General features: G+C 68.8%; 46 protein-coding genes (2 of these 46 only partly in view). 32 read left to right on the forward strand and 14 right to left on the reverse strand.

Annotated elements, in window-relative coordinates; translation table 11 throughout:
* Positions 1-1,152: the 5' portion of a DUF2264 domain-containing protein gene (locus tag BLR21_RS01365; protein WP_338061027.1), read on the reverse strand. It extends 813 nt beyond the left edge of the window; only the first 1,152 of its 1,965 coding nucleotides appear in the window; its start codon is at positions 1,150-1,152; its stop codon lies beyond the left edge, outside the window.
* A 139-nt stretch (positions 1,153-1,291) separates the two neighbouring features.
* On the opposite strand from BLR21_RS01365, the gene BLR21_RS01370 reads away from it, so the two are divergent.
* The 5 genes from BLR21_RS01370 (at position 1,292) to BLR21_RS01390 (ending at position 12,292) form a co-directional block, all read left to right on the forward strand.
* Positions 1,292-4,015 carry an exo-rhamnogalacturonan lyase family protein gene (locus BLR21_RS01370; RefSeq protein WP_090004432.1) on the forward strand — a complete coding sequence of 908 codons (2,724 nt, stop codon included), beginning with the start codon at positions 1,292-1,294 and terminating at the stop codon, positions 4,013-4,015.
* A gap of 38 nt (positions 4,016-4,053) precedes the next feature.
* Positions 4,054-5,904, forward strand: coding sequence for a rhamnogalacturonan lyase family protein (locus BLR21_RS01375; RefSeq protein WP_176929400.1), 1,851 nt, complete (start codon positions 4,054-4,056; stop codon positions 5,902-5,904).
* Between the two features lie 4 nt (positions 5,905-5,908).
* Entirely contained in the window at positions 5,909-7,243 is a 1,335-nt protein-coding gene (locus BLR21_RS01380; protein ID WP_090003789.1) for a right-handed parallel beta-helix repeat-containing protein, read from the forward strand.
* A 4-nt stretch (positions 7,244-7,247) separates the two neighbouring features.
* Positions 7,248-8,972: a family 43 glycosylhydrolase gene (locus tag BLR21_RS01385; protein ID WP_218130708.1), complete on the forward strand. Its 1,725-nt coding sequence runs from the start codon at positions 7,248-7,250 to the stop codon at positions 8,970-8,972.
* A 248-nt stretch (positions 8,973-9,220) separates the two neighbouring features.
* On the forward strand, positions 9,221-12,292 hold the full coding sequence (locus tag BLR21_RS01390) for a glycoside hydrolase family 2 TIM barrel-domain containing protein (protein WP_218130709.1): 3,072 nt from the start codon (positions 9,221-9,223) through the stop codon (positions 12,290-12,292).
* A gap of 108 nt (positions 12,293-12,400) precedes the next feature.
* Here the strand turns inward: BLR21_RS01390 and BLR21_RS01395 are convergent, their stop codons facing one another.
* On the reverse strand, positions 12,401-13,432 hold the full coding sequence (locus tag BLR21_RS01395) for a LacI family DNA-binding transcriptional regulator (RefSeq protein ID WP_090003791.1): 1,032 nt from the start codon (positions 13,430-13,432) through the stop codon (positions 12,401-12,403).
* A 373-nt stretch (positions 13,433-13,805) separates the two neighbouring features.
* Here BLR21_RS01395 and BLR21_RS01400 point away from each other — a divergent pair, with 373 nt between their 5' ends.
* Genes BLR21_RS01400 through arfA form a run of 4 tightly spaced genes read left to right on the forward strand, consistent with a single transcriptional unit; the run spans position 13,806 to position 18,518 of the window.
* The gene (locus tag BLR21_RS01400; protein ID WP_090003792.1) at positions 13,806-15,119 is read left to right on the forward strand and encodes an ABC transporter substrate-binding protein; all 1,314 of its coding nucleotides are present in this window, start codon (positions 13,806-13,808) and stop codon (positions 15,117-15,119) included.
* Positions 15,120-15,179: 60 nt separating this feature from the next.
* Complete coding sequence (locus tag BLR21_RS01405; RefSeq protein WP_256334371.1) at positions 15,180-16,145, forward strand: carbohydrate ABC transporter permease; 966 nt, start codon at positions 15,180-15,182, stop codon at positions 16,143-16,145.
* A complete protein-coding gene (locus BLR21_RS01410; protein ID WP_090003793.1) occupies positions 16,142-17,005 on the forward strand; it encodes a carbohydrate ABC transporter permease in 864 nt (287 codons plus the stop codon). Before BLR21_RS01405 ends, BLR21_RS01410 begins: the two co-directional genes overlap by 4 nt.
* 7 nt (positions 17,006-17,012) lie before the next feature.
* Positions 17,013-18,518, forward strand: coding sequence for an arabinosylfuranosidase ArfA (arfA, locus tag BLR21_RS01415; protein WP_090003794.1), 1,506 nt, complete (start codon positions 17,013-17,015; stop codon positions 18,516-18,518).
* On the opposite strand, the gene BLR21_RS01420 is transcribed toward arfA, so the two are convergent.
* The 6 genes from BLR21_RS01420 to BLR21_RS01445 form a co-directional block, all read right to left on the reverse strand.
* Entirely contained in the window at positions 18,512-19,894 is a 1,383-nt protein-coding gene (locus BLR21_RS01420) for a glycoside hydrolase family 43 protein (protein WP_256334372.1), read from the reverse strand. The genes arfA and BLR21_RS01420 overlap by 7 nt on opposite strands.
* A gap of 73 nt (positions 19,895-19,967) precedes the next feature.
* Entirely contained in the window at positions 19,968-21,464 is a 1,497-nt protein-coding gene (locus tag BLR21_RS01425) for a family 43 glycosylhydrolase (RefSeq protein ID WP_256334373.1), read from the reverse strand.
* Between the two features lie 37 nt (positions 21,465-21,501).
* A complete protein-coding gene (locus BLR21_RS01430; RefSeq protein ID WP_090003796.1) occupies positions 21,502-22,452 on the reverse strand; it encodes an arabinan endo-1,5-alpha-L-arabinosidase in 951 nt (316 codons plus the stop codon).
* 419 nt (positions 22,453-22,871) lie between these two features.
* Positions 22,872-24,356, reverse strand: a complete 1,485-nt coding sequence (locus BLR21_RS01435) for a SulP family inorganic anion transporter (RefSeq protein ID WP_256334374.1) — start codon at positions 24,354-24,356, stop codon at positions 22,872-22,874.
* 448 nt (positions 24,357-24,804) lie between these two features.
* Entirely contained in the window at positions 24,805-26,481 is a 1,677-nt protein-coding gene (locus tag BLR21_RS01440; RefSeq protein WP_090003798.1) for a ribonuclease J, read from the reverse strand.
* Between the two features lie 71 nt (positions 26,482-26,552).
* Positions 26,553-26,924: a MerR family transcriptional regulator gene (locus BLR21_RS01445; protein WP_090003799.1), complete on the reverse strand. Its 372-nt coding sequence runs from the start codon at positions 26,922-26,924 to the stop codon at positions 26,553-26,555.
* Positions 26,925-27,086: 162 nt separating this feature from the next.
* Here BLR21_RS01445 and BLR21_RS01450 point away from each other — a divergent pair, with 162 nt between their 5' ends.
* Positions 27,087-28,700, forward strand: a complete 1,614-nt coding sequence (locus tag BLR21_RS01450; RefSeq protein ID WP_090003800.1) for a peptide chain release factor 3 — start codon at positions 27,087-27,089, stop codon at positions 28,698-28,700.
* Between the two features lie 105 nt (positions 28,701-28,805).
* Positions 28,806-29,036, forward strand: a complete 231-nt coding sequence (locus BLR21_RS43435) for a phosphoketolase family protein (RefSeq protein WP_090003801.1) — start codon at positions 28,806-28,808, stop codon at positions 29,034-29,036.
* Here BLR21_RS43435 and BLR21_RS01460 read toward each other — a convergent pair.
* Both BLR21_RS01460 and BLR21_RS01465 read right to left on the reverse strand, forming a co-directional pair.
* Positions 28,971-29,849 carry a universal stress protein gene (locus BLR21_RS01460; protein ID WP_090003802.1) on the reverse strand — a complete coding sequence of 293 codons (879 nt, stop codon included), beginning with the start codon at positions 29,847-29,849 and terminating at the stop codon, positions 28,971-28,973. The two genes, BLR21_RS43435 and BLR21_RS01460, sit on opposite strands and share 66 nt — an antisense overlap.
* Positions 29,850-29,916: 67 nt before the next feature.
* Positions 29,917-30,957, reverse strand: a complete 1,041-nt coding sequence (locus tag BLR21_RS01465; protein ID WP_090003803.1) for a TerC/Alx family metal homeostasis membrane protein — start codon at positions 30,955-30,957, stop codon at positions 29,917-29,919.
* A gap of 360 nt (positions 30,958-31,317) precedes the next feature.
* Here BLR21_RS01465 and BLR21_RS41520 point away from each other — a divergent pair, with 360 nt between their 5' ends.
* Together BLR21_RS41520 and BLR21_RS01470 are read left to right on the forward strand one after the other, a co-directional pair.
* Positions 31,318-31,506 carry a hypothetical protein gene (locus tag BLR21_RS41520; protein WP_143027570.1) on the forward strand — a complete coding sequence of 63 codons (189 nt, stop codon included), beginning with the start codon at positions 31,318-31,320 and terminating at the stop codon, positions 31,504-31,506.
* Between the two features lie 286 nt (positions 31,507-31,792).
* The gene (locus BLR21_RS01470) at positions 31,793-32,299 is read left to right on the forward strand and encodes a DoxX family membrane protein (RefSeq protein ID WP_090004436.1); all 507 of its coding nucleotides are present in this window, start codon (positions 31,793-31,795) and stop codon (positions 32,297-32,299) included.
* Between the two features lie 172 nt (positions 32,300-32,471).
* Here BLR21_RS01470 and BLR21_RS01475 read toward each other — a convergent pair whose 3' ends face one another.
* The gene (locus BLR21_RS01475) at positions 32,472-33,206 is read right to left on the reverse strand and encodes an alpha/beta fold hydrolase (RefSeq protein ID WP_090003804.1); all 735 of its coding nucleotides are present in this window, start codon (positions 33,204-33,206) and stop codon (positions 32,472-32,474) included.
* A 101-nt stretch (positions 33,207-33,307) separates the two neighbouring features.
* Between BLR21_RS01475 and BLR21_RS01480 the strand changes: the two genes are divergently transcribed.
* Positions 33,308-34,261, forward strand: coding sequence for a helix-turn-helix transcriptional regulator (locus BLR21_RS01480; protein WP_256334376.1), 954 nt, complete (start codon positions 33,308-33,310; stop codon positions 34,259-34,261).
* 277 nt (positions 34,262-34,538) lie between these two features.
* On the opposite strand, the gene BLR21_RS01490 is transcribed toward BLR21_RS01480, so the two are convergent.
* A complete protein-coding gene (locus BLR21_RS01490) occupies positions 34,539-38,714 on the reverse strand; it encodes an nSTAND1 domain-containing NTPase (protein ID WP_090003807.1) in 4,176 nt (1,391 codons plus the stop codon).
* 116 nt (positions 38,715-38,830) lie between these two features.
* Here BLR21_RS01490 and BLR21_RS01495 point away from each other — a divergent pair, with 116 nt between their 5' ends.
* The 12 genes from BLR21_RS01495 (at position 38,831) to BLR21_RS42200 (ending at position 49,429) form a co-directional block, all read left to right on the forward strand.
* Positions 38,831-39,355 carry a helix-turn-helix transcriptional regulator gene (locus tag BLR21_RS01495; protein ID WP_218130710.1) on the forward strand — a complete coding sequence of 175 codons (525 nt, stop codon included), beginning with the start codon at positions 38,831-38,833 and terminating at the stop codon, positions 39,353-39,355.
* Positions 39,356-39,394: 39 nt separating this feature from the next.
* Positions 39,395-39,841 carry a hypothetical protein gene (locus tag BLR21_RS01500; protein WP_090003808.1) on the forward strand — a complete coding sequence of 149 codons (447 nt, stop codon included), beginning with the start codon at positions 39,395-39,397 and terminating at the stop codon, positions 39,839-39,841.
* A 12-nt stretch (positions 39,842-39,853) separates the two neighbouring features.
* A complete protein-coding gene (locus BLR21_RS01505) occupies positions 39,854-40,747 on the forward strand; it encodes a hypothetical protein (RefSeq protein WP_090003809.1) in 894 nt (297 codons plus the stop codon).
* The gene (locus BLR21_RS01510) at positions 40,744-41,814 is read left to right on the forward strand and encodes an efflux RND transporter periplasmic adaptor subunit (protein WP_143027571.1); all 1,071 of its coding nucleotides are present in this window, start codon (positions 40,744-40,746) and stop codon (positions 41,812-41,814) included. The genes BLR21_RS01505 and BLR21_RS01510 overlap by 4 nt, the downstream gene beginning before the upstream one ends.
* Positions 41,814-42,476, forward strand: a complete 663-nt coding sequence (locus tag BLR21_RS01515) for an ABC transporter ATP-binding protein (RefSeq protein ID WP_090003811.1) — start codon at positions 41,814-41,816, stop codon at positions 42,474-42,476. The genes BLR21_RS01510 and BLR21_RS01515 overlap by 1 nt, the downstream gene beginning before the upstream one ends.
* Complete coding sequence (locus BLR21_RS01520; RefSeq protein WP_143027572.1) at positions 42,476-43,633, forward strand: ABC transporter permease; 1,158 nt, start codon at positions 42,476-42,478, stop codon at positions 43,631-43,633. Before BLR21_RS01515 ends, BLR21_RS01520 begins: the two co-directional genes overlap by 1 nt.
* A gap of 14 nt (positions 43,634-43,647) precedes the next feature.
* Positions 43,648-44,868, forward strand: a complete 1,221-nt coding sequence (locus tag BLR21_RS01525) for a glycoside hydrolase domain-containing protein (protein WP_090003813.1) — start codon at positions 43,648-43,650, stop codon at positions 44,866-44,868.
* 10 nt (positions 44,869-44,878) lie between these two features.
* Complete coding sequence (locus BLR21_RS01530) at positions 44,879-45,799, forward strand: peptidoglycan-binding protein (protein WP_090003814.1); 921 nt, start codon at positions 44,879-44,881, stop codon at positions 45,797-45,799.
* A gap of 200 nt (positions 45,800-45,999) precedes the next feature.
* Entirely contained in the window at positions 46,000-47,469 is a 1,470-nt protein-coding gene (locus BLR21_RS01535; protein ID WP_090003815.1) for an NAD(P)/FAD-dependent oxidoreductase, read from the forward strand.
* Positions 47,466-48,512: a hypothetical protein gene (locus BLR21_RS01540; protein WP_090003816.1), complete on the forward strand. Its 1,047-nt coding sequence runs from the start codon at positions 47,466-47,468 to the stop codon at positions 48,510-48,512. The genes BLR21_RS01535 and BLR21_RS01540 overlap by 4 nt, the downstream gene beginning before the upstream one ends.
* A 28-nt stretch (positions 48,513-48,540) precedes the next feature.
* Positions 48,541-49,137, forward strand: coding sequence for a TetR/AcrR family transcriptional regulator (locus BLR21_RS01545; RefSeq protein WP_090003817.1), 597 nt, complete (start codon positions 48,541-48,543; stop codon positions 49,135-49,137).
* Between the two features lie 115 nt (positions 49,138-49,252).
* Positions 49,253-49,429, forward strand: coding sequence for an NAD(P)-dependent oxidoreductase (locus tag BLR21_RS42200; protein ID WP_176929401.1), 177 nt, complete (start codon positions 49,253-49,255; stop codon positions 49,427-49,429).
* Here BLR21_RS42200 and BLR21_RS01550 read toward each other — a convergent pair.
* Both BLR21_RS01550 and BLR21_RS01555 read right to left on the reverse strand, forming a co-directional pair.
* Positions 49,426-50,595 (reverse strand): NAD(P)/FAD-dependent oxidoreductase, encoded by a 1,170-nt coding sequence (locus BLR21_RS01550; protein WP_090003818.1) that lies wholly within the window; start codon positions 50,593-50,595, stop codon positions 49,426-49,428. The two genes, BLR21_RS42200 and BLR21_RS01550, sit on opposite strands and share 4 nt — an antisense overlap.
* On the reverse strand, positions 50,592-50,909 hold the full coding sequence (locus tag BLR21_RS01555; protein ID WP_090003819.1) for a bifunctional 3-phenylpropionate/cinnamic acid dioxygenase ferredoxin subunit: 318 nt from the start codon (positions 50,907-50,909) through the stop codon (positions 50,592-50,594). The genes BLR21_RS01550 and BLR21_RS01555 overlap by 4 nt, the downstream gene beginning before the upstream one ends.
* A gap of 570 nt (positions 50,910-51,479) precedes the next feature.
* On the opposite strand from BLR21_RS01555, the gene glyA reads away from it, so the two are divergent.
* The 6 genes in view from glyA to BLR21_RS01585 are tightly spaced (at most 50 nt apart) and all read left to right on the forward strand, a layout consistent with a single transcriptional unit that may run on beyond the window.
* The gene (gene glyA / locus BLR21_RS01560) at positions 51,480-52,766 is read left to right on the forward strand and encodes a serine hydroxymethyltransferase (RefSeq protein ID WP_276526487.1); all 1,287 of its coding nucleotides are present in this window, start codon (positions 51,480-51,482) and stop codon (positions 52,764-52,766) included.
* A gap of 18 nt (positions 52,767-52,784) precedes the next feature.
* Positions 52,785-53,870, forward strand: coding sequence for an S-(hydroxymethyl)mycothiol dehydrogenase (locus BLR21_RS01565; protein ID WP_090003821.1), 1,086 nt, complete (start codon positions 52,785-52,787; stop codon positions 53,868-53,870).
* Positions 53,867-54,496 (forward strand): MBL fold metallo-hydrolase, encoded by a 630-nt coding sequence (locus BLR21_RS01570; protein ID WP_090003822.1) that lies wholly within the window; start codon positions 53,867-53,869, stop codon positions 54,494-54,496. The genes BLR21_RS01565 and BLR21_RS01570 overlap by 4 nt, the downstream gene beginning before the upstream one ends.
* Before the next feature lie 50 nt (positions 54,497-54,546).
* Entirely contained in the window at positions 54,547-56,997 is a 2,451-nt protein-coding gene (locus BLR21_RS01575; RefSeq protein WP_090003823.1) for a GcvT family protein, read from the forward strand.
* A complete protein-coding gene (locus BLR21_RS44350) occupies positions 56,994-57,422 on the forward strand; it encodes a hypothetical protein (RefSeq protein ID WP_090003824.1) in 429 nt (142 codons plus the stop codon). The genes BLR21_RS01575 and BLR21_RS44350 overlap by 4 nt, the downstream gene beginning before the upstream one ends.
* Positions 57,423-57,448: 26 nt before the next feature.
* Positions 57,449-57,671 carry the 5' end (the start) of an aromatic ring-hydroxylating oxygenase subunit alpha gene (locus tag BLR21_RS01585; protein ID WP_090004438.1) on the forward strand. 947 nt of this gene lie beyond the right edge of the window, so 223 of the gene's 1,170 nt are visible here — the first part of the coding sequence; it begins with the start codon at positions 57,449-57,451; its stop codon lies off the right edge, out of view.

Genomic DNA, 57,671 nt, shown 5'->3' on the forward strand with positions numbered 1-57,671 from the left:
ACCGGGCATCGCGACGACCTGGTCGCCGTCGTCGATCGGCGCGGCGCTCTCCGGCACTGTCCACGCCGGATGGTCCGCGGGCAGCAGCAGTCCGAGAAACGCCTTGCTCGCCCAGTACGGCGACGCCGGACCGGAGTAGTGCTGCGTGCTCGGCAGGAAACGGCCGTGCCAGCCGAGGCTGAGCAGGCCGCGCTCGTCCGGTACACCGCGCTCGACGAAGTGCCGCAGCACGCCGCTGGCGATCCGCCGGGAGCGGCCGGCGGGCAGTGGGGTCGCGTCCGTCAGCTCGCCCAGCCACAGCGGTGCGACGCAGGCGAACCGGTAACACAGCGACCGCCCCTGATACACCGGCGCGCCGTCACCGGCGAACATGTGCTGGTACTGCTCCAGGAAGAGGCGCAGCCGCTCCCGGTACACCTCGCCGCGCCGCCGGTCGCCCGACATCCGGGCCCACAGCAGCGGGTACAGGTGCAGAGCCCACCCGGCGTAGTAGTCGAAGCTCCGCCCGGCCCCGTCGGTGTACCAGCCGTCGCCGGCGTACCACTGTTCGATCCGGTCGAGCCCGTCGGAGATTCCGGCAGGGTCGTGCGGTCCGCCGACGCCTGCGAGGAACTGCTGGACCATCACGGGGAACAGCACCCAGTTGCTCTGCCACGTCCGTTTGCCCGCCGCGGCGGCGAGCCAGGCCACGATTCGGTCCTGCACCGAGGAGTCGAACCGGTCGAACAGCCATCGACGGGTCTCGTGCAGTGCCAGCGCGATCGAGGCCGCTTCCACGAGCTGTTGCGAGCAGTCGGCAGGTGCCGGCCAGGCGTACTGGTGGCCGGGGTCGGTGCCATGGGCGAGGCCTTCGGCATACCGCTCGATGAGCTCTGCGGGCACGTCACCATCGGCACCGGCGATGCGGAAGGCCGCGAGCAGGAAAGTCCTTGCGTAGCCCTCCAAACCGTCACTGTGCAGGCCCGCGCGTCCCGGTCGGCCCGGCAGCCGGTACTGGGCGCCGCCCGGCGTGGCGTAGGGCGCTACGCCGTCCAGAAGATGATCGGCCACTGCCTCCCAGTGCGCCCTGGTCCACCCCGTGTAGGGCGACAGCAGTCCATCTGTCGAAGGAAGTCGAATATGAGTTAAACCGTTTGTATCGATGGATCGAATCTAGGGTCGAGTCGCTACGCGGTCAATACCGTTGCTGCCAACGAAAAACCGGGCAATGGTCTTGACACGATCAAGAAATCCTTGGTTCGCTGCCCAGCAATAGTAAACGTTTCAACTCTGGCTCAGGTGGAGGGCAATGATGCCCGAACTGTCTCGCCGCACTCTTCTGGTGGGCGTCGCGATGACCGGCGCGGCAAGCGGGCTGCACGCACCGGCGCAAGCCGGCGCCGCACTGGGCGGTCAGCCGCCGCCGACCCCCGCCGCGGCCGCGGAAGTGCCACTGCGCTGGCTGGAAAGCGAGGCGCCTCAGGCACTTGTCGGCACCACCTGGGGAGTGCCGTGGGCGCGGGGGGCCCTGCCCAAAGGCAGCGAGTTGTCCCTCAGTACCGCCGCCGGCCAGGCCGTCCCCGTGCAGTCGTGGCCGACTGGTTTCTGGCCGGACGGGACGGTCAAGTGGACCGCACACGCGATCGGCACGGAGGTCGCGCCTGCGCGGGAGTACCTGCTGCGCACCGGAAAGCCGGCCGCGCCCGCCGCCCCGTTGCGGATCAGCGAGAACCGCAGGGAGATCGACGTCGACACCGGCGTCATCCGCTGCCGGATCGCTCGCCGCGGTCGCGTCCTGGTGCCGTCGATCTCCAGGGGAGACCGGACCATCGCCACCGGCGGCACCCTGGTCTGCCTGCGCAAGAACACCGCGGACGACGCGCCTGAAGTGGTGCGCACCGAGCGGTTCACCGCCGACATCCGTGCGGTGACCGTCGAGCAACGTGGCCCGGTGCGCGCCGTGGTGCGGGTCGAGGGTGTGCACCGAGCCGACCGAGGCCCCAGGGCGTGGCTGCCCTTCACCATCCGGCTGTACCTGTACGCGGGCAGCGACGGCATCCGCATGGTCCACACCTTCGTCTTCGACGGCGACGCGAACAAGGACTTCATCTCCGGCCTCGGCGTCCGCTTCCAGGTGCCGATGACCGACCAGCCGCACGACCGTCACGTGCGGTTCGCCGGTGACGGTGACGGTGTGCTCGGCGAGGCCGTCCGCGGCATCACCGGTCTGCGCCGTGACCCCGGTGCGGCGGTGCGGCAGGCGCAGATCGCCGGACGAGCGACACCTCCGGTGTCCACTTGGGACACCCGAGTGAGCAGCAGGCTGCAGTACATCCCGGCCTGGGGCGACTACAGCCTGCGGCAGTTGTCCGAGGGCTGCTTCGACATTCGCAAGCGCACCAAAGCGGGCCACGGCTGGATCCCGGTGGACTCCGGCCGCCGGGCGTCCGGCCTCGGCTACGTCGGCGGGATCAGCGGCGGGTTCGCGTTCGGCCTGCGCGACTTCTGGCAGCTGCACCCCACGCAGCTCGACGTCCGCGGCGCGGCGGGAGAGACCGCCGAGGTGACGATGTGGCTCTGGTCGCCCGACGCCACCCCGATGGACCTGCGCTTCTACCACGACGGGATGGGCCAGGACACCTACCCGAAACAGCTCGAAGGGCTGGAGATCACCTACGAGGACTACGAACCCGGCTTCGGCACGCCATACGGGATCGCCCGCACCACCGAGCTGTCGTTCTGGGCCTTGCGAGCCACGCCGTCCGCGGAGCGGTTCGCCCAGCTGGCCGCGGCCGTCCGCACCCCACCGTTGATCGTCGCTGCACCGGCCCACCTGCACGGCGCCGGTGTCTTCGGCGACTGGAGCCCGGTCGACCGCAGCACCCCGGCGCGGCGGGAGATCGAGGACCGGCTGGACTTCCTCTTCGACCACCACCGCGGCCAGGTCGAGCAGCGCAGCTGGTACGGGTTCTGGGACTACGGCGACATCATGCACACCTACGACTCCGACCGGCACGTGTGGCGGTACGACATCGGCGGGTACGCCTGGGACAACTCCGAGCTCTCGCCGGACCTGTGGCTGTGGTACCAGTACCTGAGGTCCGGGCGCGCCGACGTGTTCCGGTTCGCCGAGGCCATGACCAGGCACACCGGCGAGGTGGACGTCTACCACCTGGGCAAGTGGCGCGACCTCGGCACGAGGCACGGCGTGCAGCACTGGGCGGACAGCGCCAAACAGCTGCGGATCAGCACCGCAGCCTACCGGCGGTTCTACTACTTCCTCACCGCCGACGAACGGGTCGGCGACCTGATGCGCGATCTGGTCGACGGCGATCGGACGTTCCTCGTGCTCGACCCGATCCGCAAGATCCGGACCGGGCCCTACGAACCGGATCCGCACGCGTTGTCCGTCTCGCTCGGCACCGACTGGAGCGGTCTCGCCGCCGCCTTCCTCACCGAGTGGGAGCGCGGCGGAGACCCGATCGCGCTGCGCAAGCTGATAGCCGGCGCCCGCAGCATCGGGGCACTGCCCAACGGTTTCGTCCAGGGCAGCGGACTGTACGACCTGGACACCGGAGCCTTCGCACCGGCGCAACCGGCCGTCTCCGTGGGCTCGCTCGGCGCGGTGTTCGGCCTCGTCGAGATGTGCAGTGAGCTCGTCGACCTGCTCGACCTCCCGGAGTTCACCAACGCCTGGCTGCAGTACTGCCGGCTGTACAACGCCACGGCCGAGGAGCAGAAGGCCGAGACCGGTCAGTCGTTCGGCAACCAGAACCTGCGGCAGGCCCACTCCCGGCTCACCGCCTTCGCCGCGGCGAAGACCGGCAACTCCAGGCTGGCCTCCAGAGCGTGGCAGGAGTTCTACACGGGCCACGCCGGCTATCCGCGCAACGCACCCTGGAGAACGGTGCGGGTCGACGGCCCGGCCGTGCTCAAACCGGTGGACGAGGCGAGCTTCGTGTCCACCAACGCCAGCGCACAGTACGGCCTGGCCGCGATCCAGTGCCTGGCGCTGGTCGGTGATCAACTGCCCTGACCCTGCACCCTGCCCTGACCCTGCACAGGGAGGATTCGATGAAACTGTCCAAAAAGGTCTCGACAGCCGGGGCCGTAGTCGCCCTGCTGTCCGCCACGGTGACGGCTTCGGCCGTCGCACCGGCCGCCGCGACGTCCCCGGTCGGCGTCGCGGCGGCCGCCAGACCGATGGAGAACCTCGGCCGCGGTGTCGTGGCCGTGCGGTCGGGCAACAACGCCGTGCTGGTCTCCTGGCGGCTGCTGGGGCTCGACCCGGACGGCATCGGGTTCAACGTGTACCGGTCCGCTGCCGGAGGCCAGGAGGTGAAGCTCAACTCCGCGGTCCTGACCGGAGGCACCAACTTCACCGACTCGACGGCGGATCTGACCCGGTCGAACAGCTATCGGGTGCGGCCCGTGGTCAACGGCGCGGAGCAGCCACCGAGCGGCGCCTTCACGCTGACCGCCAACCACGCCGTCGAGCCGGTCGTCCGCGTACCGCTGCGCGCCGGCGGCCCGGTGAAGTTCGTCTGGGTCGGCGACCTCGACGGCGACGGTGAGTACGACTACGTCCTGGACCGCCAGACGTCGCCGCAGACCATCGAGGCCTACCGGCGTGACGGCCAGCTCCTCTGGTCGGTCAACATGGGACCCAACAGCACCAACCAGAACAACATCGAGGGCGGATCGTCCACGATCGACGTCGGTCACAACGACGGCGTCACCGTCTACGACTTCGACAGCGACGGCCGCGCCGAGGTCGCCGTGCGGATCGCCAACGGCGTCCGCTTCGGCAACGGCACCACCTTCACCAACAGCGACAACAACCGCCAGTTCATCGCGATCCTCGACGGCATGACCGGGGCACCCCGCGCCACGGCCCCCGTGCCGGCGGACTACCTGCGGGACGGCCCGATGTACGCCCGGTTCGGCGTGGGCCACCTCGACGGTACGCGGCCCAGTCTGGTCGCCTTCATGAAGAACCGGGTCGGCAACGGCGGGTTCAACCTCATGATGGGCGCCTGGCAGTTCAACGGCCAGACGCTGACCCAGCAGTGGAAGTGGCTGCGCGGCAACCAGAACACACCCGACGGGCACAACACCCGCGTCATCGACGTCAACGGCGACGGCACCGACGAGGTCGCCGAGATCGGGTTCGTGCTCAACGGAAACGGCACCCTGCGGTACTCCCTTGGCCCCTCGGGCATCGTCCACGGCGACCGCTTCCACATCGCCAAGATGGATCCCAGCCGCCCGGGCCTGCAAGGCTACGGCGTCCAGCAGAACAACCCCAGTGGTCTGCGCGAGTACTACTACGACGCCGCCAACGGCTCCATCATCTGGCGGCACTCCGCGTCCGGCACCGCCGACGTGGGACGCGGCATGGCGGGCGACATCGACCCGCGGTTCCCCGGCATGGAGGTCTGGTCCTTCTCCGGCCTCTACAACGCACCCGCCGACCGCCTCACCGAACCCGACACCTCGCTGCGGCCGTGGCCGCAACTGGGCCTGTGGTGGGACGGCGACATGACGATGGAACTGCTCAACGACGGCAAGTTCGAGAAGTGGGACCCGAACAACCCCAAGCCCACCAACAGCCTGCGACGGCTGCTCACCACCTCGACCTACGGCGCGGTCGACGCGAGCCAGAGCGTCCAGCCAACCTTCTACGGCGACATCCTCGGCGACTGGCGAGAAGAAGCCGTGTACACCAACGCGAGCTACAACCAGCTGATCATCTTCACCACCAACCACCCCACGAGCACCAGGCTTTACACGCTGGCGCACAACCCCGCCTACCGCAACGCCATGACGCTCAAGGGGTACATGCAGTCCCACCACGTCGACTACTTCCTGGGCGCCGGCATGAGCCGGCCGCCGAGGCCGAACATCACTTACCCAGGCAGGTGACGCCGTGAAGAACACGATCTACCTGACCCGCGCGCTCCTGGTCGCGGCGATCACGGCGACCCCTCTCGTGATCGCCGCCGGACCGGCATCGGCCGCGAGCGTCTACTACGTCGCTCCCAACGGAAATGACAGTGCGGCCGGCGCCCAGGCCGCACCGTGGGCGTCGATCGCCCGCGCGCAGACAGCCGCCAAGCCGGGGGACACCGTCTACTTCCGAGGTGGCCGGTACGCGTACACCCGTGCGAACCGCGCCTGCTCCAGCCAGACGGCCAGGGTCGACGCGATCACCCTGAACAAGAGCGGCAGCGCGGGCAACCCGATCCGGTACTGGGCCCATCCGGGGGAGAAGCCGGTCTTCGACTTCTCGCGCATGAGGGACGACTGCCGCATCAAGGGCTTCAGCGTCACCGGCAGCTGGATCCACCTCAAAGGACTGGAAGTCACCGGCGTACCGCAGAACAACAACCGCAACGCCGAGTCGTGGGGGCTGTGGATCTCCGGCAGCAACAACGTCTTCGAGCAGATCGACACCCACCACCACATGGGCACCGGCCTGTTCATCAACGGCGGGGGCGGCAACCTCGTCCTCAACTCGGACGCGCACGACAACTACGACCTGCGCAGCAACGACAGCCCCGGCGAGAACGCCGACGGGTTCGGTTCGCACTACACGCCCGCCGGTCGGCCCGCGAACGTGTTCCGGGGCTGCCGTGCGTGGTGGAACGCCGATGACGGGTTCGACCTCATCTCCACGTACTCGCCCGTGCTCATCGAGAACTCGTGGGCGTGGCGCAACGGTTATGTACCGGGCACGACGACGTCCGCGGGCAACGGTGCCGGTTTCAAGATGGGTGGCTTCGGCCGCGAGTACGACACCAGGGCGGTGAAGCACACCGTCCGCTTCTCGGTGGCGTTTCTCAACAAGGCCGCGGGATTCTACTCCAACCACCACCCGGTGGCCAACGACTACTTCAACAACACCAGCTACGGCAACCGCCCCGACTTCGACATGCGGGGGATCAACTCGAGCGGCGCCTCCGTCGGCCGGGGCAACCTGCGCAACAACATCGCCTACACCGGAACGCTGCTCGCGAACATGAACGGCACGACGGCTTCGCACAACTCCTGGAACCTCAACGTCCCGTTGTCGGACGCGCAGTTCCGGAGCGTGTCGACGTCCGGCTGGGACGCAGCCCGCCAAGCCGACGGCAGTCTGCCCGTGCTGCCCCATCTCCGCCTCGCCGCGAACAGCGTTCTGATCGACAAGGGCACCAACGTGGGACTGCCCTTCAGCGGGAGTGCGCCGGATCTCGGCGCCTTCGAGAACGATGGAAGGTGACATCTTGAGGTACTGGAAGCTATCCGCCGCCGCGATGCTGTTGGTGGCGACAGTGGTGCCACTCTCGGCGAACCCAGCGGTGGCAAATCCCGCAGTGGCGGAACCGGCAGTGGCGGAGCGAGGTCTGGACTATCTGGTCCGCGACTACCAGACCCGCATTCCGTCGAAGTACACGACCGACTCCTGGGCTCCGTTCGCCAAGGCGTTGACCACCGCTGCCGGTGTCGCCGGCAACCGGTCCGCCGCCACGTCTGAAGTAGCCACCGCGAAGACGGCACTGATGAACGCCGCCGCCGACCTGAAGGCTGCTGACGAGGGCACGTTCCAGACCATCACGAACAACAAGTTCTGGAACGACACCAGCGGCAACCCGATCTATTCGCAGGGTGGCGGCGTCTTCAAGTTCGGTGACACCTACTACTGGTACGGCGTGCACTACACCGGTGCCGAGCTCTACCGGGCCAACCCGACGCGCAAGTACGACGGGAACGTCAGCTTTGTGTCGATCCCGGTGTACTCGTCGAAGGACCTGGTGAACTGGAAGTTCGAGAACCGGGTCGCGACGCGTTCCACCGGCGTGGGCAGCGGCGCCAACATGGGTGGTGCCGGCTGGGTCGGCCGGCTCGGTGTCTCCTACAACGAGAACACCGGCAAGTACGTGCTCGCCGTGCAGATGTGGCACACCGGTCGCGGCGGACACGGTGTTCTGCTGCTGCAGGGCGACTCGCCGACCGACACCTTCGACTACGGCTACTTCCAGACCCAGATCACCAACTCGCCCACGACCGGCACCGGTGACCAGACGGTCTTCACCGACGACAACGGCAAGGACTACCTGATCTTCTCCAACCGCGAAGGACGGTCGCGCGGCTTCGTGGCCAAGTTCCGGGAGTCCGACTCGCTGCGGATCGAGCCAGGCGTGCAGATCCGCCGCGGCGACGGTCGCGAGGGCAACGCCATGTTCAAGCTCGACGGCAAGTACTACCACGCGGCGTCGGCCCTGCACGGCTGGAACACCTCGGTCAACTACGTCAACGAGTCGACCAGCAGCAACGTCCAGGGCTCCTACAGCGGCGAGTACGTCCTTGCCGGCACCGAGATGGACTACAGCCACGTGACCCAGACCGGGTTCTTCGTGACGGTCAAGGGCACCAAGCAGAACACGGTCATCTACGCCGGCGACCGCTGGGCCGACTTCGCCTGGAACGGGATCGGGTACAACCAGTGGGTGCCGATCACCAAGACCGGTGCGCGGCCGCGGTTCCACTCGGTGAGCCAGTGGCAGTTCAACGTCACGACCGGCGAATGGCGCGTCGGACCGGCGAACAACTACATCCTCAACCCGGACATCCAGGCCGACCGCATCATCGTCTCCAGTGTGCGGGGATGGCGGAACCTCGGCGGTTCGGTGACCAACGTCAACGGTGGTGCGAACGGGTCTCGCTTCGCCCTCCAGGTGAGCAACAGGGGCGGCGTGGAGCAGCGGATCGAGTCGGTGCCCGCGGGCACCTACACCCTGGCCCTGCACGCTCGGGGCAGTGCCGGACAGCTCGTGATCACCGGCGCCAACGGCAGCCAGCGCACCCTGAGCATCCCGTCGTCGGGCGGCTGGGCCAAGCGCCAGCTCACCGGCATCGTGCTACCCAGCGGGGGCGCCACCGTCACCGTGCGGGCGTCGGGTTCGGGCGGTGTCGTCGTCGACCAGCTCTCACTGGTCAAGACACCGTAACCAGGGCAGCGTCAGCAGGCAGAGACCGCGTCAGCGGTGTGATCAACGACTTCCACCCCGGCCATCGGCGCCGGGGTGGACGTCGTGCCGCGTGACGGCACAAATCTGGCCATCCACCACTCGCCGGACCGTCAGGGAAATCCATGCTCATGCCCGGCGCCCCTCTCTTGCGCACAGTGGTGGTAAGCGCTTTCCTGGGGTGCGTAAACGCGTCGATCGACGCGGGAACCGCTACAGGGTGGTGAAATTTGGCTGTTCGACGATCGAATCGACTGTGGGCCAAGTTCTGGGCGCTGGTTCTCAGCTGTGTTGTGGTGGTGGGGCTGGGCGCCGTCCAGACACCGGCGCGGGCCTCGCACGTCCAGCCGGCCGGACGGACCGTCGACTTCACCGGAGCGTGGCAGTTCGCCCTGGTGAACACCACCGGTGAGGACGCACCACAGCCCGGTGAGCACGATCGGTCATGGCGGGACACGCGCTTGCCGCACGACTGGAGCATCGGGCTCGACCCGGTGCAAGGTCCGCACACCGGAGCCGGAACCGGCTTTCTGCCCGGCGGTCTGGGCTGGTACCGCAAGACCTTCACGCTGCCGTCGTCGCTGGCGGGGAAGAAGGTGTCGATCGAGTTCGACGGCGTCTACATGGACTCCGAGGTGTATCTGAACGGCAAGCTGCTCGGTCGTCATCCGTACGGTTACACGGGATTCGCGTACGACCTCGATGCACGCACCGACGGCACTCCGAACACGCTCGCGGTCAAGGTGCGCAACCAGGTGCCCAGCAGCCGGTGGTACTCGGGCAGCGGCATCTACCGTGACGTCCGGCTGGTGGTGACCGAGCCCGCACACGTCACGCGTCACGGCATGAAGGTGACGACGCCTGACCTGGAGACCACGATCAAGGCCGGCTACGCCACGATGCGTGTCGCGACCACCGCCGTCAGCGAGAGCGGCGGCACCGGAGCGGAGATCGTCTCGACGGTCAAGGACCCGCGCGGCCGGATCGTCGGCCGGGGTACGGCGCGTGCCGCGCTGACCGTCGAACCGAGTACGGCGACCGCGGACATCAGGATCGCGAAACCTGCCCTGTGGTCCGTGGACCGACCGGATCTGTACACAGTGGACACTGAGATCCGAGTGCGCGGCAAGGTCGTGGACACCGTCAGCACCCGCACGGGCATCCGGTACTTCGCGTTCGACCCGGACAACGGCTTCTCCCTCAACGGCGTGGAGATGAAGCTCAAGGGCGTCAACCTCCACCACGACCTGGGTGCGCTCGGCTCAGCGGTCTCCTCCGACGCGATCGTGCGGCAGTTGCGGATCATGAAGAGCATGGGCGTGAACGCCGTGCGCACCTCGCACAACCCGCCCTCGCCGGAGTTCGTCAGGGCGTGCGACGAGCTGGGCATCCTCCTGCAGGTCGAGGCGTTCGACACCTGGCGCACGCCGAAGACGAAGTTCGACTACGGCCGGTTCTTCGACGACCACAGCAGCGCCGACCTCCGTGAGATGGTGCACGCGGCCAAGAACTCGCCGTCGGTGGTGATGTGGTCGATCGGGAACGAGATCCCCGACTCCAGCGCGGCCGCGGGCCCGCCGATCGCCCGGCGGCTCATCGACGACGTGCGGGCCATCGACACCACCCGCCCGATCGTGATGGGCAGCGACCGGTACCGCCGGGTGCCCGCGATCGGCTCACCGCAGGACCAGATCCTGCGGATGCTCGACGGGATGGGCCTGAACTACAACGACGCCTCCTCGATCGACGCGCTGCACGCCCGTTACCCCGGCAAGTTCTTCTTCGAGGCGGAGTCGTCGTCCTCCACCTCGACCCGCGGCCACTACCAGGACCCGGACCAGCTCAACACAGGGGAGAACCACACGCCGGGCAGGCGCAACCTGTCGTCCTACGACAACAACCTGGAAACGTGGACCTACAGCGGTGAGTACGGCTTGAAGAAGGACCGCGACCGCAAGTGGTTCGCCGGTCAGTTCCTGTGGACCGGATTCGACTACATCGGCGAACCCACGCCGTACGACGTGTACCCGGTGAAGTCGTCGTTCTTCGGTGCCGTCGACACCGCCGGGTTCCCCAAGGACTTCTATCACCTGTTCCGCAGCCAGTGGAGCAGTGAGCCGATGGTGCACCTGCTGCCGATGAACTGGACCGGGCACAAGGTGGGTGAGCCGGTGTCGGTGTGGGCTTACAGCAACGCGGACACCGTTGAGCTCTACCTCAACGGAAAGTCGTTGGGAGAAAGGAAGTTCGACACCAAGACCACTGTTCACGGCAGCCGGTACCTGGAAACCACCGAGGCGACCGGCGACGACAAGACCGTGATCACCGGCCCCTATCCCGGCAGCTACACCAGCCCCAACGGGAGCGCGGGCAAGCTGCACCTGACGTGGTCGGTGCCGTTCCAGCCGGGACGGCTTGTCGCGGTCGCGCGGCGCGGCGGCGTGGAGGTCGCCAGGGACGAGGTCCGCACCGCGGGCGAGCCGCACGCGATCAGGCTGACGCCCGACCGCAGGGTGACCAGGGCCGGTGGTGAGGGGCTTGCCTTCGTCACGGCCGAGGTCGTCGACCGCGCGGGCGTGGTGGTGCCGGACGCGGACGACCTGATCTCCTTCCAGGTCCGCGGCGGCAGCCTCGCCGGTCTCGACAACGGCCGCCAGGAGAGCGCGGAGAACTACCAGGCGAGCTCGCGCACCGCGTTCAACGGCAAGGCGCTGGCGATGGTCCGTTCCGGACGGACGGCCTCCGTGATCACGGTGACGGCCAGAGCACCCGGCCTGCGCACGGCGTCCACTCTGGTCACGGCGGTCGGTGGACGGTCCGGTGCCGCCCAGGCCACCACCGCCGATCACGACCCGCTGCCGGCGCCCGCACCGGGAGCGGACGCGAGCTACTCGGGTGCCCGCGACACGGTCCCGGCAGCGATGCTCGACGGAAGTACTTCGACCTACTGGTCGAACTACTACCTCAAGCGCGCCACGGCGTTGCTTCCGGCGGTGAGCCGGGCGCACGCGACGGACTGGGTGTCGCTGCCTGTCTCCGCAGACGGTCAGGCCGGCTCGGTGCGGGCCGCGTTCCTCAGTGACGCCTCACACGCCCTGCCCGCCTCGATCGCGGTGTCGTACTGGAACGGCCGTGCGTTCGTGCCGGCGCGGGACGTGAAGGTCGACTGGTCCGGCGGTACGACCGCGAACATCACGTTCGCCGCGGTGCGCGGCGATCGCATCCGCTTGGACCTCACCAGCTCCGCACCGGGAACCACCCACGGGTTCCTCGGCATCTCGCAAGCCTCGGCCGGACGTTAGGAGGGGCGAGTCGTCGCGGCCGGTCAGGCAGACACCGTCGAGCTGGGACGTCTGCACCTGACCGGCCGTGAACGCCGGCCCCTGCGCTGGAGCGCCGCCTTGGAGCATTCACTCAGCGCGTGATGCGCGCCCCACGGTGCTTTGGCGGGCGATCAGCCGGTGCGAGGCACGCACCTCTATGCCGGGCAGTGGTTCCTTGCTGCCGATGCGCATGAGCAGCCGTTCCACCGCGGTCGTGGCGATGGCGTCCTTGTCCGGAGAGATGGTGCTGATCGCCGGGTTGGCATAGCGGCCTTCGTCGATGTCGTCGTAGCCGATCAGCGCGATGTCCTCGGGCACCCGCAGCCCGCGTTCCAGCATCTCGTGCAACGCGCCGAGCGCCACCGTGTCGTTGTAGCCGAAAACGGCGTCCGGTGGGTCGTCCCGATCGAGCAACGCCCGCATGGCGGCCGCGCCGTCGGCCCGGTTGAACCGGCGCGTCTGGACGATCAGCGACTCGTCCACCGGCAGACCTGCGTCCGCGTGCGCCTGCCGGTAGCCGAGGGTGCGCAACTGCGCCGCCTCGCCGGTCGGGTACGGCTGATCGCCTATCGCGGCGATCCGGCGCCTGCCCAGGCCGATCAGATGTGCTGTGGCCTCACGGGACGCCTCGACGTCGTTGATGCCCACGTGATCGAAGAAGGCGTTGGACGACCGCTCGCCGAGCAGGACGAGCGGAAACGTCGGGTCGCTCTCGGCCAGGTCCTCCTGCGCCAGGCCGAGCGGGCTGTAGATCATTCCGTCGAACAGGGCAGCCCGTGCGCCGCGCCGGATCAGTTCTCGCTCGTGGGCGGGATCGCCGTCGGTCTGGTCGATCAGCACGTGATAGCCGCGCTCGCGGGCTCTCGGGATGATCGCCTGGAGCAGTTCGGAGAAGTAGGGCACGTCCAGGAAGGGAACGACCACCGCGATCTGCCCTGACCTGCCGTTCGCCAGGTTGCGGGCCAGCACGTTGGGCCGGTAGCCCAGCTCCTTGATCGCCTTCTCGACCTTCTCGCGGGTGGGCTCGGTGACCGGGGCGTAGCCGTTGACCACGTTCGACACCGTGCGCGCGGACACCCCCGCCAGCTCGGCAACGTCACGCAGCGTGGCATCGCGCATCGGCTCACTCCGTCAGACCGGCGCGGCGGCCCACCGCTGCAGCGCTGCAACGCAGTGTGCCTGCTGGTCCTCGCCACGACAAGTCCCGGTCCTCCGAGGCGCGTGGGATCGGGCCCGCGGCTCGTTCGACTGACATGAGATTGGGTCTTGCAGCGCAGCAAAAGGCAGTCCATAGTGCTTTGCAGCGCAGCAAGACCCATTGCCACGGCGGCAGCCACGGTCGGTTCACTCACCCCCGTCAGCCGTGGTGCAGCACCGCACAGACTTCTGCGGTCCTCGGTTCGTGCCACACGGGGTTACCGCATTCCCGATCACGCACCGTGATGGTGATGGCGCATGCCCTGATGCATGCCGCGACGGAAAGGCGCTCCTCATGCTCGGCACCAAATGGATGGCGAAACTCCGTGCAGGGCTCGTCGTCGCCGGCCTGCTCGCTGTGGCCGCGTGCGGCGGAGCCGCGGACAACCCCGACGGGCCCGTGCGCGTGTCGGTCTGGGCCTGGTACCCGGAGTTCAAGGGCGTGGTCGACGCGTTCAACGCCTCCCACAAGGACATCCAGGTCGACTGGACCAACGTCGGCACCGGCCCGGACCAGTACGCCAAGCTCAAAACGGCGTTCACCGCCGGCAAGGGCGCGCCGGACGTGGCGATGGTCGAGTTCCAGCAGATCCCGACGTTCGTCATCCTCGACGGACTGGTGGACATGGGGCAGTACGGCGCCAACGACGACAAGAACCTCTACGCCGAATGGGCGTGGAGCCAGGCCACCGACGGCGACAAGGTCTACGCCATCCCGGTGGACGGCGGACCGATGGCGCTGATGTACCGGAAGGACCTCTTCGACCAGCACGGCATCCCGGTGCCGACGACGTGGCTCGAGTACGCCGACGCGGCGGCGAAGATCAAGGCCGTCGACCCGAACGCCTACATCGCGAGCTTCGGCAGTGACGGCGGCTGGCTCAACGGGCTGATGTGGCAGGCGGGTTGCCGGCCGTACGGCTACTCGCAGGCCAGGGCCAAGGACGAAGTGAAGATCAATCTGACCGCGCCCGAGTGCGAGAAGGTCGTCAACCTGTACGGCGACCTGGTGAACAAGGGCCTGATGGCCCAGGACAAGTTCTTCACCGCCGACGCCACCGCGGCGCTGGACTCCGGCAAGTACTGGACCTGGGCCGCGGCCGGCTGGACGCCCGGTTACGTGGCCGGCTCGCTCAAGAACACCGCAGGAAAGTGGGCGGTCGCGCCGATGCCGCAGTGGACCGCGGGCGCCGACGAGCAGGGCGACTGGGGCGGTTCGACGTTCACCGTGACCAAGCAGGCCAAGAACCAGCAGGCGGCGACCACGGTGGCCCGCGAGCTGTTCGGCCGCTCGAAGACCGCGTGGGACATCGGGCTGAACAAGGCGTTCCTGTACCCGCTGGTGAAGGACGTCGCGGCTGACCCGGCGTTCACCGGCAAGGCGTACGACTTCTTCAACGGGCAGAAGGTGAACGAGATCTTCGTGCCGGTGTCGGAGAAGCTGGGCGAGTTCCAGTACACGCCGTTCCAGGACTTCGTCTTCAAGGACCTGAACGACCGCACCGCCGAGGCGATGTCGGGTAGCAGGCAGTGGAGCACGGTGCTGGAGGAGACGCAGAAGAACGTCGTCGCGTACGCCGAGAAGCAGGGCTTCAAGGTCAGCCGGTAGTGCACCCGAGGCCTGCCGCGTGCCGCGGCAAGCCGACCACCCCAGTCCAGGAGGTCCTCCGTGACGCGGTCCGTACCGATCACGGCACCCGCGGCCGACGACCTGCCGCCGTCTCCCCGTCCGGTCGAGAGCCCGTCACGACGGAGACGGCGCCGGGTCACCGCGCACCCGGTGGCCGGAGCGCTGTTCGTCCTGCCGTTCTTCCTCGTCGTCGTCGCGTTCCTGGTCGTGCCACTCGGCTACGCGTTCTGGCTCAGCCAGTCCAGCAAGAGCCTCGCGCTCGGCACCCGGTTCACCGGTATCGACAACTACGTGCGCGCGTTCACCGACCCGGTTCTGCTGGACGGCCTGCTGCGGGTCGTCCTCTTCGGACTGGTGCAGATCCCCGTCATGCTGGGCATCGCGCTGGCCGGGGCGTTGACGCTCGACGCCGTCACGACGAAGTTCGCCGTGGCGTTCCGGCTCATCGCGTTCATGCCCTACGCCGTGCCGGCCGTCGTCGGCGCGCTCATGTGGGGTTTCCTGTACAGCCGCACGTTCGGCCCGTTCGCGGACCTGCCGGCGCTCGTCGGTGGCGACCCGATCGACTTCTTCAGCGCCTCGTTGCTGCTGGTGTCGCTCGGCAACATCGTGACCTGGGCGTGGACCGGCTACAACATGATCATCCTGTACTCGGCGTTGCAGGGCGTGCCGCGCGAGATGTACGAGGCCGCGGTCATCGACGGGGCGACACCGGTGCAGATCGCGTTGCGGGTCAAGGTGCCCGCGATCAGGCAGGCCATCTCGCTGGCCGCGATCTTCACCGTCATCGGCACCATGCAGTTCTTCACCGAACCGCAGATCATGGCCCGGTTCGCGCCGCAGATCTCGGCGGGCTACACGCCGAACCTCTATGCCTACAACCAGGCGTTCGCCTACTCGGACTTCAACTACTCGGCCGCACTCTCGTTCACGCTCGGTTTCCTGGTGTTCGTGGTGGCCTACGCGTTCGTGTTCGTCAACCGCAGGCGGGGAGCACGCTCATGACCAGCGGCGCAGCCGGCAACACGACGGCGAGGACCTGGCTTCCACATGTGCTGATGGGCGCGGGCATTTTGTACTTCCTGGTGCCGCTGCTCTGGGTGGTCATCGCGGCCACCAAGAGCCAGCCGGACCTGCTCGACAGCCCGGCGCTGTGGTTCGCCGACTTCAACCTGCTGGAGAACATCGAGCAGCTGTTCAGCGAGGACGGCGGTGTCTACGGCGCGTGGCTGGTCAACACGGCGTTGTACGCGGGGCTCAGCGCTCTGGGCGCGACCGCGCTCGCCGCCGCCGCGGGCTACGGACTGGCGCGGTTCTCGTTCATGGGCAAGCGGTTCTTCGAAACCGCGTTGCTCGGCATGATCATGGTGCCGGCCACCGCACTGGTGCTGCCGACGTACCTGATCCTGTCCGAACTCGACATCGTCAACACCATGTGGGCGGTCGTCCTGCCGTCGCTGCTCAGCCCGTTCGGCGCGTATCTGGTCCGCGTCTACGTGGACGAGAGCGTGCCGGTGGAGCTGATCGACGCCGCACGCATCGACCGGGCGGGCGAGCTGCGCATCTTCTGGCAGATCGCGATGCCGATGATGCGTCCCGCGCTCGTCACCGTCTTCCTGTTCACCCTGGTGGCGACGTGGAACAACTACTTCCTGCCGCTGGTGATGCTCAGCGACGCCGACCTCTACCCGCTGACCGTCGGACTGACCACCTGGTTCAACACCGCACAGCAGGACGCCGGCAACCGCATGCTGTTCAACCTCGTCGTCACCGGCTCACTGCTGGCCATCGTCCCGCTCGTCGTCGCCTTCGTCCTGTTGCAGCGCTTCTGGCGCAGCGGCGCGGCGGCAGGCGCTCTGAAGTAGGAGAACCGTGCTCAACGCTTCCCTGGTCCTCAACCCCCACTACGTCGTCGCGCCGGTGCGACGCCGGCTCTTCGGGTCGTTCGTCGAACACATGGGCCGCTGCGTCTACACCGGAATCTACGAGCCCGGCCACCCGGCCGCCGACGAGGACGGTTTTCGCGGCGACGTGCTGGAACTGACCCGTGAGCTCGGGGTCGAGCTGGTCCGGTACCCCGGCGGCAACTTCGTCTCCGGCTACCGCTGGGAGGACGGTGTCGGCCCGGTCGCCGAGCGCCCGGTGCGCCGAGAACTCGCGTGGCACAGCCTCGAGACGAACGAGGTCGGCATCGACGAGTTCATCTCCTGGGCACGCAAGGCCGACGTCGAGGTGATGTACGCGGTGAACCTCGGCACCCGCGGTGTCGCCGAAGCGCTCGACGTACACGAGTACATGAACCACGAAGGCGGCACACACCTGTCGGAGCTGCGCAAGGCGAACGGAACCAAGGCGCCGCACGGGGTGAAGTTGTGGTGTCTTGGCAACGAGATGGACGGCCCGTGGCAGCTGGGCCACAAGACCGCGCACGAGTACGGACGGCTGGCCGCCGAAACGGCCCGCGCGTTGCGACAGGCCGAGCCGGGCCTGGAACTGGTGGCGTGCGGCAGTTCGAACTCGGCCATGCGCACCTTCGGCGAGTGGGAGTCCACCGTCCTCGAGTTGACGTATGAGGAGGTGGACCACATCTCCCTGCACGCCTACTACGAGGTGCTGGACGGTGACGTGGACAGCTTCCTCGCCTCCGCGGTGGACATGGACCACTTCATCGACAGCGTCGTCGCCACGGCGGACGCGGTCGGCGCGCGGTTGAAGAGCGACAAGCGGATCACGTTGTCGTTCGACGAGTGGAACGTCTGGTACATGAAGCGGTTCCACGACACACCGCGCACCGAGTGGGAGATCGCGCCGCGGGTCATCGAGGACCAGTACGACGTGAACGACGCGGTCGTCGTCGGCAACCTGCTGATGTCGTTGCTGCGGCACAGTGACCGGGTGGCCGTGGCGTGCCAGGCGCAGCTGGTCAACGTGATCGCGCCGATCCGCAGCGAGCCGGGCGGGCCGGCGTGGCGCCAGACGATCTTCCACCCGTTCGCGCTGACCTCGCGGTTGGCGCGTGGACAGGTGCTGCGGGTGGAGACGTCCTCGCCGGCGTACTGGACCAAGCGCTTCGGTGACGTCCCCGTCGTGGACGCGGTCGCGACCCATGACCCGGAGACGGGCGACACGGTGGTGTTCGTGGTCAACCGGCATCAGTCCGAGCTGGTGGAGCTCCGGGCAGACCTGGCCTCGTTCGGGGAGGTGACGGTGGCCGAGGCGTGGTCCGTGCACGACGAGGACGGTGCGGCGACCAACACGGAAACCGACCCGGACCGCGTTGTCCCGCGACCGCAGAAGGCCGACATCATCGATCGCGAACTGCAGGTCATCCTGCCGCCCCGGTCCTGGACCGCCGTCCGCCTCACCAGCGGTCAGTAGCCGATGCGGAAGGTGGCGTCCTGGCGGTCGGCCGCCGCTGAGCCGGTCGAGATCGGGTCGATCCGCAGCGCGTATCCGGAGTGCCGGATGTGGCGGTCGGGGAAGTTGTGGGAGCGGAACGAGGACCACGTCGAGTCGGCGAGCCCCGCGACACGGTGGAAAGTGGCGTCGGCGGCGAAGGTCGGGCTGCCGTCGTTCGCGGCGAGGGTGACCGTGTAGTCGATGTGGCGCAGGTAGCGGCCGGGGTAGTTGACCGAGCGGAACGAGATGCCGGCCGAGGACGCCAGGCCCGGGACGAGCTGCCACATCGCGTCCTGGTACGGGTCGAACGGGTAGGGGTCGATGCGCGCCGCGTTGCCTGCGTGCCGGATGAGGTGGTCGGGGAAGTTGTAGGACTTGATCCGGTTCCAGGTGGGCGCGCCCCAGCGGCTGACCAGGTCGTTGTACTCGGTCGTGGTGATGCCGCAGATGGTGGGGTGCTTGGCGTTGAGCGGCTGGGTGTACTGGGCCTTGGTCAGCGGCGACCACGAGTCGGTGGCGATGTTGCCCGAGCGCCAGGCGTACAGCTCGCCGTTGACGGGGGAGAACGAGTCCCCCCACAGCCACCACTCGTTGCGGTCGTGGGCCTTGACCACGACCGGGGCCTCGATGCCGCCGCTCACCACGCCGGCGGTGTAGGTGCCCCGGTCGAAGCTGCGCGGGTTGAGGGTGGCGGATCGGGCGCCGTAGAGGCGGCCGTCGCGGAAGCTCTTGTAGTACAGGTAGTTGGTGCCGTTGCCGACGTGCATGGTGGCGTCGAGGACGTTGAAGCCGGGGTCGAAGAACAGCTGTGGCGCGCCGACGTTGACGAAGTCGGTGGTGTAGTTGACGTAGAAGGCGTCACGGCCGCCGCTGTTGGCGGAGTAGAGGATGCCGTACTGGTTGCGCGAGGCGTCCCAGAACGCCTCCGGTGCCCACGTGTGGGTCGGCATGGAGTGCATCTTCAGCCGCCGGTACCCGGTGAACGACCGCAGGTCGGCCGAGTCCCAGGCGTGGATGTACTGGTTCTGGCGGGTGAAGTCGGTGCCGGTCAGGTCGGTCGCCAGCACGACGAAACCGCCGTTCTGCTTGCGCATGATGAACGGGTCCCGCAGGCCCTTGGTGCCCGCGGTGGGGGTCGCCACCGGGTTGCCCTGGTTGAGCGGCATCCAGTTCAGGCCGTCGGTGCTCACCGCCAGGTGCAGGGCGTACCGGTCGGCGACCTTGCCGGGCGACTCGGTGAAGTAGCCCATCACGTAGGCGGCGTCACCGGGCGCGGCGAGCGCGGTGAGCCGGCTCGCGCCCGCCAGGGCCACCGCGGCCACTCCACCGGCGAGAAAAGTGCGACGTTGCGGCACGGGACGTCTCCTGTCCGGAGCGACGGGGGATGGCCGGCGGCGAGGGCCGCCGGCCATCGAAGGGCGAGATCGGTCAGGCCGCGGGTTCGCCGGACGGGGCGGCGAGCTGCGTGCCGAGGCGGACCGGGGTGCCGAAGTTCGGCGTGCCGTCGGCGTTCCAGGTGAACTTCTGCGCGCGGGTGGAGCGGTTCATGTCGCAGCCTCCCGACGCGCTGTCGTTGGCGTGGTAGACGATCCAGTCTTCGGTGCCGTCGGGCGACTTGAAGAAACCGTTGTGGCCGGGAGCGAACACGCCGTTGCCGTCGTTGCGCTGGAACACCGGGTTGGGCGACTTCGTCCAGTGCGACCGGTTGAGCGGGTCGGACCCGGTGAGCGTGAGCAGTCCCAGCTTGTAGTCCGGACCCCAGCACGCACTGGCCGAGTACACGATCATCGTCTTCCCGTTGCGGTACAACGGCTCAGCGCCCTCGTTGACCGCCGCGGTCTGCCGCTCCCAGGACAGCGTCGGCTGGCTGATCGTGCGCCGCGCGCCGCTGAGCGTGTAGGGGTTCGACATCGGGGTGATGGTCAACGACTGGGTGCCGTCCATCGCGCTGCCCATCATGTAGAGCTTGCCGCCGTGCTGGAGGATGCTCGCGTCCAGCTCCCAGGTGTTGCCCAGGTCGGCCTTGAAGCTGTAGGGCCCCATGGGATCGGTGCCGGAGGACTCCAGCACGTGCAGCCGTTGGGTGGGGTTGTAGTCCGGCACGTTCTGTCCGGCGACGTAGTAGAGGTACCAGCGGCCGTTGAGGAGGTGGAACTCCGGCGCCCACATGTTGCAGCACCCGTTCGGGCGGCCCGACAGGTTGAAGATCACCTGGTCGGTGGCGCTCGACAGCCCGCCGAGGGTGCGCGATCGGCGCATGGTGATCGTGGAGTTCCACGTCGTCGTCGCCAGGTAGTAGTACCCGTTGTGGTACTGCAGCCAGGGATCCGGGCCGTTGCGCTTGATCGGGTTGGTGAACGTTCCCGCCGCGGGCGCGCCCAGTTTCACCAGCTGCCACTGCTGGTTCGCGCCGCCGGTGTCGGGCCACTGCACGACCCTCGCACCGTCGGCGGTGGACCACTCGTAGGTCTCCACGGCCTTGCCGCTGTTGCGGTTGAGCAGCCGCACGTGTCCGCCGGACGAGTCCGCGAGCCGGAACTGCTGGCTGGCCGCGTTGCTGTCGGCCCACTGCACCAGGCCGGCGGCGTCGGCGGTCGAGCCGCCCGAGACCTGGAGGACTTTGTTGCTGTGCTTGGACTTGAGCCGGTAGTAGCCGCCGCCGGAGTCGACGAACTGCCACTGCTGCCACGCCCCGTCGTTGCGGGTGTACTGCGAGATCCGGGCGCCATCGTGGGTGGCGAGGTCGTAGACGTCCAAGGCCTTGCCGCTGTTGCGGTTGACCAGTACGTACGACGCGTTGGTGTCCACTGTGGCCGCCGACACCGCCGGTGGCAGGGCGGAGGTGATCCCGCCGAGCAACGCGGTGGTGGTGGCCAGGACCAGGGTGGTCCGCCGTCGTCTGCGGCGGCTGGCTGTCGAGATCATGATCGTCTCCCTGCGGGGCGCTGCACGGGTACATGCGTCAGTGGACGTAGGGCCAGCCTGCGGAGTCGATCGCCAGCAGGTTGATGCCGAGCAGGGACGCGCCGTTGTTCGCGTAGTAGTGGTAGACGAGCACGTCGCCGTCGCTGTCCGCCAGCACGTCCTGGTGCCCGGGGCCGTGGATGCTGCCCTGTCCGGCGAGGATCTCGGTGCCGCCGCCGGAGGTCAACGCTGTGCCGTTGCGGTCGACGTAGGGGCCGGTGACGCTGGTGGAGCGGCCGGCCATGACGCGGTAGGTGCTGGCGGCGCCCTGGCAGCAGCGGTCGAACGAGACGAAGAGGTAGAAGTAGTTGCCGCGCTTGACGATGTTCGGCGCCTCGATCGCGCCGCCGTTGCGGCCGGCGATGGAGCGGATCGTGGAGTCGGAGCGCAGACCGGTCGACGGGTTGAGCGCGATCATCTTGATGCCGGACCAGAAGGAGCCGAAGCTCAGCCACCAGCGACCCTGGTCGTCGACGACGAGGTCGGGGTCGATGGCGTTGAAGTTGTCGCTGGTGCGTGACTCGATGACCAGGCCGCGGTTGGTCCACGTACCGGAGTTGCCGCTGGAACTGGTGGCCAGGAAGATCGCCGAGCGGTTGGAGCCGAACGTCGAGGCCGAGTAGTACATCCAGTACTGGCCGTTGCGGTAGGAGATGTCCGGCGCCCAGAGGTTGCGGCTGTTCGCGGTGTAGGTGTTGGCCCACGGCGTGCCGCCGGGGAAGGCGGCGCCGGCGTTGCGGAACGCGGTGCGGTCGGTGGAGGTCTTGAGCGCGATTCCGTTGCCGGTGTGCGCGACCAGGTAGCTGCCGTCCGAGCGCTTGACCGTGCTCGGGTCGTGCACGCCGATGTCACCGGTGACTCGGCCTGGGGCGGGGTAGGCCGCCGATGCGGAAGGTGCCACCGCGACGGTGACGACCAAAGCCACCAGCGGTATCAGAACGCGTTTCATCGATAAGACCACAATGTCCTCGATTTCTGGCGAGTGGTTGCGGCGGCGCGGTTCGGTGCCGATCCGGTGCGGTGGACGCATCGGCCGGTGGGGTGTTGAGCAGGGTCAGCGCGAGTGACTGGACGTCCGGTGCCGGTGTGGTGATCTGCGCGGTGCGAGGACGTCGGCTGTCCGGTCGTGTTCCGGGCCTACATCATCGAAAGCGCTCTCCGCACGATAACGATGCCGGGCACGCTCGACAAGACCTCCTGTTATCGCTAACAGTGGTTGTGCAGTCGAATTTTTCGACCACGACGGGATCGAATCAGCTTTGATCTGCTAATACGTGTGATCGATCTGAGGTAAAACAAAATCGGGGATTGAGTAGATGTTAGCGATCACATCTGCCCGCCGGCTTCACCCGGCCGCCCCTTCGTGTTTCAGTGTGATCCGGCGAGCTGTCCTGACAGCTTGGTGTGCAGTCGCTCGCTGTGCGGGTTGAGTCCGATGATCTCGGCTTCGATGCCACGAGAAGTGAACTTCGCGGTCACGGCGTCGAGGGTGGCGACCGCGGAGCTGTCCCACACGTGCGCGTCGGACAGGTCGATGACCACCTTCGTCACGGTGTCGGTGTAGTCGAAGGAGTGCATCAGCTCGTTGCTGGACGCGAAGAACAGCTGGCCGGTGACGGCGTAGACGCGGATGGTGCCGTCCGGGTCGAGGACGCTGGAGACGTCGACGAGGTGCGCCACGCGGCGGGCGAAGAAGATCGCCGAGAGCAGGGCGCCCGCGATGACGCCGAGTGCGAGGTTGTGGGTGGCGACGACGGTGCCGACGGTCACGACCATCACGGCGGTCTCGCTCTTGGGCGCACGGCGCAGTGCGGCCGGCTTGATGCTGGTCCAGTCGAAGGTGCTGATCGACACGAAGACCATGACCGCGACGAGTGCCGCCATCGGGATCAGGGAGACGACCGGGCCCAGGGTGAAAACCAGGATCAGCAGGAAGACACCGGCCGCGAGGGTGGACAGCCGGGTGCGGCCGCCGGACTTGATGTTGATGATGGACTGGCCGATCATCGCGCAGCCCGCCATGCCACCGAGGAAGCCGGTGGCGATGTTGGCGATGCCCTGCCCGCGCACCTCCGTGCCCTTCTTCGACGGGGTGTCGGTGAGGTCGTCGAGCAGCTGAGCGGTGAGCAGCGACTCGATCAGGCCGACGACCGCCAGCGTCAGCGCGAACGGCGCGACGATCGTGAGGGTCTCCAGCGTGAACGGCACCATCGGCAGGCCGAAACCGGGCAGTGCGGTGGGCAGCTCACCCATCCCGCCGACGGTCGGCACGGCGATGTGCAGGAACACCGTCAGTGATGTGACCACCACGATGGCGACCAGCGGCGCGGGGATCGCCTTGGTCAGCTTCGGCAGCAGGTAGATGATGCCCAGGCCGAGCAGTACGAGGGCGATGACCGGCCAGCCGCCCTTGGTGATGTGCGGGATCTGCGCGGTGAACAGCAGGATCGCGAGCGCGTTGACGAAGCCGACCATCACGGTGCGCGGCACGAACCGCATGAGCTTGTGCACGCCGAGCACGCCGAAGAGGATCTGGAACACGCCGGTGAGGACGGTGGCGGCGAACATGTACTCGACGCCGTGGTCGCGCACCAGCCCCACGAGCACCAGAGCCATCGCGCCGGTCGCGGCGGAGATCATGGCGGGACGGCCGCCCGCGAACGCGATGATGATCGCGATGGTGAACGAGGCGTAGAGGCCGACCTTGGGGTCGACGCCGGCGATGATGGAGAACGACAGCGCCTCGGGGATCAGCGCGAGCGCGACCACCAGGCCGGACAGCAGGTCGGCGCGGGGATTGGAGAACCAGGTCGTGCGGACCCTCGACAACAGCGAGGGACGCGGCGCAGCCACGTGTGAGGACAATCGGCACCTCAGGGTTGTGCGCGCGAGCAGGCAGAGGCTCGCGTGGTGAACAGGACCGGGGGTCCGCGCGCACCGGTGCACGCGGAGGGTGCCGACGTCGTCGCCGGCATGACGTGTGGGTTGGTGCCGCGAACGTTCGGGGTTCGCAGAGCGTGGAGCTAGGCCCTGCGTCCCTCCTTGGCGGTACTCATGCGTCCGGGTGCCTCTCGAAGTCCGGGAGCGCCCGCGCTGCAGGGGGTGTCACAAGCGATCGGGGCTCACATGACGGGCCGCGGCATCTCCGGCGCAACCGCAGCGGACTCTACCGTGACGTCACTGTATACCCAATTGTGAACGGCTTGATCGTGAGCAAGCTCTCCGGCTCGACCGCGATGTTCGCTTCAGGGACGCGAGCTCGGGAACCGGGCTCACCGGTCAGGTCATGACCATGTGCAGGTCAGGCTTCGATGACGACCGGGATGACGACCGGCCGGCGGCGGTAGGTGCGTTGTGCCCACATCTGCACTTGTTGTGCGATGAGGCGTTCGAGCTCCGCCACGTCGTTGATGTTCTTCTGCGCGGCGCCCGCGAGGGCGTTCTCGATGGCGGGGACCACCGGCTGGAACGTCGAGGCGTCGTGTTCGAAGCCGTGGGCGATGAAGTCGGGTGCGTCGTCGAGCCGGCCTGTGTCGGTGTCGATGATGGCGACCACGGTGATCATGCCTTCTTCGCCCAGCGTGCGGCGCTGCGCCAGGGAGTCCTCGGTGACGCCGCCGACGGTCTGGCCGTCGACGTAGATGTTGTGCACCTCGAACTGGCCGGTGACCGAGGCCCGGCCCTCGTGCAGGTCGATCACGTGGCCGTTCGCGGCGACGAGCACCTGGCCGCGGTCGACCCCGGTGCGGACGGCCAGCTCGGCGTTGGCTCGCAGGTGGCGTGCCTCGCCGTGCACGGGCAGGACGTTGGCGGGTTGCACGATGTTGTAGCAGTAGACCAGTTCACCGGCGCTGGCGTGCCCGGAGACGTGGACCTTGGCGTTGCCCTTGTGCACCACGTTCGCGCCCAGGTCGGTCAGGCCGTTGATCACCCGGTAGATGGCGTTCTCGTTGCCGGGGATCAGAGAGCTGGCCAGCAGGACGGTGTCGCCCTCGACGATGACGATCTCGTGCTCACCGGCCGCCATGCGCGACAGGGCGGCCATCGGCTCACCCTGCGACCCGGTGCACACCAGGGTCACCTTGTCGGCGGGAAGCCGGTTGGCGTCCCTGACGTCCACGACGAGCCCGTCGGGCACCTTCAGGTACCCCAGCTCGGAGGCCAGACCCATGTTGCGGACCATGGAGCGGCCGACGAAGGCGACCTTGCGGCCGTGTGCGGCCGCGGAGTCGAGCACCTGCTGGATGCGGTGCACGTGGCTGGCGAAGCTGGAGACGATCACCCGGCGCGGGGTGGTGCGGAAGACCTCGTCGATCGCGGGGGCGAGGTCGCGTTCGGAGGTGGTGAAGCCGGGCACGTCGGCGTTGGTGGAGTCGACGAGGAACAGGTCGACACCCTCCTCGCCGAGGCGGGCGAAACCCCGGAGGTCGGTGATCCGCTTGTCGAGCGGGAACTGGTCCATCTTGAAGTCGCCGGTGTGCAGCACGAGACCGGCGTTGGTGCGGATGGCGATGGCCAGGCCGTCGGGGATGGAGTGGTTGACGGCGAGGAACTCCAGGTCGAACGGCCCTCGGGTGAGCTGTTCGCCTTCCTTGACCTCGACCAGGACGGGCTTGATCCGGTGCTCGGCCAGCTTGGCGGCCAGGAACTTCAGCGTGAGCCGGGAGCCGACGACCGGGATGTCACGTCGTTCCCGCAGCAGGTACGGCACACCCCCGATGTGGTCCTCGTGGCCGTGGGTCAACACGATGGCGACAACATCGGCCAACCGGTCCCGGATGCAGCTCCAGTCCGGGAGGATCACGTCGACACCGGGCTGGTGCTCCTCGGGGAACAGGACCCCGCAGTCGACGATGAGCAGCTTGCCCTCGTGCTCGAACACGGTCATGTTCCGGCCGATCTCACCGAGACCGCCGAGGGCGATGACCCGCAGGGCATCCGGGGCGAGTGCGGGCGGAGGGGTGGACGTTCGAGCCATGGTCACACCCTCACGTTAAGTGAGAGTTGCCGGTGAAGGAAATCGGCGGCGCGTGCCAGGCGTGATGTTCGTCAGTCCGAGGGCAGGTGGGACCGCAGTGTCGTGGCGAAGTCCTCGGCGATGCGCAGCTGCGCGCGCAGCTGCTGGCAGCGTTCGTCGGCGGCGGTCCAGAACCCGGACAGGCGGTCGAGGTGCTTGTCGCGATCGGGATCGTCGCCGGCGGACAGCGCGTCGAGGATGCCGAGCAGTTCGCGCATCTCCTCGAGCTGGAAGCCGAGCGGCTTCATCCGCTTGATCACGTCGAGGCGTTGCACGTCAGGCTCGGTGTAGAGGCGGAACCCGCCCTGGCTGCGCGCGCTCGGCACCACCAGGTCGACCTCCTCGTAGTACCGGATCGTGCGCAACGACAGACCGGTCCGCTCGGCCACCTCACCGATCTGCATATGCTCGCCCACAACATCCCTTCCCGAACTGCACCACGATCACCAGCCATTCTGGCATCACGCCCCGTGCTCATACCCCACTCGCGCCGCCGGGCAGGAATCAGTTTACCGTGACGTGAGGGTAGAGTTCTGGCTGGATGTTGCCTACCTGAAGGATCACGAATGACCACCGCCACCCCGGCGACCGCCTTGTCCGTAACCGTGCTCGCGGAGGCGGAACGCAGGCGCACCTTCGCGGTGATCAGCCATCCGGACGCGGGCAAGTCGACCATGACCGAGGCGCTGGCACTGCACGCGAAGGTGATCACCGAGGCGGGCGCGGTGCACGGCAAGGCCGGTCGGCGTGGTGTGGTGTCGGACTGGATGGAGATGGAGAAGGCGCGCGGGATCTCCATCACGTCCGCCGCGTTGCAGTTCTCCTACCGCGACTGCGTGATCAACCTGCTGGACACCCCCGGCCACGCCGACTTCTCCGAGGACACCTACCGGGTGCTGTCGGCGGTGGACTGCGCGGTCATGCTGCTCGACGCGGCCAAAGGCCTGGAGCCGCAGACGCTCAAGTTGTTCGACGTCTGCCGGTTCCGCGGCATCCCCGTGATCACCTTCATCAACAAGTGGGACCGCCCCGGCCGGGCCGCGCTGGACCTGTGCGACGAACTCGTGGAGCGGATCGGGTTGCAGCCGATGCCGCTGACCTGGCCGGTCGGCGACGCCGGCCACTTCCGCGGCGTGCTCGACCGCCGCAGCGGGCACTTCGTGCGCTATCAGCGCACCGCGGGTGGTGCCACGGTCGCCGGTGAAGAGCACCTGCCGGCTGGGCAGGCGGAGGCTGAAGAAGGCGTGGAGTGGACACGGGCCCGCGAGGAAGCGGAGCTGCTCGGCGCGTCCGGCGGCGAGTTCGAGCTCGAGCGGTTCCTCGAAGCCACGGCGACACCGGTGCTGTTCGGGTCGGCGGTGCTCAACTTCGGTGTGCGGCAACTGCTCGACCTGCTCGTCGAGATCGCACCACGCCCTACCGCGCGGCCGGACGCCGCCGGTAGTCCGCGTGAGCTGGACGCACCGTTCTCGGCGTTCGTGTTCAAGGTGCAGACCGGCATGGATCGCGCGCACAGGGACCAGGTCGCGTTCGCGCGCGTGTGCTCCGGCGTGTTCGAGCGAGGCATGGTCGTGACCAACGCCGCCACGGGCAAGCCGTTCGCCACCAAGTACGTACAACAGGTCTTCGGCCAGCAACGCTCCACATTGGACACCGCCTTTCCCGGCGATGTGATCGGGTTGGTCAACGCCACCGCGCTGGGCGTGGGCGACACCCTGCATTCGGGAAAACCCGCGGTGCGGTTCCCCGGTCTGCCCAGCTTCGCCCCGGCGCACTTCGCCGTCGCGCGACCGGCGGACCTCAGTCGCACCAAGCAGTTCCGCAAGGGAATCGAGCAACTGGAGTCCGAGGGCGTCGTGCAGGTGCTGCGCTCGTTGCGTCGCGGCGACGGCGCGCCGGTGTTCGCCGCGGTCGGCCCCATGCAGTTCGAGGTCGCCGCACATCGCCTGGACGCGGAGTTCAAGTCGCCCGTGCGGCTCGAACCGTTGCCCTACACCGTCGTGCGCCGCCTGGCCGACCCCAAGCAGCGGTCCCTCGTGGACGGCAACCGCACCGAGGTGCTCACCCGCACCGACGGCATGGACCTCGCCCTGTTCGTCGACTCCACCGCGCTGGGCGTCATGCGGCGCCTGCACCCCGAGGTACGGCTGGAGCCTCTCGTCGCGGGAACCGACGACTGACCGGTCCTCGCTGGGGGAGAAGTCCTGTTCTCATTCCGCTCCGACGACCGGCTGGTCGGACGTGAGCGTGGTAGGCAGGCGGTGCCAGGTGGGTAGTCCAGGCGCATGACGACCACGCAGATCCGCGACACCGAGGCCGTCGACCGCTACCGCCGCGCCTGCGACTACGCGGCCGCGGCGATGATCTACCTGAAGGACAACGTGCTGCTGCGCGAGCTGAGTAGGCAGCGGTGCCCTCACCGAACGACGCCCGCCACCGCCGACCTGGGGCTAGCTTTTCCGGCGGACGACGGCCACCGGGCACGGGGCGTGGTACAGCACGGCGTGGCTGACTGAACCGAGCAGTGCTCGCCTGACGACTCCGCGGCCGTGGCTGCCGACTACGAGAAGCCCCGCGTCGTCGGCGACCTCGAGCAGTGCCTGCGCGGGTCCGTGGAACGACACGTGGTGCTTTACGCGGACGTCTGGATAGGTCTCCTGGTGTCCGGCCACGCAGCGCGCGATCACCGCTTCGGACTCGGTGCGAACCTGATCCCAGTTGTAGCCCCAGTCCTCCAGCGGTGCGAGTGCTTCGACCGGCATGTCCGACCAAGCGTGGACGGCGATCAGGTCGCGATCGTGGCGCTCTGCGAAGCCGAAGGCGAAGTCGATGGCTGCCGCGCTGGTGTCGGACCCGTCGACCCCGACCACGACGGGGCCTTCGCTCGCCTTCGCTTCGCGCACGACCACAATCGGACGTTTGTGGTGGCCGGCGAGGTCGGCGGCAGTGGATCCGAGCAGGGCGCGGTTCACCCCGGACCTGCCTGACGAGCCGACGACCAGCATTTCCGCGTCGCGGGCGAGGTCGTCCAGCACGTCGGCGGGGTGGCCGTACTCGACGCGGGTCGTGGTGCCGAGGCCCGGCGACAGGCGAACGCACTCGGCGGCGAGGTTGGTCAGTTCGTTCTCGGCGTGCGCGCGTACGGACTCCTCGGTCACCGCCATGGGCAACGGTGTGGACAGGGGCGTGTAGACGAGTTCCGGCACCGGACCGCGGATCACGTGCACGAGCAGCAGTTCGCAGTGGCGGCTCGCTGCTTCCTTCGCGGCCCACAGCGCGGCCGTGCGTGCGGCTGCGGATCCGTCGAAACCCACCACGATCTCGGTCATCTCGTGTCACCTCCAGAGTGTCGCCGCGGCTACCCGGATCACGTTTCCGGAAGACCCGCGGCTGTGGTCACTTCCCGCGGTCCGCTGTGCGGCGTTGCTCCCGATTCCCCTCGGCGGTACGCCGTGCTCGCAGTGAGCCGGAGTGAGCCTTGGCGGACGGGTCTCGCTTCGTCTTGACCAGGCTGGCCACCGTCACGATCGCGAGCACCACGACGATCACCGCGAGACTGAGCAGCGTGGGGATCTCGGGCACGCTCTCGTCGACGTCCTCGTGCGCCCACTGCAGGATCAACTTCACCCCGATGAACGCAAGGATCAGCGACAGCCCGACGGACAGGTACACCAAGCGGTCCAGCAGGCCCTGGACGAGGAAGAACAACGCGCGCAGGCCCAGCAACGCGAAGGCGTTGGCGGCGAAGACGACATAGGGCTGAGCGGTGATGCCGAAGACCGCGGGGATGGAGTCGAGCGCGAAGAGCAGGTCGATCGTCCCGATCGCCACCAGCACCAGGAACAGCGGCGTCACCATCCGCCTGCCACCCTCACGGGTAAACAGGTCACCACCCGCGTAGTCGTCTGTCACGGGCAGCACCCGGCGCGAGGTCTTGACCACCACGTTGTCCTCGATGTCGGGGTCCTCGTCCCGGTGCCGGAACAACTGCACCGCCGTGAAGATCAGCAGCAGGCCGAACAGCAGGAACACGAAGGAGAACAGCGACAGCAGCGTGGCACCGAGCGCGATGAAGACCGCTCGCATCAGCAGTGCCAGCACGATGCCGAACGTCAGCACCTTGTGCCGGTGCTCGTCGGGCACCGCGAAGGTCGTCATGATGATCACGAACACGAACAGGTTGTCCACCGAGAGGCTCTTCTCGACCAGATAACCCACGAAGTACTCGGTGCCCGGCCCACCGCCGTAGTGCAACGTGAACCAGACGCCGAACCCGACGGCGATCGCCACGTAACCCACCGACCATGCGGTCGCCTCACCGATCCCGACATGGTGGGGGCGCTTCGCCGCCACGATCAGATCCACCGTGAGCAGCGCCATGACAAGACCGATCGTCAGCAACCAGGTCAGCAGGCTGATGTCGAGCTGAGCGCTCATGTCACCTCCGTGAGCCGCCGGAGCATGCGCTCCGGCGGCTCACGGGTACCCAGTCACACGGTGTTGACCACACACGAGAAGGCGGGGCGCGTCCTGTGTGGCCGATGTCGTAGGTCAAGGCGTCCATCGTCGATTTGCAGGCGGCCGGCACGTCGATGCCGAGCTTCCCGCCGAGGAACGTGCCAGCCGCGTCGAAATCCCTCCACCGCCCGGCGACGACCCTGGGGCACCTGCTCGGTCACGGGACGGATGTCGTCACGAAGCACATTCCCAGGCTCCCGATTCGATGGAACCGATACGTGAGTTGGCTCGCCCACCGGGTAAGCCCGAAGGACCTCGACACTGAGGAGGCATTTTCTCGTGAAGACGATCAACCACCGGCCTGGGCGTACGGGTCGTCGTGCCGGTCCGTCGTTCATGCCCGCGGCGGTGACTCCCGCACCGCCTGATCCCGCGATCCCGGATCCGGCTCCCGGCCGGCCGGTGCCGCCAGATCCTGATCCGGTGCCGCCCAACCCGCTTCCCGGACCCACACCGCCGCACGAGTAGCAGTGCCGCCAGTGGTCAGGTTTGTGCCCGTGCCGCCACGGGCACACCGGCGAGGATGGATGGCTCGGTGGCCGCTGGGCGTGCTGCTGGCCGGAACCGGACGAGGCTCTCAGCATGGTCGACGAGATGCTCGCGGATCTCTATCGCCGGCGTCAGCTACTGGCCGAGTTGGTCAACTCCCAAGACTGAGCGCCTCGTGCGGCGGCTGGTCAACCGAGCACGCGAAGCTGATCGGTGGTTCCACCCTCCCGAACCGGGTACACGTGCTGGGAAGGAGGTCGACATCATGATTCTGCGCCGAGTTGCCCGGCCGCTGCTGGCGGCCGTGTTCGTGTCCGGTGGTATCACGACGCTGCGCAACCCCACACCACCGACCAAGGCCGCGGAGCCCGTGCTGGACAACACGGTCGGACGGGTGCGGGACTCGTTGCCCCAGCAGGTACCGACCAATCCGGAGACGCTGGTCAAGCTGGACGCCGCGGTCAAGATCGGCGCCGGCCTCGCACTGGGCTTCGGCAGGTTCCCCCGCCTGGCCGCGCTGCTGCTGGCGGGCAGCCTGGTGCCGACGACGGCTGTGCACCGGTTCTGGGACTTGGAGGATCCGGGGGAACGGACCGAACAACAGATCCACTTCCTGAAGAACCTCGGCCTGCTCGGCGGCCTGCTGATCGCCGCGGCGGACACGCACGGCAAGCCGTCACTGGCCTGGCGCGGCAAACGGACGGCCCGAGACGCCGGCAAGCGGGCGCACGACGCAGCAGGCGCGATCCCAGCCGTGGGTCGACTGAAGTAGCAGTCAACGCGACCTCACGGCGCAACTCGTGCTTGCGCCTGGACGGCGAAGACCCGCCGGACGACTGCTTCCGCCGTAGCCTCCCGTACTTCGCCTGCCGGCGCTGGGGCACCGGCCCGCAACAGTCGTACACGCGTGTGGTCAGGCATGCGGCTGCGCCGATCTGGCGAGGTCAGGAGACGGCCGCGTCGAGCAGGTCGGCCAGTTCGGCGGGCGCCGAGAGCATCGGCCAGTGCCCCGTGGGCAGGTCGAAACGCCGCCATGGCGGCTGGTTCAGGTAGGCGAGCATCGGAATCCCGGCATCGAGCAGGGCCTTGAAGTCGTGGCAGGCGACCAGGACGCGGTCCACGCCGGGACCAGGGTCGGCAGGGTCGGCGAGGCGCTGGGTGTAGGTGCCGAACGGATGCGGAGTGGCACGCGCAAGCAGACGCTCCAGCTCGGGCTCGTCGAGTCCGTCGAGGCTGCTGGACGAGCCGAGAATGTCGATCGGCGGCATTGCCAGCTGCCACCCGTCCCCAAGGGCGTTGACCTGCTGACGCAGCTGGTCGGCTACCTGCGGTGGCATGAGGTCGAGCATGCACATGCCTGGGCCGAACGGGGCGCTGTCCACGTAGACCACGCGCTCCAGCCGGTGGCCGAGGCGTCCTGCGGCCCCGGTGACCGGAGCGGCGGCGTAGCTGTGGGCGACCAAGGTGATGTCACGCAGGTCCTGCCGCTCGACCAGATCGGTGATGTCGCTGATGTGGGTGCTCAGGTTCGTCTGAGGACCGCCCAGGTCGGCGCGCTCGGCCAGGCCCGTCAGCGTCACCGCTACCGCGGTGTGGCCGCGCTCCCGCAGAGCGCGAGCAGTCTCTTCCCAAGCCCATGCCCCGAGCCAGGCGCCGGGAACCAGTACGAAGGTAGCCATGTGATCTCCCTGAAGTGCGGTGTCCGCGGGAGCGTAAGCTCAATACAGGACACAATCCGCCCTCAAATATTGGGTGATTCATGTCGCATCCCCTCACTCGTGTGCTGACGCTGCTGGAACTCCTCCAGTCCCACGCTCGACTCACTGGAGCCGAACTGGCCGAGCGCCTCGGCACCGACGTCCGCACTGTGCGCCGATACACCGCGCAGCTGCGGGACCTCGGTATCCCTGTGGAGGCAGAACGCGGCCGCTACGGCGGCTACCGACTGGCCCGCGGATACCGAATGCCCCCGTTGGTCCTCACCAACGACGAGGCACTTGCTGTTGTCCTGGGCCTGGTCGCCGCGGAACGCCTCGGCATGGGCACCACGGTGCTGGCCAGTGCAGGCGCCCTTGCGAAGATCGAGCGGGTGCTGCCGCAGGCGCTGCGCGAACCGCTCGCCGCCATCCGCGAATCCCTCGCATTCACCGGCAACGCCGTCATCGGGCAAGCCCCGGGGGCCGGCATTCTGCTCGCTCTGGCCCAAGCCGCCCGCATCTGCACGACGGTCGCCATCAGCTACCAGTCGTGGCGCCGGCAGCGCACCGAACGCGATGTCGATCCCTACGGCGTGGTCTTCCACCACGGGCGCTGGTACCTCGTCGGTTACGACCACCTCCGAGACACCCTGCGAACCTTCCGCGTCGACCGCATCGAGTCCGTTACCTCCCAGGCCCGCGACTTCACCGCCCCCAACGGCTTCGACCCCGTCGCCCACCTGACTTCGGCTCTGGCGCAGGTTCCCTACCGCTGGCAAGTCGAGGTGACCATCCATGGACCCATCGACGCGATCGCCCGCCGACTGCCCCGCTCGGTGGCAACTCTCACCACCGCCACCACCGGTGTCCTTATGCACGCCCGCGCAGAACGCCTCGACGGCATGGCTCACCTGCTCGCCTCCCTGGAATGGCCGTTCACCATCCACCGCCCCGACGAACTACGCCAAGCCCTCAAGACACTGGCCAGCGAGCTCGCCGAAGCCGCAGAGCGAGATCCGGGAGAACGACGGTCGTAACGCCGAACCTCATGCCCAACATCCCTAGCGCCGCGTCGAGCGGTGCGATCGCAGAATCCGCCGGCTTGGTCCGCACGGACTGGCACTGCGGCCGTCCGGACCTGGTTGGCGGACCGCAGGTCAGCGACACCCAGGCCCGCCAACCCTCGGCCGGACAGGACACGTCGATTGTCGCGGCGAGAGCGTCGGCGAAGGCGTCGGAGGCTTGGCCTCGGACCTTCTGTTTGTCGACCCTGTCCATCCAAACGGGGCAAGTCCAGTTGCCCGGCGCGATCGCCTACGAGCCCGGCCTGGTCGTCCCGCACATCTCCGGGTCGGAGCCGCGCAGGTAGGCGGCCCGTTCCGCGAGAGTGAGCGCGCGGCCGGTCTCGGCGCAGATCCGCGCCTCGGCGTCCGAAGTGGACAGTGACCAGCGGATGATCCGCGCATCGTCGGCGCCGGAGACCAGCTCGTGCTCGCTCACGAAAACGAGCGCCTGCACCGGCCCGGTGTGCCCGGTCAAGGTCGTGCCGGTGCGGGCCGCGAGGTTCCACACCACGACGGAGTGGTCTTCTCCTCCGGACACCAGCGACTCACCGAACGGGCTGAAGGCCAGCGCCACCACCGGCGCGCTGTGCCCCGTCAGCGTCATGAGCTCCGCACCCGTTGCCACGTCCCACACCTTGACGGTCCGGTTCGCACCGGCCGTGGCGAACCGGGTGCCGTCCGGGCTGATCGCCACGTCACGGACGTCGCCCTGCCCCGTCCTGACCCGCAGCGCCTCCTTGTCCGCCGCGACGTCCCACAACAACGCGCCGCCCGCCGGGTCGGTGGAGATCAGCAGGCGACCGTCGGGGGTGAACTCGGCGGCGCTCGCGATCCACGGACCGCCGGAGAACCTGCCCTGCACCAGATCGGGCAGGCTCCAGCGGAACCGGCCGAGCGAGGCGGTGACGATGCCGCGTCCGTCGGGCTGGTAGGCGATGTCGGTCGAGGCGCCAAGACCGCTGTAGGAGAACGACGACACGCGGGCCCGGGAGGCCACGTCCCAGATCGTGACGGTGTGGTTGCGGGTCACGGTGGCGAGCCTGGTGCCGTCCGGGCTGAACGCGACCGACTCCACCCTGTCCGGATGACCGTCCAAAGTGGCCAGTGCGGTGCCGTCGGTCCGCCACAGCCGCACGGTTCCGTCGTCGCCCGCGGACGCGACCACGCCCGAGTGCGTGTCGATGTCGTTGACACCGCTGGCGTGCCCGGTGAACGGGGGCACGGCGTCCGAGCGCACCGCCACCGTCCGGCCGAGGCCGCCGGACACGAGCAGAGTGCCGTCGCGGCCCAGCGCGAGCGCCCTGGACTCGGTGCGGCCGCGGTCGCGATAGGTGGTGACGGGGCGGCCGGTGCGGATGTCCCAGATCGTGATGAGGCCGTCCTCGTCCGACACCGCCATGCGGCCGCCGACGGGCGCGGACGCCTCCCACGCGTACGGTCCCTGTTTGGCGAGCTCAGACCGCAGCTTGCCGGTGGTGGTCCAGAAGTTCACACCGTTGCGCAGGGTCGCCGTGGCGATCGTTTCCGGCCCGTCGAAGCCGACGTTGTTGACCTCCAGCGACGGGATCTCGCCGACCCTCGCACCGGACGCGACGTCCCAGACCAGCGGGTGGTCCTTCCCGTTGGCCGTGACGAGCAGCGCGCCGTCCGGGCTGAACGCGAGCGCGTTCACCTCGTGCGCGTGGCCTGCGAACACCCGCCGGGTGCGGGTCGCGACGTCCCAGACCTCGACGTCGCCGCCCGCGACACCCACCGCGAACGACGTCCCGGCCGAGTGGAGGGCGAGGCCGGTGGTGAGCACGTCGAACCGTTGTGAGAACACGGCTTTGCCGGTCGAGCGGTCCCAGACCACCACGTCACCGGGACTGCCGGCCAGCGCCGGCATGGTGGCGCTGGAGGCGAGGAAGCGGTCGTCGGCGCTGAACTCGACCTGCCGCGCGTAACCGCCCTCGGTGAGCATGTTGTGGTCGGACAGCACGAGCTTCTTCGACCGCGTGCGGAGATCCCACAGCGTGACGATCCCGTCCCGGTCGGCGGTGGCGATCACGTCGTCCTGGTGCGAGACGGTCACGTCCATCACCGACGGGCCGTCGTTGTTCAGCTCGATCCGCCTGCGGGGTGCCGAAGCGGTGCTGAGCAGCGCACCTCTGGTCTCGTCGTCGGAGTGCAGCCGGAACGCCGCGACCGCCAGCAACCCGGCGAGATCCGGCGCGGTGTCGACGAGGCCGCGGGCGGACAGCGCGAGCTGGTGCGCCTGGTCGACCCGTTGCCGCAACTGGGCTTCCCGCGACTGCCACCACGCCACCCCGCCACCGGCCGCCGCCAGCAGGAACAGCACCCCCAGCAACGCGACCAGCCGGGTGAGCAGCCGGTTGCGGCGCCGCACGCTCACCTGTTCGGCCGTGTCACGCTCCCTGCTCGCGCACAGGAACGACTCCTCGGTCGCATTGAGCTCGCCGGGGTGCTCGGCCGCCCACGCGGCCGCGGTGACGAGCTGGGCGCCCCGGTAGAGCGTGCCGTCGTCGCGGTCAAGCTCGGTCCACATGTGCGCGGCGGCGGTAAGCCTGCGATGCACCAGCAACGTCGAGCGGTCGTCGGAAAGCCACCGCTGCAGGCGCGGCCACGCCCGGATCAGGGCCTCGTGCGCGATCTCGACGGTGTCCTCGTCGAGCACGACCAGCCGGTCGGCCACGAGGCGGGCGAACACACCGTCGATCACCTCCGGCGCGGCGACGCCGTCGAGTTCCGCGCGGCGGATCGGTCTTCGGGTGTCGTCGGTGCCGTCACCGAACGCGGTGAGCCGCACCAGGATCCGGCGCATCGCCTGCTGCTCGGCCGGGTCCAGCTCGTCGTGGGCGCGTTCGGCGGTCTGGGCGATCGCGCCACGGACTCCGCCGCCGGCCCGGTAGGCGGCCAGGGTCAGCTCGGCGCCGGAACGTTGCCAGGTCTCGACGAGCGCGTGCGAGAGCAGCGGGAGCGCGCCGGGTTCGGCGGCCACGTCGGCCAGCACGGTGGCGAGCAGGTCGGCGGCCACGCTCAGCCCGGACATCGCGGCCGGGCGCAGCACGATGTCGCGCAGGTCCGGTGCCGACGGCGGCCCGACCAGCACGGTCGCCTCGTCGGCGAGCACCGCGACCAGACTGGGGTGTTGCGTGACGTGCGCCAGGAAGTCCGCCCTGATGCCGAGCACGACCCGCGTGCGCCGATGCGGTCCGCACGCCGCGTCCAGCAGCACGGCGATGAAGCGGGCGCGTTCGTCCTCGTCCTCGCAGAGGGTGAACAGCTCCTCGAACTGGTCCACCACGAGCACCACGCGCACGTCGTCCGGGCCGCCCGCGAGCATGGTGCGCACCTCGAGGTCGAACGCCTCCGGATCCGCGCGCAGGTCGAGCCGCCTGCCGGTGAGCGAGGCGAGCGCGTGCGCCAGGGCGGCGAGCGGGTGGGCCGTGGGCGTGATGAGGATCGGCCGCCAGGTCTCGCCCAGACCGCCGATCACACCGGCGCGCAGCAGGGAGGACTTGCCGCTGCCGGACGCGCCGAAGACGCCGACGAGCGGATAGCGGTCGATCCGGCGGGTGACCAGTTCGATCAGGTGGTCGCGGCCGAAGAACCACGGGTGGTGCTCCGGCTGGTAGGCCATCAGGCCCCGGTACGGGCAGTCGGTGCGGGGGACCTTCGGTGCCGCGGGTTCGTCCAGCGCCTCGCCGCGCAGCATCGTCTCGTGCAGTCTGCGCAGCTCCGGGCCGGGTTCGATGCCCAGGTCGCCGATCAGCCGTTCCCGCGTCAGCCGGAACACCTCCAGCGCCTCGGCCTGCCGGTGCGCGCCGTAGAGGGCGGCCATCAGCTTGGCGCGCAGCGGCTCCCGGTACGGGTGGGCGTCCACCAGCTCGACCAGCTCACCGATCACCTCGGCGTGCCGGCCCAGCGCCAGGTCGGCGGTGACCCGCGCCTCGACCGCCCTGATCCGTGCCTCGTCGTGGCGGACGGCGAACTGCCGGATCGCGGGCACGTCCACCAGGTCCGCGTAGGCCGGGCCACGCCACTTCGCGAGCGCCTCGGTGAGCAGGTCGGCGGCCTTGGCGGGGTTGCCGTCCGCGAGAGCCTGTTCACCGTCGGCGGTGAGCGCGTCGAACCGGTCGGCGTCCAGCTCGCCGTCCTCGACCCTCAGCTCGTATCCGGTCGGCTTGCGGGTGATCCGGTCGCCCAGGTCGAGAGCGCGCTTGAGTTGGTAGACGTACAACCTCAGGTTCTCGGCGGCGGAGGCGGGCGGCACCTCCCACAGGGCTTCCATGAGCCGATGCGGCGACACCGGCGTGTTCGCGTGCCGCAGCAGCATCGCCAGCAGGATCCGCTGCTTCGCCGAACGCAGTGGCACCTCCTCGTTGCCGTTCATCACAACGAGCGGACCGAGCGTACGGAACTCCACGGTGCCTCCCCCACGAACTGCCGGGACCGTAGCAACGACCAGGCGTTATACGCAGCCGATACGGAGAAATACGCGCTCCTGCCGACGGTCTGGGCACGACCTGAGGGGAGGGCTTCGTGCGAACGATTCGAGTCGCGCTGTCACTGCGCAGCGCGTTGCTGGTGGACAAGATCACCACCCGGCTGAGCGCACTGGAGTGGGCTGTGGTGGCCACGCCCGCGGATGTGGCCGTGGTCGACGCAGGTGCCGCGACGGGGCCGGGCACGGTCGCGGTGCTGCCGTCGGTGGGGCCGGTGGAGGAGCTGGTGCGGGCGGGTGTGACCGGCCTGGTGCTCGCCGACGACCCGGTGGACGACATCGTGCGGGCGGTCCACGACGTGCACCGGTTCGGCGGGTGGGTGTCGCCGCGGCTGGTGTCGTGCCTGCTGCCCGGCCTGCCGCCCGTCGCGCTGACCGTCCGCGAGCGGGAGGCGCTGCGCCTGCTCGCCGACGGCCGGGAGAACGCGGAGATCGCCGCCGCCATGTTCATCACGGTGAGCGCGGTCAAGTACCACGTCTCGAACCTGCTGCGGAAGTTCGGTTGCCGCGACCGCACACAACTGGTCTCGCGACTAGGGCGGCCACTACCGGTGTGTTCGTAGCGTTCCGGGAGAGATTTCCGCCTACCGCAAAGGAATGAGATGCGCAGAACCCTGATGGCCGTCCTCGCTTCGGCGGCCGCGCTGGTCGCGGTGCCCGGCACCTCGCAGGCGGCCGATGACGTCGGCGACGGCAACCTCGCCTGCAACACCACCGAGATCTGCTTCCGGTGGGCTGCGGGAGACGACGGCCGGATCAAGCACTTCCGCAACGGCGCCAACCACCACTACGTCGCGGGCGTGCACAACGCCTACGTCTTCGGCGGCACTGTCGGCGCGAACGACAGCCCGCGCAAGCTCGTCATGGACAACGCCCAGCAGATTCGCAACCGCGACACCGTCTGCTCGGTGACGCTCTGGGACGTCGACGGCGCCGGCCGTTGGTACCAGTACTACACGCAGCCCAACAACAGCGTGTGGAGCACCGTCGTCGCTGACCGCAACAACGGACATTCCCGGTGCCAGGAAGGCGCCCCGGTCAACAGGTAAGGAACCGTCCACATGAGACAGCTGGCACTCGCGTTGTGCGTGCTCGCGGCCGCGTGTTCCGCCGAGCAGCCACCACCACCGCTCTCACCCGGCCTGGAGCCCCCGCAGCCCTACGACATCGTGCTCGGGCGCCAGATCGGGCTGATCGACCACACCCAGCAGAAGATCCGCAACAGGTGCCTGGCCGACGCGGGGTACCCGCAGGACGCGAGTGTCATGCTGGCTCAGCCCGTCGACTCGTTCGAGTTCTTGACCATGTCCGAACGCGACTTCGGCCCCACCAGCGAGGACGAGGCGCGCCGCCTCGGCTTCGGCCAGGACACCATCGCCGCCCCCGGCCGCGTGGCGAGCTTCGACGCCAACTACGACCGCAACCTCGAGCGGTGCTCCGAGCAGGCCTGGGCCAAGCTGGGACCGGACGCGCACAAGACCTTCACCGACTACTACGAGCTCGTCAACACGCTGGCCGACTACCACCGCGACGTCGACGCCGCGATGCCGCCGGACATGCCTGCCAAGGTGCTGGACTGCATGGCGGGCAAGGGCTTCACTGTGCCGGTGCGCGAGGAGTTCCTGAAGAAGCCCGCGCACCAGCAGTTCGGGGTGACCTACGGCAAGCTCGACGGCGGGGCCGAGGACGCGTGGGTGCCGCGTGGCGTGCCCGGCACGGTGGAGATCGGGCCCGCGCTGCCCGTGCGGCACTACACGCCGACACCTGAGGAGTCCTCGGTCGCGTTGGCGTGGTTCCGCTGCGGCCGTGAGACCGGGCGGATGCAGGCGTGGTTCGCGGCGGTGCAGCAGGTGCAGGCGCGCAACGTCGAGAAGCACCAGACGTGGATCGACGAGCTCAACCCCAAGGTGGAGGAGCTCGCGCGCAAGGCTGCGGCCGTGGCGGGGGAGTCGTGAAGCGCCGCGTGGTCGTGATCGGGGTCGCCGGCATCACGATGGCCTCCCTCGTCGGAGCCGGCGTGCTCCTCGGCCCCCGCCTCAAGTCCCCGGCCCAGGCCGCGGCCGACGCCGCTCCGCCCGCACCATCCCAGATCACCGCCCAGGTGGAACGCCGCGTCCTGACCGAGCCGGTCGTGCTCCGCGGCCAGCTCACCCCGGGCCCGAGCACCCCGCTCCTCCCACCACAAGCAGCATTGGGCGACAGCAGCGTCGTCACGAAGGTCCGGGTGCGCCCCGGCGACCGGCTCAACGAAGGCGATGTGGTGCTGGTGCGGGCGGACGAGCCGATGTTCGCGCTGCTCCTGCCGTTCCCGTTGTACCGCGACATCGCGCCGGACGACCGCGGCACGGACGTCACCGCGCTGCAGGACGCGTTGCGCCGCATGGGACATGGCGCACCGAGAACCGGCGTGCTCGACACACCCACCCAGCAGGCGATCACGCGCTGGTACGCCAGCCGAGGGTTCACCACGCCGCCCGGGGTGAAGCGGTCGTCGATCGTGGCGATCGACCGGCCGGGCCGGGTGATCAGCACCCTGCACGTCGGGGTGGGCAGCGTGCTCACCGACCCGCGGGCCCCGATCCTGTCGCTCGACGGGCAAGCGCCGTTCGTGAAGGCGACGGCGTCGGTCGAACAGGGCAAGCTCCTGAAGGCCGGTCAGCAGGCCACCGTGTCCGACGAGGCCGCCGGGACGAAGGCGGCGGCAGCGGTGTCGTCGGTCGGGTCGGCGCCGGTGACCGGGGCGGACGGGGTGACCGGGGTCGAGGTGGCGCTCGCCTTCACCGGTGCCGCGCTGGAGGCCGCTGCCGGGCGGGCGTTCCGGGTTGACGTCGCCGTGGCCGGGAGTCCCGAGCCAACGCTCGCCGTGCCCGTCACCGCCGTTCTGTCCAAAGCGGACGGTACGACGTTCGTCACGGTCGACGGTGCCGATGTCGTCGTCACGACCGGGCGGATCGCGGGTGGGTGGGTCGAGGTCACGGGTCTCGCCGAGGGTACGCGGGTGGTTGTGGGTGGGAAGAAGTGATGCTCGAACTCATCGCGGCGTCGCGCACCTACGACGACGGACACCCTGTGCACGCGCTCAAGCCGACGACGCTGGCGATCGGGAACGGCGAGTACGTCACGATCACCGGGCCGTCCGGCTCCGGCAAGTCCACGTTGCTGAACCTGCTGGGGCTGCTGGATTCTCCCACGAACGGCGGTTACCGCGTCAGCGGTGACGAGACCGCCGGCATGAGCGCCGGGCACCTGGGGTCGTTGCGGGGCAGGCTGTTCGGCTTCGTGTTCCAGGCGTTCCACCTGTTGCCTGGCCGGACCGCGTTGGAGAACGTCGAGCTGGGCATGCTTTACGGGCCGCACCGGCGTGCCGAGCGCCGAGCCCGCGCACTACGAGCCATCGAGAAGATCGGGCTGGCGCACCGTGCTCACGCCGACCCGCGCACGTTGTCCGGTGGTGAGAGGCAGCGCATCGCCATCGCCCGTGCCATCGCCGGGACGCCGCGCGTGCTGTTCTGCGACGAGCCGACCGGCAACCTCGACAGCGCGAACACCGCGACCGTGCTGCGGCTGCTGCGTGAGCTCAACGCGGAGGGCCTCACCGTCGTCGTGATCACGCACGATCCCGAGGTCGCGGTCGCGGGCACCCGCACGCTGACGGTGGTCGACGGCCACGTCGAGGAGGCGTGATGCGCCCGGCGGATCTCGTGCGGGAAGCCCTGCTGTCGGTGACCAGGTTTCCCGGCCGGTCGATGCTCACCGCCCTGGGCACGGTGCTCGGCGCGGCGGCGTTCGTCAGCACTCTCGGGCTCGTGTCGACGCTGGGACAACAGGTTTCGGCGTCGTTCGACGTGCGGCGCGCGACCGAGGTGCTGGTGCAGCCGCAGGATCAGGGCGCGGACACCGGGTGGCAGAGCGAGAAGTCGTTGCAACGCCTGCGTGAGCTCAACGGCGTGCGCGCGGCCGGTCCGCGGGTGTTGCTGGACGAGCGGCCCACGACGAGGGCGATCGGTGTGCCCGTGCAGGGTGTCCGGTTGATGGGGGTCGATCCGCCGGCCTTGCGCGTGATCGGCCCGGCACTCGCGGAGGGCCGGCTGTTCACCGAGTACGACGAACGAAACGCTCTGCGGATCGTCCTGCTTCCGCGCAGCGTCGCCGACCAGCTCGGCGTCACGCGCACGCAGGCGGCGGTGTTCATCGACAACGAGGCCTACACCGTGGCCGGGATCTTCGACGATGTCACCCGCCGCCCGGAAGCCCTCACGGCGGCGCTCGTCCCGTTCCGCACGGCGGGCAAGCTCACCTCCGCGAACCCGAAGCGAGACGTGATCATCGAGACCGCGCCCGGTGCGGCACAACAGATCGCGCACCAGGCACCGCTCGCGTTGAAGCCCGAGGCCGCCGAGGCGCTGCGGTCCATCGCGCCGCCCGACCCGAAGACGCTGCGCCGCGAGATCGAGGACAACGTCACCCGGTCCAGCCTGATGGTGAGCCTGGTGACGCTCGTGATCGGCACGGTGTCGATCGGCAACGCCGCCACCGCGAGCATCGCCACCCGTACCGCGGAGATCGGCCTGCGCCGCGCGGTCGGTGGCCGCCCGGCACACGTCTTCGCCCAGCTGCTCGCCGAGACGACGGTGCTCGGCGCGCTCGGCGGCGCGGTCGGTGCGTTCCTCGGCGTGTGCGTGACGTCCGCAGTGTCGTTGTGGAACGGCTGGACACCCGTGATCGACCTGCGGCTCGCGCTCGTCGCCTCCGCCGTCTGCGCGGCGGCCGGTCTCGTCGCCGGCCTCGTGCCCGCCGCCCGAGCCACCCGCATCCAGCCCGTGGCCGCCCTGCAACGCTGAAAGGCAGCACCCTGATGAACAATCGACGGCTTTCGCGCGCCCTTTTACTGGCCGGGACGCTGCTGATGCCGCTGCCCGCGCCCGCGTACGCGGACACGTTCAGCGGCAAGGCTTTCGACACCTGTGAGACGCCCTCGTCGGCGACCATGCAGGCCTGGGCCGCCTCGCCGTACCGGTCGATCGGTGTCTACTTCGGTGGTGACGGCCGCGGCTGCAAGACGCAGGCCAACCTGACTGCCGGGTGGGTGAGCGAGCAGAAGTCCCGCGGCTGGCACCTGCTGCCGCTGTACGTGGGCAGACAAGCCCCCTGCAGCACAACGCAGTCGTTCCGGATGTCGGGTGACGCCGCCACGGCACGCGACCAGGGCCGTGCCAACGCCGGTGACGCGATCAGCCGCGCCAGCGCGTTGGGTCTGGGCCAGGACGTCGTGCTGTACAACGACATGGAGCACTACGACAGCTCGAACACGGCGTGCCGCACGGCGGTGCTGAGCTACCTCACCGGCTGGACCGAACGGCTGCACGAGGCGGGCCATCACTCGGGCGTCTACTCCAGCGCCGCGTCCGGCATCCGCGACCTCGCCACCGTCTACCGCTCCGCCACCCACGCCCGTCCGGACGTCATCGACTTCGCCTGGTGGAACGGCGTCGCGGACACCAACGCCGGCTCCCACGTGCCCAGCACCTACTGGTCGAACCACCAGCGCATCCACCAGTACCGCGGCGACTTCCAGGAGACGTGGGGCGGTGTGCGGATCTTCATCGACGCCAACCAGGTAGACCTGGCACCGCCGGTGAACCGCGACTTCCCTGCGTACCCCACGATCAGTCGCGGCGCTCGGGGCGCGGCCGTCTCCGCCCTGCAGTACCTGCTGCGCGACGACGGCCGTGCACCCGGAGCGGTCGACGGCGACTTCGGCGGCGGCACCGAGTCCGCGCTGAAGGACTTCCAGAGCTCCGTCGGACTGACCGCCGACGGCGAGGCAGGCCGCCGCACCTGGACGGCGCTGCTGTCCGCCGGCTGGCAGCCCCGGCTCCAGGCCGGTTCGACCGGACTCGAAGTCCGCCGCCTGCAACGCGCGCTCACCGCCGCCCTCGGCCGCTCGATCGCGATCGACGGCTCGTACGGCCCCGCCACCGAACAGGCGGTCCGTGACTACCAGGCCTCTCGCGGGCTCGGTGTCGACGGCGAGACCGGACCCCAGACCTGGACCGCGCTCCAGCGCGGCCAGTGAGAGGAGCACCATGAAACCGTTCACCACGGCCCTGCTCGCGTTCTTCGTCCTCTTAGGACTCGCGAGCCCCGCCCAGGCCGCGCTGCCCGCCTGGCCGAACGTCAAGATCGGCGCCACCGGCCCGACCGTGCAGAGCGCCCAGCACCTGCTGCGCCACCGCGGCTACAACATCGCGGCCGACGGCGACTTCGGCCCCGCCACGGAGTCGGCGGTCAAGCAGTTCCAGACCTCCGCGGGCCTGCGGGCCGACGGTGAGGTCGGCCCGCTGACGTGGCCCAAGCTGATCGTGAGCGTGCAGCGCGGCAACAACAGCGAGGCCGTCAAAGCCGCCCAGATTCAGCTCAACCGCTACGGCTACGGCCTGGTCGTCGACGGCGACTTCGGCGGCGGCACCTACAACGCCGCCGTGGCGTTCCAGACCGCCCAGCAGTTGGAGAACAACGGCATCATCGGCCCGATGACCTGGCAGGCCCTGGTCGGCGGCACTCCTGGTGGCAGCGGCGCGTTCAGCCTGCCGCTGGCCCGCGGCGACCTGCCTCGCTCCGAGTACGACGACCCGCACCACGACTACCCGGCCATCGACCTGCCCGTCAGCAACCGCCCGGCCTACGCGATGGTCAGCGGCGTCGCCTACCGGATCAACGACGGCGCCACCACCGGCTGCGGCTACGGCGTGAAGATCCTCAAGGACGGCGTGGAGTACCAGTACTGCCACTTCTCCTCGTGGGCCGTCGCGAACGGCCAGTCCGTCACCGCTGGGCAGCAGGTCGGCACCACCGGCAACACCGGCAACTCGACCGGCCCGCACCTGCACATCGCCATCAAGATCAACGGGGTGAAGCGCTGCCCGCAGAACTTCCTGCTCGCGATCTACGACGGCCTGACGCCGCCGGTCCCGTCCTCGCTGCCGACAACCGGCTGCTACTACTGACCGCACCCGGTTCCGTCGCCCTGGCGCCAGGGCGACCACGATCACCAGGCAGATCCGCTCAACCGAAGTGCGACTGCGATGTGGGACAACCAGCCGGCGCTCGTGGACACCCAAGCCGTAGCCCGTAAGCCGGATTGACGCCACCCCTCGTCATTCATACATTCGAGTCCTGATTGTATGAATGACGAGGGGTGGTCCGCGTGACGCTGGGCAGAACCGCCGTCGTACTGGGTGGCAGCACCGCTGGTCTGTGCGCCGCCGGGGCGCTCGCCCCCTACTTCGACCAGGTGGTGGTACTGGAACGGGACGAGCTCCCGGCCGCCGCGGAGCACCGGCGTGGCGTGCCGCAGAGCAAGCACCCGCACTTTTTGCTGAACTCGGGACGGCGCGCGATCGGGGCGCTGTTCCCCGGATTCGAGGACGAGCTCATCGCCGCGGGCGGGTTGCATCTGATGCCGTCTCTGGACGCCGCCTACCTCGACGGGGAGGGCTGGTCGGCGCGTAAGCGCGGGGCGATGACGATGATCTACGGATCGCGGATCCTCATCGAACGCGTGTTGCGCGACGCGGTTCGAGTTCTGCCCAACACGACCATTCGCGAGGGTGTCTCGGTGCACGGCCTCACCACGCGGGACGGGGCGGTCACGGGGGTCGGCCTGTCCACGTCCGCCGGCGAGGAGCACCTCGACGCCGACCTCGTGGTGGACGCGATGGGGCGCGGGTCTTCGGTCAGCGGCTGGCTCGTGGCCGCCGGATGGCCCGAGCCCGAGGTGCGCACGCTCGACGCCAAGGTCACCTACACCTCGCGCTGGTACGAGCTGCCCTCACCGGCCGAGCGACCGGCGTCGTGGTGGTGGCAGCACCTGGTGATCATGCCCACCCCGGACAGGGGGGAGCACCCCGCCGAGCACGAGTTCCTGGTGAACTTCTTTCCCATCGAGGGGAACCGCGTCATCGCCTGCATGGGCTCGTGGGGCATCGACATGCCCCGCACGACCGAGGCGTTCGTCGAGTCGGCGCGCCGGGTGCGGACGCCGTTGTTCGCAGCCGCGATGGACCGGTGTTCACCCACCTCGGAGGTGCACCTGACCCGGTCGACGGGCAACAAGTGGCGGCGCTACGACCGCTTGAGCACACCTGGTCTGGTGTTCGTCGGCGACTCGATCTGCGCGTTCAACCCGTTCTACGCCCAGGGGATCAGTTCTGCGGCGATGTCTGCACTGTTGCTGCGCGAGCACCTGTCTCGCGCGCAACGCCTCGACGCGGAGTTCTACGCCAGGTTCCTCGTGGCGCAACGCAGATCGCTCACGGTGCCCTGGTCGCTGGCCATGGCGAGGGACCAGGGCTACGAGTGCGCGGTGGGCACCGAGAAGGTGCCGGAGTGGTGGCGTCGTGTTCTCGCGGCCGTGTCCGGCCCGGCCTTCAGTCTCATCGTCGGTGCGGCGCGTGAGTACGAGGTGGTCGACGAGCACTTCGCGAAGGTGTTCAACATGGACGAGTCGCTGGGCGAGATGATGCGGAACCCGCGGGTGATCGCGGCGCTCGTGCGCTACCGGATCCGGACGGCGCTGGGACGGCAGCGGATCCCCTTCGGGTTCGATCCCCAGGCGGAGCCGCCGGCCACGGACTACTCTCCGAACGGCGCCGCGGCAACGGTTGCCGCGCGATGAGCGCCGTGTGCGGGCCGGAGGCGGAAGCCGTCGCCCGCGGCCTCGGCTTCGACTGCCACGACGTGTCACCCGTGGTCTCGGTGCGGTTTCCGTGGGATCTCGCGCACTGGACGATGCCGCTGCTCGAGCTGCTCATCATCGGCGGCGCCGTTTTCGCTCTGGTGCACGCTTTGCGCCGCTACCGCCACGGCGATCCGATCAACCTGGCGCTGTGGTGGACGTCGCTGGTGTACCTCGCGGTGATCGAACCACCGCTGTACTTCCCGGAGTGGTTCGGACTCAACGAGATCTACGGTTTCATCTTCGCCCACAACCAGTTCACCGTGCAGTTCATGTGGGACAGGTTGCCGCTCTACATCATCGCGTTCTACCCGGTGATCAGTCAGCTCGCCTACGAGCTGGTGCGGTCGCTCGGCATCTTCCGGAGCCGGGGCGCACTCGTGGGGTCGGTCGCCGTCGCCTTCGCCTGCCAGGTGTTCTACGAGGTGTTCGACCACATCGGACCACAGCTGAAGTGGTGGGCCTGGAACCCGGACAACCGCATCGTCAACCACCCCGCGCTGGCAGCGGTGCCGATGACGAGCATGCTGCTGTTCGCGTCCGTCTCGTTGGGGGCCATGACCTATCTGGTCGTGCGCCTGGCCGGCGAGCGCCGCGGGCGGGCGTTGGTGCCGCGCGTTCTGCTCGCCGGCGTCCTCACGCCACCGACCATGGCGATCGCGGGCATTCCGTCGAGCTTCTTCAGCGGCAACGCCACCGCCCAGGCCTGGGTTCTCGGCGTCGAGCTGGCCCTGGTGTGGCTGGCCGGTGGCTGGATCGTCCTGTCGCAGCTGAGGTCGCCGGGGCCTGGTGAACCGCTGTCGGACTTCGTCCGGATCTACCCAGCCGTCTACCTGGGCGGGATGGCGGTGTTCTGGATCAGCGCTCTTCCTGACGGCCCACCGATCGCAGGCGCGCTGTACGCGCTCGCCTGTTTCATCGGGGCAGGTCTGTTGCTCGCGGCGCTGCGTCGCGTGCACCGGAAAGCACCTTCCACCGCCTGAGCCAACGCTCTCGGGGATGATGGTGCGCATGGGGTATCACGGCTGGCAGGGCAACCCACCCGGCACCGAGGACGAGGCACGCCGCCGGATCGTCAAGGCGGCGATGGCTTGTGTGGACCGCGTCGGGCTCGCCAAGACCAGCATGTCCGTGGTCGCCGCCGAGGCGGGCGTGACGCGGCAGACGGTCTACCGCTACTTCCCACGCCTCGCGGACATCCTCAGCGCCGTCGCGCTGGCAGGCGTCGAGGACTTCGCCGCGCGGATGGCACGGCACCTCGCCTCGTTCGGCAGCCCGGCCGAGGTGGCCGTGGAGTCCGTGGTGTTCGGCGTCCTGGAGGTCCCGCGGGAGCCGTACCTGGGCTTGCTCCTGCAGGCAGGCGAATCCGACGTCTTCACCGTCGCGGTGACCTCCCCTGAGTCCTTCGCGCTCGGGGCGCGCATCCTCCGCGACGTGCCAGTGGACTGGGCCGGCGCCGGGATCGCCACCGACGACGAGCTCCAGGGGCTCGCCGAGATCCTGATGCGGCTCTTCCTGTCGTTCCTGCAGCATCCCTCGACGCCGGCGCTCACCGACGACCAGTTGCGAGCTCTGGTCCGCCGGTGGATCGGGCCCGCTCTTCGGTAACCACGGTGATCGTGTGTTGTCGCCCTGACGGCATGATCGTGAACCTGCAGCAGCAGGGCGAGCTTGGTGCAAGTCGTTGACCGCAAACCGCTCAACGATTATGACTATTGCTTCAGTGCTGACCGATCTCGACTGGACCTACATCTCTCCCGCAGACGAGATCCCCCGGCGCACCGGCACCTTCCGGCTCGGCGGCGACCAGATGCTCACCGCGGCGGACGGCAGCAGCCTCGTCAGCGCCGAGGACGTGGCGGACGAACCAAGCAGAACCGGGCGGTCCAGCGTCGCCTAGTGAGGTTCGCCGGCCGCGAGCTGCCTGCGCATCCTGCCGAAGAGCTTGGCGTTGTTCATGGCGAGAACGCCGATGGGATGGCCGGCGCGGCGGAACTCGGCGACGAACTTGCGGTCGTCGGGAGAGCCGTCGATCACGGTGATCTCGTCCGCGCCGCTGGTGTCGCCCGCGAGTTGCAGGCGAACGCCGTACTGGTCGGACCAGACGTAGCCGGATGGCCGGAACGTGTCGAGGGTGGCTCCCGCGAGAAGGTTGCGCATGGCCACGACTGGTTGTTCTGAGGCGTTGGTCCAGTGCTCGTGGCGGACATGGCGACCGTCGGGGGTGCGGTACCGGGCGACGTCGCCGACGGCGACCACCGAGGGGATCGGCGTGACACAGCCGCTGTCGCACAGGACTCCGTTGTCGAGCGGGAGTCCCGATCCGCGCAGCCAGTCGGTCGCGGGCTCCATGCCGATGCCCGCCACCACCACGTCGGCGGGGAGGTGGGAGCCGTCGTGCAGCGCGACCCCGGTCACTCTGGAACCGTTGTGGGTGAACGAATCGACGCCGACGCCGAGACGGAGGTCGACGCCGTGGTCCGCGTGCAGGTCGGCGCACAGCGCGCCCAGCATCGGCCCGAGTGCGCGTTCCATCGGTACCGCGGCGGCCTCGACGGCCGTCACCTCCAGGCCGAGCGAACGGCAAGTGGATGCGACCTCGGCCCCGATCCAGCCCGCGCCGACGACCACGACCTGGGTGCCGGGACGCAGATCCGCTTGCAGCGCAACGGCGTCGTCGAGCGTGCGGAGGGCGTGCACGCCGGTCAGGGCGGCGGTGCCGGGCAGCGTGCGGGGACGGCCGCCGGTAGCGATCACCAGGCCGTCCGCGCGGATCACCGAGCCGGTCGAGAGGTGGATCTCTCCCGTTGCCGGATCAACCCGTTCGGCACGGACACCAAGTCTCCACTCGGCCGCCCACTCGTCGATGTCGCTCTGCTCGGCGAGGGCGAGTTCCTCGGCGGGAAGCTTGCCCGAGAGGAACGCCTTCGAGAGGGGTGGCCGGTCGTAGGGTGCGTGGACCTCTTCGCCGATCACCACGATGCGCCCGTCGAAGCCCTGGTTCCGCAGTTCCTGCACGGAACGCAGGCCGGCCAGCGAGGCGCCGACCACGGCGACTGTCCTCATGCGACAGCCTCACGGACCTTCGTGTCCACGTAGATCATGTCGTCCTGCACCACGACGGGGTACGTGCGCACGGCCTTCTTGGCGGGCAGGCAGGTCGGCACGCCGGTGCGGAGGTCGAAACTGGCGGCGTGCAGCGGGCATTCGACGAAGCAGCCCTCGAGCCAGCCCTCGGAGAGGGAGGCGTCCTGGTGGCTGCAGGTGTCGTCGATGGCGTAGAGCTCGCCGTCCGCGTTGAAGACGGCGATTGCCACGTCGCCAGAGATCCGGATGGACTCGCCCACGGGAAGGTCGGCCACCGGGCACGCTGTGATCATCAGAAGCCTCCGTTGCGCATTACGGAACACGGTGTGTGATACGCAACACCAGAATGACTCAGGACGGGGAAGTGCGTCAAGGAGCGTCCTGAGGAGCAAAGGTGGTTGCGCCAGTCGGTTCCCGTCGCGTGGGCAACAACGGGGAGGAGCGCGACACCGCGCTCGGCCGAAGACGGGTATGCGACCTGCATCGAGGAGCTGGACCAGGGCTGCACGCGGTCGCGGTCCCGAGTTCGGCGACATCGTCGCGGCGATCGGCGCCGCGGGTCCGGCCTACCGGCTGTCGCAGCGGCGCATCCCGAGGTGGCGGACGCGGTGTCGCGCGACCTCTCCGTCCGCATGAGGCACCCCGCTCGCTGACGGCGCCCACATCGACGAGCCTCCGGTTCCGGCCAGAGGCTCGTTGGCGTTCAAGGGTTTGTGACCGGTCAGTAGCTTTCTGCCGCATGCCTCCGTCCGTGCGACAGAGGCTTGACAACCCCGTTTTCGAGTCTCACTGTGATGCGCGCCGCAGTTGCACAATGCGAACAACGTTGCGTATTACGGAACAAGCTCGGAAGGGTCGGCCCGTTGTCACTCTCCGCATCCACCTCTGTTCTGGACCAGGACCTCGAGGAGCTCGACCCCGAGGTCGCCGCCGCGATCGGTGCCGAGCTGCACCGCCAGCAGTCGACGCTGGAGATGATCGCTTCTGAGAACTTCGCGCCCGTGGGAGTGCTGCAGGCGCAGGGCTCCGTGCTGACGAACAAGTACGCCGAGGGCTATCCCGGACGCCGGTACTACGGCGGCTGCGAGCACGTCGACGTGGTCGAGGCGCTGGCGATCGAACGGGTGAAGGCACTCTTCGGCGCCGAGCACGCGAACGTGCAACCGCACTCGGGCGCGCAGGCCAACGCCGCGGCGATGGCGGCGGTGCTCCAGCCCGGCGACACGATCATGGGGCTGGACCTGGCGCACGGCGGTCATCTGACCCACGGCATGCGGATCAACTTCTCCGGCCGGCTGTACAACGTCGTTGCCTACCACGTCGATCGCGAGTCCGGCCGGGTGGACATGGCCGAGGTCGAACGGCTGGCGCGGGAGAGCCAGCCGAAGCTGATCATCGCGGGCTGGTCGGCCTACCCGCGGCAGCTGGACTTCGCCGAGTTCCGCCGGATCGCCGACGAGGTGGGCGCCAAGCTGATGGTGGACATGGCGCACTTCGCCGGCTTGGTCGCGGCGGGCCTGCATCCCAGCCCGGTGCCGTACGCCGACCTGGTCACCACCACCACGCACAAAACGCTGGGCGGTCCCAGGGGTGGGGTGATCCTGTGCACGAAGGAGCTGGCCAAGAAGGTCGACTCCACAGTGTTCCCCGGCCAGCAGGGCGGGCCGCTGCAGCACGTCATCGCGGCCAAGGCGGTGGCGTTCAAGGTCGCGGCGAGCGAGGAGTTCCGCGAACGCCAGCAGCGGGTGCTGGAGGGCGCGAGCCTTCTCGCACAACGGCTTGCGCGGCCCGACTGCGCCGAAGCCGGGGTGAAGGTGCTCTCCGGCGGCACCGACGTGCACCTGGTGCTCGTCGACCTGGTCGGCTCCGAGCTGGACGGCAAGCAGGCCGAGGACCGGCTGCACCGCATCGGCATCACGGTCAACCGCAACGCGGTGCCGTTCGACCCCCGCCCGCCGATGGTCACCTCAGGCCTGCGCATCGGCACCCCGGCGCTGGCCACCCGCGGCTTCACCGCCGAGAGCTTCACCGAGGTCGCCGACATCATCGCCGCCGCGCTCGCGCCGTCCTTCGACGAGACCGTCGAGGCGGATCTGGCCGCCCGCGTCGAGTTGCTGGCGAAGAACCACCCCCTCTACCCCCACCTCTGACGAGTCAGGAGAGATTCAGTGGCACATGCGGTGAACGGCGTCGTGGCGGCGGGGCGAGGAGCCAAGGTCTCGGTCGAGACCATCCTGGTGCCGGATCCCGGTCCCGGCGAGGCGCTGGTGAAGGTGCGGGCCTGCGGGGTCTGCCACACCGACCTGCACTACCGGGAGGGCGGGATCAACGACGAGTTCCCGTTCCTGCTCGGGCACGAGGCCGCGGGCGTCGTCGAGGCCGTCGGCGACGGCGTGACCGACCTCGAACCCGGCGACTTCGTGATCCTGAACTGGCGCGCGGTGTGCGGCTCCTGCCGGTCGTGCCTGCGGGGACGGCCGCAGTACTGCTTCAACACCCACAACGCCACTCAGCCCATGACGTTGGCGGACGGCACCCCGTTGTCGCCGGCACTCGGCATCGGCGCCTTCGCGGAGAAGACGCTCGTACACAGTGGACAGTGCACGAAGGTGAATCCGGAGGCGCCGGCGGAGGTCGCGGGCCTGCTCGGCTGCGGGGTCATGGCGGGCATCGGTGCCGCGATCAACACCGGCGGGGTAAGCCGGGGCGACAGCGTGGCGGTGCTCGGTTGTGGTGGTGTCGGTGACGCGGCCATCGCGGGCGCGCGGCTGGCAGGAGCGAGCAAGATCATCGCCGTCGACCTCGACCACACGAAACTCGAATGGGCGCAACGGTTCGGGGCCACCCACACCATCGATGCCCGTAACCAGGACGTCGTGGCGGCCATCCGGGAGCTGACCGGCGGCAACGGCGCCGACGTCGTGATTGACGCGGTGGGTCGCCCGGAGACGTTCCGTCAGGCCTTCTACGCGCGCGACCACGCCGGAACCGCCGTGCTGGTGGGCGTGCCGACCCCGGACATGACGTTCGACCTGCCGTTGATCGACGTGTTCTCCCGCGGCGGCGCCGTGAAGTCCTCCTGGTACGGCGACTGCCTGCCCAGCCGCGACTTCCCGATGCTCATCGACCTCTACCTCCAGGGACGCCTGGACCTCGGCGCGTTCGTCACGGAGACGATCGGCCTGGAGGACGTCGAGAAGGCGTTCGAGGACATGCACCACGGCCGCGTGCTGCGCTCGGTGGTGGTCCTGTGAGCGCGCGAATCGAGCACGTGGTCACGTCCGGGACGTTCAGCCTGGACGGCGGCACCTGGGACGTCGACAACAACGTCTGGCTGATCGGTGACGACTCCGAGGTGCTCGTCATCGATCCCGCCCACGACGCGGAAGCCGTCCTCGAGGCCATCGGTGGCCGCACCGTGGCCGCGCTCGTCTGCACCCACGGCCACGACGACCACATCAACGCCGTCGCCCAGATCGCGGACAAGGTCGGTGCCCCGATCCTGATCCACTCGGACGACAGGGCACTGTGGACGGTCGTGTACCCGGACCGCGAGCCGGACCTCTGGCTGGTCGACCGAGCCGTTCTCGAGGCGGCGGGCACGACTTTCGAGGTGCTCAGCACACCGGGCCACACCTACGGCTCGATCTCCTTGTACACACAGGATCTCGGCGCGGTCTTCACCGGGGACACCCTGTTCGCGGGCGGACCGGGAGCGACCGGCCGGTCGTACTCGCACTTCCCGACGATCATCACCTCGATCCGCGAACGACTGCTCACGCTGCCACCGGACACGGTCGTCCACACCGGACACGGCCCCACCACGACCATCGGCGCCGAGGCACCCCAGCTCGACGACTGGATCAAGCGCGGCCACTGACTGCCAGGAACATCAGGCGCAGCCCCACCACAGACGGCAGGAGAACTTTCATGGCAACGCAGCCACGCGTTGTGCTCATCGGAGCGGGCATCGTCGGGTGCGCGCTGGCCGACGAGCTGACCGCGCGCGGGTGGACCGACGTCACCGTGCTCGAACAGGGACCGCTGTTCGCGACGGGCGGGTCGAGCTCGCACGCGCCGGGCCTGGTCTTCCAGACCACCGGGTGCAGGACGATGACCTCGTTCGCCAAGTACACGGTGGAGAAGTACACGGCGCTGACGCTCGACGGGAAGTGGTGCTTCCAGCAGCTCGGCGGCCTGGAGGTGGCGACGACCCCGGAGCGGTGGACGGACCTCCAGCGCAGGCACGGCTGGGCCACGTCGTGGGGTGTCGAGAGCTTCCTGCGTGATGCGGGGGAGTGCGCCGAGCTGCACCCGTTGCTCGACCCGGAGCAGATCCTCGGCGGGTTCCACATCCCGAGTGACGGTCTCGCCAAGCCGCTTCGAGCAGCCGAGGCACAGGCCAGACGTGCGATGGAGCGGGGCGCGAAGTTCCTGGCACACCACAAGGTCACCGGCATCGAACGCACCGGCCGCCGCGTGCGCGCCGTCGTCACCGAGCACGACACCTTCGCCGCTGACGTCGTGGTGTCGTGCGTCGGCATGTGGGGCCCGCGGATCGGGCGGATGGTCGACCTCGACATCCCGCTGGTCCCGATGGCCCACCAGTACGCGAAGACCACCCCGTTGCCAGTGCTCAAGGGTGTCAACAGCGAGCTCGGCGAGATGTCGAAGCCGTTGCTGCGACACCAGGACGCGGACCTGTACTTCCGCGAGCACGTCGACCGCATCGGCATCGGCGCGTACGGGCACCGGCCGATGCCGATCTCGGCGGACGACATCCTCGACTTCGACGTCGCGCCGACCATGCCGTCCGAAATCGCGTTCACCCCGGAGGACTTCGAGACCTCCTGGGACGCCGCCGTCGACCTGCTGCCGGTGCTGGCCGACTCGAAGGTCGAGGAAGGCGTCAACGGCCTGTTCTCCTTCACCCCCGACGGCAACCCGCTGCTCGGCGAACACCCCGGCCTGAACGGGTTCTGGGTGGCCGAAGCGGTGTGGATCACGCACTCCGCCGGTGTGGCCAAGGCGATGGCGGAGTGGCTGGTGGACGGACAGCCGACGATCGACCTGCACGGGTGTGACCTCAACCGGTTCGAAGCCGTCCAGCGCTCGCCCGGTTACGTGCACGAGCGCAGCTGCCAGAGCTTCGTCGAGGTCTACGACATCCTGCACCCGCTGCAGCCGGCCGAGCGGCCACGGCCGTTGCGGACGAGCCCGTTCTACGAGCGGCAGGTCGAGCTCGGTGCGGTGTTCCTGGAGGCGTCGGGCTGGGAGCGGCCGCACTGGTACGAGGCCAACGCCGCACTGCCCGAGGTCGCGGAGATCCCCGAACGCAACGAGTGGGCGTCCCGGTTCTGGTCGCCGATCGCGGGCGCCGAGGCCCTCGTCGCACGTAAGCGGGTCGCGATGTTCGACATGACGGCGCTGAAGCGGCTGGAGGTCAGCGGCCCGGAAGCGCTGACGTTCCTGCAGACCATGACCACCAACCAGCTCGACCGCAAACCGGGCGCGGTGGTCTACACGTTGCTGCTCAACGAGGACGGGGGAGTGCGCAGCGACCTCACGATCGCCCGGCTCGGCGAGGACCGCTTCCAGGTCGGCGCGAACGGCCCGCTCGACCTCGACTGGCTGCGCCGGCACCTGCCCCCGAACGGCGGCGTGCACATCGCCGACATCACGCCGGGTACCTGCTGCATCGGCCTGTGGGGACCGGAAGCGCGAAACCTGCTGCAACCGTTGACGCGAGCGGACTTCTCCCACGAGGCCATGGGCTACTTCAAGGCGAAGGAAGCGTACATCGGTGATGTGCCGGTCACCGCGATGCGCCTGTCCTACGTCGGCGAGCTGGGCTGGGAGCTCTACACCACCGCGGACATGGGCCGCCGCCTGTGGGACACGCTCTGGGAGGCCGGGCAGGAGCATGGTGTCATCGCAGCCGGGCGCAGCGCGTTCACCAGCATGCGGCTGGAGAAGGGCTACCGCTCGTGGGGCACGGACGTGAACGCCGAGCACGACCCGTTCGAGGCGGGCCTCGGTTTCGCGGTCCGCATGAACAAGGGCTACTTCCGCGGCCGCCAGGCTTTGGAGGGCCGGTCCGAGGAAACGGCCGAGCGCAAGCTGACCTGTCTGACCATCGATGACGACCACCAGGTGGTCATGGGCTCCGAACCGGTGTTCGCGGGCGGGGCGCCGGTCGGATACGTCACCAGCGCGGCGCGCGGCTACTCGATCGGCAAGAACATCGCCTACGCCTGGTTGCCCGCCGAGGTCGCCGTGGAGGGAACGCCGGTAGAGATCGAGTACTTCGGCGAGCGAGTCCAGGCGGTCGTCGCGGCGGAACCGCTGTTCGACCCCAAGATGACCCGGATCCGCTCATGACGCACGACGTGATCGTGATCGGACTCGGGCAGACCGGTGGGGCCGCCGCTCACCGGCTCGCCTTGCGCGGACTACGGGTTCTGGGGCTGGACAGCCGGTCACACGGCGAGCTTCCCAGCGCGGACGAGGCCTTCCTCGCCGGCGCCGACCTGCGCTTCGAGGAAACGGTGATCGACTGGTACGGCGAGCAGTCCGGCACAGGCGCCCGCGTCCTGACGTGGACGAGTACCCACGCCGCGCCGATGCTCGTCATCTGCGCCGGACCGGACTCGCGAACGCTGCTGGCGAACCTCGGGGAGCACGCGGACCAGGTGCTGCTCGGACCGCATCCGCGGCTACCGCAGGTGTTGATCGGCTACGGCTCCGCGAACGCGGCACAGGCCGGCGACGCGCTGGCCGACCTGGCCACCGGCGCCCTCCTCTGACACTTTCTCATCACCACGGAGTGACCATGACCGCGACCGAACTCCCGTCCAGCCTGATCCCCACCCTGCCAGGCAACACCTACACCGATCCCACGATCTTCGAGCTCGAGCAGGAGAGGATCTTCGAGCGGATGTGGTTCTGCGCTGTCCGGGCCGCGGACCTGCCGCAGCCGGGCAACTTCAGAACTGTCCAGATCGGACGCGAGAGCGTGCTCGTGACCCGCTCGCGGGACGGTTCCCTGCGCGCGT

This window comes from Lentzea albidocapillata subsp. violacea (assembly GCF_900100275.1).
Lineage (GTDB): Bacteria > Actinomycetota > Actinomycetes > Mycobacteriales > Pseudonocardiaceae > Lentzea > Lentzea violacea.

Bases quoted from the DNA above. Each gene is read 5' to 3' on its own strand.
- BLR21_RS01370 (WP_090004432.1), top strand. From the start codon at position 1,292: ATGCCCGAACTGTCTCGCCGCACTCTTCTGGTGGGCGTCGCGATGACC.
- BLR21_RS01375 (WP_176929400.1), top strand. From the start codon at position 4,054: ATGAAACTGTCCAAAAAGGTCTCGACAGCCGGGGCCGTAGTCGCCCTG.
- BLR21_RS01395 (WP_090003791.1), bottom strand. From the start codon at position 13,432: ATGCGCGATGCCACGCTGCGTGACGTTGCCGAGCTGGCGGGGGTGTCC.
- BLR21_RS01400 (WP_090003792.1), top strand. From the start codon at position 13,806: ATGCTCGGCACCAAATGGATGGCGAAACTCCGTGCAGGGCTCGTCGTC.
- BLR21_RS01410 (WP_090003793.1), top strand. From the start codon at position 16,142: ATGACCAGCGGCGCAGCCGGCAACACGACGGCGAGGACCTGGCTTCCA.
- BLR21_RS01425 (WP_256334373.1), bottom strand. From the start codon at position 21,464: ATGATCTCGACAGCCAGCCGCCGCAGACGACGGCGGACCACCCTGGTC.
- BLR21_RS01430 (WP_090003796.1), bottom strand. From the start codon at position 22,452: ATGAAACGCGTTCTGATACCGCTGGTGGCTTTGGTCGTCACCGTCGCG.
- BLR21_RS01440 (WP_090003798.1), bottom strand. From the start codon at position 26,481: ATGGCTCGAACGTCCACCCCTCCGCCCGCACTCGCCCCGGATGCCCTG.
- BLR21_RS01445 (WP_090003799.1), bottom strand. From the start codon at position 26,924: ATGCAGATCGGTGAGGTGGCCGAGCGGACCGGTCTGTCGTTGCGCACG.
- BLR21_RS01450 (WP_090003800.1), top strand. From the start codon at position 27,087: ATGACCACCGCCACCCCGGCGACCGCCTTGTCCGTAACCGTGCTCGCG.
- BLR21_RS43435 (WP_090003801.1), top strand. From the start codon at position 28,806: ATGACGACCACGCAGATCCGCGACACCGAGGCCGTCGACCGCTACCGC.
- BLR21_RS01460 (WP_090003802.1), bottom strand. From the start codon at position 29,849: ATGACCGAGATCGTGGTGGGTTTCGACGGATCCGCAGCCGCACGCACG.
- BLR21_RS01465 (WP_090003803.1), bottom strand. From the start codon at position 30,957: ATGAGCGCTCAGCTCGACATCAGCCTGCTGACCTGGTTGCTGACGATC.
- BLR21_RS01470 (WP_090004436.1), top strand. From the start codon at position 31,793: ATGATTCTGCGCCGAGTTGCCCGGCCGCTGCTGGCGGCCGTGTTCGTG.
- BLR21_RS01475 (WP_090003804.1), bottom strand. From the start codon at position 33,206: ATGGCTACCTTCGTACTGGTTCCCGGCGCCTGGCTCGGGGCATGGGCT.
- BLR21_RS01500 (WP_090003808.1), top strand. From the start codon at position 39,395: ATGCGCAGAACCCTGATGGCCGTCCTCGCTTCGGCGGCCGCGCTGGTC.
- BLR21_RS01505 (WP_090003809.1), top strand. From the start codon at position 39,854: ATGAGACAGCTGGCACTCGCGTTGTGCGTGCTCGCGGCCGCGTGTTCC.
- BLR21_RS01515 (WP_090003811.1), top strand. From the start codon at position 41,814: ATGCTCGAACTCATCGCGGCGTCGCGCACCTACGACGACGGACACCCT.
- BLR21_RS01520 (WP_143027572.1), top strand. From the start codon at position 42,476: ATGCGCCCGGCGGATCTCGTGCGGGAAGCCCTGCTGTCGGTGACCAGG.
- BLR21_RS01525 (WP_090003813.1), top strand. From the start codon at position 43,648: ATGAACAATCGACGGCTTTCGCGCGCCCTTTTACTGGCCGGGACGCTG.
- BLR21_RS01530 (WP_090003814.1), top strand. From the start codon at position 44,879: ATGAAACCGTTCACCACGGCCCTGCTCGCGTTCTTCGTCCTCTTAGGA.
- BLR21_RS01540 (WP_090003816.1), top strand. From the start codon at position 47,466: ATGAGCGCCGTGTGCGGGCCGGAGGCGGAAGCCGTCGCCCGCGGCCTC.
- BLR21_RS01545 (WP_090003817.1), top strand. From the start codon at position 48,541: ATGGGGTATCACGGCTGGCAGGGCAACCCACCCGGCACCGAGGACGAG.
- BLR21_RS01550 (WP_090003818.1), bottom strand. From the start codon at position 50,595: ATGAGGACAGTCGCCGTGGTCGGCGCCTCGCTGGCCGGCCTGCGTTCC.
- BLR21_RS01555 (WP_090003819.1), bottom strand. From the start codon at position 50,909: ATGATCACAGCGTGCCCGGTGGCCGACCTTCCCGTGGGCGAGTCCATC.
- BLR21_RS01575 (WP_090003823.1), top strand. From the start codon at position 54,547: ATGGCAACGCAGCCACGCGTTGTGCTCATCGGAGCGGGCATCGTCGGG.
- BLR21_RS44350 (WP_090003824.1), top strand. From the start codon at position 56,994: ATGACGCACGACGTGATCGTGATCGGACTCGGGCAGACCGGTGGGGCC.